The organism is Chitinophaga sp. CB10 (genome assembly GCA_001870995.2).
Lineage (GTDB): Bacteria > Bacteroidota > Bacteroidia > Chitinophagales > Chitinophagaceae > Chitinophaga.
Window position 1 is genome coordinate 1 of the sequence record MLAV02000027.1, and the last position, 49,880, is coordinate 49,880.

General features: G+C 52.5%; 35 protein-coding genes and 1 tRNA gene. 9 read left to right on the forward strand and 27 right to left on the reverse strand.

Annotated elements, in window-relative coordinates; translation table 11 throughout:
- Nucleotides 1-138: 138 nt before the first annotated feature.
- The 8 genes from BOC67_RS24640 to BOC67_RS24675 all read right to left on the reverse strand — a co-directional run bounded on the left by BOC67_RS24640 (nucleotide 139) and on the right by BOC67_RS24675 (nucleotide 8,189).
- Nucleotides 139-528, reverse strand: a complete 390-nt coding sequence (locus tag BOC67_RS24640) for a nuclear transport factor 2 family protein (protein WP_291914797.1) — start codon at nucleotides 526-528, stop codon at nucleotides 139-141.
- Between the two features lie 16 nt (nucleotides 529-544).
- On the reverse strand, nucleotides 545-1,360 hold the full coding sequence (locus tag BOC67_RS24645; RefSeq protein WP_291914799.1) for an alpha/beta fold hydrolase: 816 nt from the start codon (nucleotides 1,358-1,360) through the stop codon (nucleotides 545-547).
- Between the two features lie 64 nt (nucleotides 1,361-1,424).
- Nucleotides 1,425-2,204 (reverse strand): AraC family transcriptional regulator, encoded by a 780-nt coding sequence (locus BOC67_RS24650; protein ID WP_291914801.1) that lies wholly within the window; start codon nucleotides 2,202-2,204, stop codon nucleotides 1,425-1,427.
- Nucleotides 2,205-3,144: 940 nt separating this feature from the next.
- Nucleotides 3,145-3,217: transfer RNA gene (locus tag BOC67_RS24655), tRNA-Lys, on the reverse strand.
- A 202-nt stretch (nucleotides 3,218-3,419) separates the two neighbouring features.
- Entirely contained in the window at nucleotides 3,420-3,911 is a 492-nt protein-coding gene (locus BOC67_RS24660; protein ID WP_291914804.1) for a DinB family protein, read from the reverse strand.
- Nucleotides 3,912-4,044: 133 nt separating this feature from the next.
- On the reverse strand, nucleotides 4,045-5,889 hold the full coding sequence (locus tag BOC67_RS24665) for a M1 family metallopeptidase (RefSeq protein WP_291914806.1): 1,845 nt from the start codon (nucleotides 5,887-5,889) through the stop codon (nucleotides 4,045-4,047).
- A gap of 90 nt (nucleotides 5,890-5,979) precedes the next feature.
- Nucleotides 5,980-7,056 carry a FecR domain-containing protein gene (locus tag BOC67_RS24670; RefSeq protein WP_291914808.1) on the reverse strand — a complete coding sequence of 359 codons (1,077 nt, stop codon included), beginning with the start codon at nucleotides 7,054-7,056 and terminating at the stop codon, nucleotides 5,980-5,982.
- Between the two features lie 185 nt (nucleotides 7,057-7,241).
- Nucleotides 7,242-8,189, reverse strand: coding sequence for an ABC transporter ATP-binding protein (locus BOC67_RS24675; RefSeq protein WP_291914810.1), 948 nt, complete (start codon nucleotides 8,187-8,189; stop codon nucleotides 7,242-7,244).
- 187 nt (nucleotides 8,190-8,376) lie between these two features.
- Here BOC67_RS24675 and BOC67_RS24680 point away from each other — a divergent pair, with 187 nt between their 5' ends.
- Nucleotides 8,377-8,844 (forward strand): glycine zipper domain-containing protein, encoded by a 468-nt coding sequence (locus BOC67_RS24680; protein WP_291914812.1) that lies wholly within the window; start codon nucleotides 8,377-8,379, stop codon nucleotides 8,842-8,844.
- 182 nt (nucleotides 8,845-9,026) lie between these two features.
- On the opposite strand, the gene BOC67_RS24685 is transcribed toward BOC67_RS24680, so the two are convergent.
- Nucleotides 9,027-10,217, reverse strand: coding sequence for a family 16 glycosylhydrolase (locus BOC67_RS24685; protein ID WP_291914814.1), 1,191 nt, complete (start codon nucleotides 10,215-10,217; stop codon nucleotides 9,027-9,029).
- A 54-nt stretch (nucleotides 10,218-10,271) separates the two neighbouring features.
- A complete protein-coding gene (locus BOC67_RS24690) occupies nucleotides 10,272-11,963 on the reverse strand; it encodes a cellulase family glycosylhydrolase (protein ID WP_291914815.1) in 1,692 nt (563 codons plus the stop codon).
- A 242-nt stretch (nucleotides 11,964-12,205) separates the two neighbouring features.
- Here BOC67_RS24690 and BOC67_RS24695 point away from each other — a divergent pair, with 242 nt between their 5' ends.
- Nucleotides 12,206-15,079 (forward strand): triple tyrosine motif-containing protein, encoded by a 2,874-nt coding sequence (locus tag BOC67_RS24695; RefSeq protein WP_291914816.1) that lies wholly within the window; start codon nucleotides 12,206-12,208, stop codon nucleotides 15,077-15,079.
- Between the two features lie 278 nt (nucleotides 15,080-15,357).
- Here BOC67_RS24695 and BOC67_RS24700 read toward each other — a convergent pair whose 3' ends face one another.
- The 9 genes from BOC67_RS24700 to BOC67_RS24740 all read right to left on the reverse strand — a co-directional run bounded on the left by BOC67_RS24700 (nucleotide 15,358) and on the right by BOC67_RS24740 (nucleotide 26,772).
- Nucleotides 15,358-15,738: a hypothetical protein gene (locus BOC67_RS24700; RefSeq protein ID WP_291914817.1), complete on the reverse strand. Its 381-nt coding sequence runs from the start codon at nucleotides 15,736-15,738 to the stop codon at nucleotides 15,358-15,360.
- Nucleotides 15,739-15,912: 174 nt separating this feature from the next.
- Nucleotides 15,913-16,743: an AraC family transcriptional regulator gene (locus BOC67_RS24705; RefSeq protein WP_291914819.1), complete on the reverse strand. Its 831-nt coding sequence runs from the start codon at nucleotides 16,741-16,743 to the stop codon at nucleotides 15,913-15,915.
- A 200-nt stretch (nucleotides 16,744-16,943) separates the two neighbouring features.
- Nucleotides 16,944-17,621, reverse strand: coding sequence for a DUF4998 domain-containing protein (locus tag BOC67_RS24710; RefSeq protein ID WP_291914821.1), 678 nt, complete (start codon nucleotides 17,619-17,621; stop codon nucleotides 16,944-16,946).
- Between the two features lie 30 nt (nucleotides 17,622-17,651).
- The gene (locus BOC67_RS24715; RefSeq protein ID WP_291914823.1) at nucleotides 17,652-18,851 is read right to left on the reverse strand and encodes a DUF5000 domain-containing lipoprotein; all 1,200 of its coding nucleotides are present in this window, start codon (nucleotides 18,849-18,851) and stop codon (nucleotides 17,652-17,654) included.
- A 21-nt stretch (nucleotides 18,852-18,872) separates the two neighbouring features.
- The gene (locus tag BOC67_RS24720) at nucleotides 18,873-20,798 is read right to left on the reverse strand and encodes a RagB/SusD family nutrient uptake outer membrane protein (RefSeq protein ID WP_291914825.1); all 1,926 of its coding nucleotides are present in this window, start codon (nucleotides 20,796-20,798) and stop codon (nucleotides 18,873-18,875) included.
- Nucleotides 20,799-20,817: 19 nt separating this feature from the next.
- Nucleotides 20,818-24,054, reverse strand: a complete 3,237-nt coding sequence (locus tag BOC67_RS24725) for a TonB-dependent receptor (protein WP_291914827.1) — start codon at nucleotides 24,052-24,054, stop codon at nucleotides 20,818-20,820.
- 584 nt (nucleotides 24,055-24,638) lie between these two features.
- Nucleotides 24,639-25,055, reverse strand: coding sequence for a DUF1648 domain-containing protein (locus BOC67_RS24730; RefSeq protein WP_291914829.1), 417 nt, complete (start codon nucleotides 25,053-25,055; stop codon nucleotides 24,639-24,641).
- A 254-nt stretch (nucleotides 25,056-25,309) separates the two neighbouring features.
- Nucleotides 25,310-26,062: a glucose 1-dehydrogenase gene (locus tag BOC67_RS24735; protein ID WP_291914831.1), complete on the reverse strand. Its 753-nt coding sequence runs from the start codon at nucleotides 26,060-26,062 to the stop codon at nucleotides 25,310-25,312.
- A 131-nt stretch (nucleotides 26,063-26,193) separates the two neighbouring features.
- Nucleotides 26,194-26,772 carry an NADPH-dependent FMN reductase gene (locus tag BOC67_RS24740; RefSeq protein ID WP_291914833.1) on the reverse strand — a complete coding sequence of 193 codons (579 nt, stop codon included), beginning with the start codon at nucleotides 26,770-26,772 and terminating at the stop codon, nucleotides 26,194-26,196.
- A gap of 140 nt (nucleotides 26,773-26,912) precedes the next feature.
- On the opposite strand from BOC67_RS24740, the gene BOC67_RS24745 reads away from it, so the two are divergent.
- Genes BOC67_RS24745 through BOC67_RS24765 form a run of 5 tightly spaced genes read left to right on the forward strand, consistent with a single transcriptional unit; the run spans nucleotide 26,913 to nucleotide 33,869 of the window.
- Nucleotides 26,913-27,890: an SWIM zinc finger family protein gene (locus BOC67_RS24745; protein ID WP_291914835.1), complete on the forward strand. Its 978-nt coding sequence runs from the start codon at nucleotides 26,913-26,915 to the stop codon at nucleotides 27,888-27,890.
- A gap of 13 nt (nucleotides 27,891-27,903) precedes the next feature.
- On the forward strand, nucleotides 27,904-29,373 hold the full coding sequence (locus tag BOC67_RS24750; protein WP_291914837.1) for a DUF5691 domain-containing protein: 1,470 nt from the start codon (nucleotides 27,904-27,906) through the stop codon (nucleotides 29,371-29,373).
- Nucleotides 29,374-29,385: 12 nt separating this feature from the next.
- Nucleotides 29,386-30,468: an AAA family ATPase gene (locus BOC67_RS24755; RefSeq protein WP_291914839.1), complete on the forward strand. Its 1,083-nt coding sequence runs from the start codon at nucleotides 29,386-29,388 to the stop codon at nucleotides 30,466-30,468.
- Between the two features lie 21 nt (nucleotides 30,469-30,489).
- On the forward strand, nucleotides 30,490-32,685 hold the full coding sequence (locus BOC67_RS24760; protein WP_291914841.1) for a DUF5682 family protein: 2,196 nt from the start codon (nucleotides 30,490-30,492) through the stop codon (nucleotides 32,683-32,685).
- Nucleotides 32,686-32,744: 59 nt separating this feature from the next.
- Nucleotides 32,745-33,869 (forward strand): VWA domain-containing protein, encoded by a 1,125-nt coding sequence (locus tag BOC67_RS24765; RefSeq protein WP_291914843.1) that lies wholly within the window; start codon nucleotides 32,745-32,747, stop codon nucleotides 33,867-33,869.
- Between the two features lie 96 nt (nucleotides 33,870-33,965).
- Here the strand turns inward: BOC67_RS24765 and BOC67_RS24770 are convergent, their stop codons facing one another.
- Entirely contained in the window at nucleotides 33,966-37,136 is a 3,171-nt protein-coding gene (locus tag BOC67_RS24770; protein WP_291914845.1) for a TonB-dependent receptor, read from the reverse strand.
- 182 nt (nucleotides 37,137-37,318) lie between these two features.
- Entirely contained in the window at nucleotides 37,319-37,930 is a 612-nt protein-coding gene (locus BOC67_RS24775) for a hypothetical protein (RefSeq protein WP_291914846.1), read from the reverse strand.
- A 127-nt stretch (nucleotides 37,931-38,057) separates the two neighbouring features.
- Between BOC67_RS24775 and BOC67_RS24780 the strand changes: the two genes are divergently transcribed.
- On the forward strand, nucleotides 38,058-38,510 hold the full coding sequence (locus BOC67_RS24780; RefSeq protein WP_291914848.1) for a hypothetical protein: 453 nt from the start codon (nucleotides 38,058-38,060) through the stop codon (nucleotides 38,508-38,510).
- A gap of 9 nt (nucleotides 38,511-38,519) precedes the next feature.
- Here BOC67_RS24780 and BOC67_RS24785 read toward each other — a convergent pair whose 3' ends face one another.
- The 6 genes from BOC67_RS24785 to BOC67_RS24810 all read right to left on the reverse strand — a co-directional run bounded on the left by BOC67_RS24785 (nucleotide 38,520) and on the right by BOC67_RS24810 (nucleotide 48,546).
- Nucleotides 38,520-39,593: a membrane dipeptidase gene (locus BOC67_RS24785; protein WP_291914850.1), complete on the reverse strand. Its 1,074-nt coding sequence runs from the start codon at nucleotides 39,591-39,593 to the stop codon at nucleotides 38,520-38,522.
- A gap of 111 nt (nucleotides 39,594-39,704) precedes the next feature.
- Nucleotides 39,705-40,175 carry a RidA family protein gene (locus BOC67_RS24790; protein WP_073086865.1) on the reverse strand — a complete coding sequence of 157 codons (471 nt, stop codon included), beginning with the start codon at nucleotides 40,173-40,175 and terminating at the stop codon, nucleotides 39,705-39,707.
- Between the two features lie 58 nt (nucleotides 40,176-40,233).
- Entirely contained in the window at nucleotides 40,234-41,538 is a 1,305-nt protein-coding gene (locus tag BOC67_RS24795; protein ID WP_291914853.1) for a gluconate:H+ symporter, read from the reverse strand.
- Between the two features lie 3 nt (nucleotides 41,539-41,541).
- Entirely contained in the window at nucleotides 41,542-43,809 is a 2,268-nt protein-coding gene (locus tag BOC67_RS24800; RefSeq protein WP_291914855.1) for a family 20 glycosylhydrolase, read from the reverse strand.
- A 1-nt stretch (nucleotide 43,810) separates the two neighbouring features.
- Nucleotides 43,811-45,370, reverse strand: coding sequence for a SusD/RagB family nutrient-binding outer membrane lipoprotein (locus tag BOC67_RS24805; RefSeq protein ID WP_291914858.1), 1,560 nt, complete (start codon nucleotides 45,368-45,370; stop codon nucleotides 43,811-43,813).
- An 11-nt stretch (nucleotides 45,371-45,381) separates the two neighbouring features.
- Nucleotides 45,382-48,546: a SusC/RagA family TonB-linked outer membrane protein gene (locus BOC67_RS24810; RefSeq protein ID WP_291914859.1), complete on the reverse strand. Its 3,165-nt coding sequence runs from the start codon at nucleotides 48,544-48,546 to the stop codon at nucleotides 45,382-45,384.
- Nucleotides 48,547-48,881: 335 nt separating this feature from the next.
- On the opposite strand from BOC67_RS24810, the gene BOC67_RS24815 reads away from it, so the two are divergent.
- Nucleotides 48,882-49,667 carry a DeoR/GlpR family DNA-binding transcription regulator gene (locus BOC67_RS24815; protein ID WP_291914860.1) on the forward strand — a complete coding sequence of 262 codons (786 nt, stop codon included), beginning with the start codon at nucleotides 48,882-48,884 and terminating at the stop codon, nucleotides 49,665-49,667.
- Nucleotides 49,668-49,880: the final 213 nt, after the last annotated feature.

The window sequence follows — 49,880 nt, forward strand, 5'->3', positions numbered from 1 at the left end:
TTCTTGTTGTTCCATAAAAAAAAACTGTGTTAAAGGTCTTGTTTTTTTAGCCTTTGACACAGTTTATTTTACAGTCTCATACAGTACACATAACATTCTCCACTGTATCCTTTATAAATTTATCTGGAATGGCGAACCCTATTTTGTTATAAGATTTTTTTCATTTAGCCCTGTACTTTCAAAAGCTTTGTGTAAACTGTCATGTCTGTGAATACTCGTAATAAGTCCGTTTTCAAGAACGAATACCGGGGCAACTATAGCAGTATTACTTTCTTTTCCCGTTTCTGCTTCGTGCCATACGGCAGTTTCTTCAACTATTACTGTATTATCCAATAAAAAATAGCGTTTAGGGGTCAAGGTAATATTGGCTCGGTCAACCCAATCCAACATAATATTTTTGCCTTTTACATCCCCTTTTGGACCAACCATTTTTACGTCTTCTTTTACAAGACCAGCCAAATGGTTTTTGTCTTTGGCGTTTAACGCATTATGCCAATTTTCAATGGTTTCCAGGATTTTCTCTTTCATAATGATTCCATTTAACTTACCTTATTTTTTTGCTGAGTATATTGCTTATTTTAATGAGGGTGGTTGCTAGCTTATCCGGTTGTGATAAAAACGGAGAATGCCCGCTTTCAAGTGTATATACTTTATCACAAGGCATTATAGCCTGCATTCTACGTTGACTGATAATGCTAAGCCCCTTATCATGTAACGTTTCAATGTAGAATCTTTTGAGAGGTACGGTAGCTAAGCCATCTACCTGAGGATCTTCACTATAATTTTTGGGAGCAATTGGTTCAGGGGTCAATCTGTCAATTGCCCACTTTGCTACCGAATCATTGCAATCTTCATAAAACAGTTGTTTCGCCTTGCTTTTGTCTACACTTACAATTCCCTTATCCTGGTCTATGATTAGAGATGATTGCATAATTGATATGGTATCATCTTCCATAATGTCCGGTGGAGCCATGCCGTCTGGCAAGAGGAACGCTGATAAATAGACCAACCCTTTTATTTTGTGAGGATACCTTTTCGCTAATTCTGAAATAACCATTCCACCTGAACTATGACCCAGTAAAATCACCGGTCGTTGCTGCTGTTCAAGCAAGAGCCCGACGCTGTCTGTATAGTTGTACAGTTCTTTCCCCATACCCGGATGGTCGGGGCATACGACATTAAATCCTTTTTTCTCTAAAATGGGTTTTAGTCTATCCCAACACCAGGCGCCATGAAAACCTCCGTGAATTAACACATAGGTGTCTTCAGTCTTTTGTATTTCCTTCGATCCAGTAATTCCACAACCCACTGAAAGAAGGAATAATAAAAATAAAGTAACCTGTGTCTGCTTGGCCATCATACTTTTTTCAACAAAAGTATTTACAGCACGCCATCTAAAATAGTAAGATTCCGACAGCGTGGCATTACAGGATGAGGTTTGCAACAGATGAGCTTAGTCCCTTTTTTAAATCTTTCGGGCACAGCCCTGACAATTCTTTAGCCTGTTTGATGAAATGAGATTGGTCAAAATAATTGAGCTCAAAGGCTATGTCTGTTAGGTTATTACATGATGTATCAGATAGTAATTTTATCGCTTGCCTGAACCTGGTTATCTTTAAATAGTGCCTCGGATAAACACCTACAGTATCTTTGAATCTTCTTTCCAACTGCTTTTCTGAAATACCAAATTTTACTTGCAAGTCCTTAACCGTAAGCATTCCATTATGTTTCTCAATATACAACATACAATGCTTGATTAAGTCGTCAGTATATTTAATGGCTGTCAAACTCCTGGAAATATGCGTTGATAGGGTGTTAATCCTGTCAGTTAGATTATTTTTTGAGGCTATTACATCCATCAATTGACTTCCGAAAAAGTCGTTCAGATTTATGCGTCGATTAGTTAGCTCGTGGGCGTTAAGGTGGAACAACTCTTTGATTGCGTATGGTTGGAAAAGCACTCCTAAGACCAGGAACGGCTCTTTATTTTGATTAAAGGTTGGGGATGTAGTCTGTCCATAAATCATGCTTCTCCTAAGTAAACCTTCTTTGGCGGCTGATGAAAATTCCAATAAAATTCCAGTTGAATCATCCACGAAGGTTCTAATAGGAATATTACAACTATCCCGACAGACTTCTAAAGTCCAAAAATATTGAACGTGAGATTGCAATGTTGTGCCAGGATGGATTATTGTTTGTTTCATTTTTAACTACTTTGCATGAGTCGACTTTTAAACAAAAATACCAAAATCGATCATTTTTTGCTTTGTTTATAAATCTGCTGTAAGGCAAGTAGGTTAAGATTTTCCCTATTTTCTTGATGCTTATTGTCTATGTTGATTTGGTTATCCAGGTTGTTAAAACGAGGGCAGCTCAACCTTGGGCTAGAAGACATATCCTGCAGGGGGCCTTTCCTGCAGAATTCTCTAAAATTTGCCCTTAATTTATTCTTACATGAATTCTTGTTTTATCGTACATTCTGGGTCAAAATACCGTGCCTCAATTTATAAGAATATTCAGCTCATCACTTATGCACTAATTTCATACTTATGACTTCGCTTATTACAAATCTCGATTTATTGGTTCCTAGGTGCCCATATCCGCCGTCTTGCTTTGTTTCGTATCTACCTAATGCTTCTATTAATAAGTATGAATTCCAATAACTATTATGAACGCTTGTTAAAGCATGCTCAAATCTGGATGGCATTTTATAGTCATCGCTGAAGTCCAGGTCAACCAGCAAACTGCTTGTGCATTCTTTTGATTTTAGAGAGCCTAGAGACCAATATTCTTCAATTCCACTATAACTGCACTTTAAATAGACTTTCCGCCCCTGATAATTAGGCAAATCACATAGATCAGTTATTGGCAAACCGTTATAAGTTGCTAATATTCCCGTTGTCTTAGGGGAGCAGCTCGATACGGTCAAAAGCGCCATGAGAAATGATATATGCAACTTGCTCATAAGTCAAATATAAAATTAAAGAAGTTAACTGGGTCTTCGTAGATTTTCATTTCTTTAAAGATTTGACAGACCGCAGCCCTTTTTGATGGAGTTTGAATTATTTTGAACTACTTATTTGTGAAAACCTATGCCGGGAGTGAAGCTTAAACGAAAAAGGCTACGCTTTGCGTAGCCTTCAGTGATCCCGCTGGGACTCGAACCCAGGGCCCATACATTAAAAGTGTATTGCTCTACCAACTGAGCTACGGAATCATTCCCGCGTTTCGGGAGTGCAAAGATAGAAAAATATTCATTCGCACAAAATTTTATTGAAACATTTTTATTTACAATACCCCCAAACCCTCTACCACAGCCACCTCTACCCCATAAAAAAATTTACATTTTTGCGTATAGCCATACCCGTAAGCGGGGTAATATTGTGCCCGTACAACATTACCCCGCCCCTTTTTTATGCTTAATGTTCGTCCGCACTCGGACCATAACTGCCCGGAATAGGCACATCCAGCAAACGCAGATCGTAGCCCAGCTGCGCACGGTGGTGGATCATCTGCCCGAAGATCATCCGCATCACTTCGTACTTGCTGCTGGAACTCGATATCTCATCGCCGCTGCGCATCGTCCAGTTCCGTTGCAGGTCGGCCTCCGTTGCTTTCGACAACGCCGCCTCGCCCTTCTGTAATTCTTCTTCAAAAAATTCCAGCAACTCCGCATTGGAGCCTACCACTTTTGGCTTGAAATCATTTTCTGAGAAATTGATCTCATCCGTATCCAATACCATCGGTATCCAGCCGGAAACCTCCGCGAGGTGCGTTGCCAGCCGGCCCATGGTCATACTTTTTTCATGAGGTTTCCAGTCAAATTTGCCGTCAGGTACGCGTTGCAGCATTTTCCTGGTGGTGGAAGACTCGTTTTTCAGTTCCTGGAGGAGCAATTCAATGATATTCATGGTCGCTATTTTTTGTTGATACAAAGTAAAAACCGCGAAGTGACAACCCTATGTCAGGAGGAAATTAACCACCCCAAAAAAAAGCGGGGACAACGCCCATGGCCCTGTCCCCGCTCCCTGTAAAAAGCGCCATCTACTTACTCGCATTATCCCCCGGCGTCGCATCCATAAACAATCCGCCCTCTACCCTTACCTGCTGAATCCGCTCCGGCACCGGGAATGTTACCGCCCGCGGGTTCTTCTCCCACACCGCCGGCGTATAATGCCTGCGCGTTTCCCTGCCGCCGGCATCCACTACCACCAAATCAAACGGTATCGCAAAACCGCCCGCATTCCTGACCGTCACCTTTCCTTTCACCGTCTCTACCGCCAGGTCTATATAATTATTCGAGAAAAACCAGTTCTGCCAGAACCAGTTCAAATTCTTACCGGTAGCCGTATTAAAGCAGTTGAAGAAATCCCACGGAATAGGATGCTTTCCGTTCCAGGTATGCATATAATGATGCAGCGCCTTCTTAAACAGCGCATCGCCCAACAGGTCCTTCACGGCCAGGTACGCCAGCGATGCCTTGCCGTAGGAGTTGCTGCCATAGCCCATACCGCTCACCTGGGTCGACATAGAAATGATCGGCTGATCCTCCTCTGCACTTGGGTCGCCGATGTAACGCTTCACCCTGAACTCCTTGTAGAAATTATCCGCGGCCTCTTTCCCCTTCTCCGCAATGCCGATCAGGTACTCAAACGTCGTGGCCCAACCCTCGTCCATAAACGCATAGCGGGTTTCATTGATGCCCATATAAAACGGGAAATAGGTATGCGCCATCTCATGATCCTGCAACAGCTGCGCAAAGTCCAGGTCGCCCACGTTCCCATCGTTCACCATCATCGGATATTCCATATCCGCATACCCCTGGAACGCCGTCATCACCGGGTAAGGATACGCTATGCCCGGCCAGTGGTTGGAAAACCAGCCCAGCGCAAACCGGCCAAACTCAACGGATTTACGGAAGTCCGTAGCCGTGTCGTTATACGCCGCCTGCATGCTGGCCCTGCGGCCGGTAGCTGTGTCCAGCAGCGCGCTGCCGGCATCCCATACGTAATGGTCACTCACGCCATACGTCACATCCACAATATGATTCACGGCAAATTTCCAGGTATTCCAATCGCGCTGCGCCGTCACTTTTCCGCCCAGCATCTCCTGTAACGTAGCTACGCGGATCGTTTCATCCGCCGTGTAGGAAGCCTTCAAACGCTGCGCTATAGCGGGCTGCAGCACTTCCGCCGCATTCAGCAGATCGCCGGTACCCCATACCACGAAGTTTTTCGGAACGGTTACCGCCACCGTATAATCGTTGAAATCATTATAAAACTCCGCCCTGTCCGTATGCGGAATATCATCCCAGCCATTGTAATCATCGTACACGGCTATTCGCGGATAAGCATACGCCAGGAAGGCCGTCGTGCTGTCAATCATCCCTTCGCGGCCGCTTTCCCTGGACAAATTATATTGCCAGCTGATTGCTATTTTCGCGCTATCGCCGGCCAGCAGCGGTTTTGGGAGGTTGATGTACCCCGCAGTACCCACGTCGTTATTAAACGTCAGCGACTGACCATTGTAAATAAATTTTTGAATCACCATCCCGCTGTCGAGGAAATCCAGGCTGTGATAGCCGGAGCGGGGCGACTGATATTTATGCAGGTTCGTGTTCATGCGGATGCACAAACGTTTCAGCGTATCGGGACTGTTATTTACATATACAATCGTTTCGTTGCCCGTCACCGTCCGGGAAGGAGGCGCCAGCTTAAACTGAATATCGTAGCGCCCCTTGTTCTGCCAGTATTTCGGGCCCGGCGCGCCCGTCATGGAACGGATGCCGGCGGCATACGCCTTACGAATGTTGCGGGGTTGGTACAGCTCCTGCGCAGCAGCCATGGTGGCCGCCAGCAGGACTATCAGCATCAAAAAGGTATTTCTCATAAGTCATCGTATATACTGGCGAACTTCCTAAAATTTGCGATTTTTTGCAAACCGCATATTACCACCGGGCCAGCGGAAGGTTAAACGGAACTAACGTAACTCAATCTCCTTGCCCCGGATGGTATATCTGATATTGCCTGTCAGCTTCAGGTCGGTGAGGAAAGCCTCCAGGTCCGCTCGGTCCATTTGCCCGGAGAAGGTCCGCTGCAGCAGCTTCGGATTAGCCACCACAAACGTATAGCCGTAAAACCGGGATGCGCTGGATGCCAGCTCCTGCAACGGCAGCTGCTGATAATAGGTTTCCCCATTCAGCCAGGCAAGGTCCCGCGCGCTGTCCAGCGGCTGCAATACAAATTTCCCATCCCGGAAAGTAGCGCCCATACCCGCTTCTACAGCCTGGCGCCGGCCGTTCCGTGCAGTAACCTGCACGTTACCCGCCGTCACCATCGTATGTACGACACCGTTAGTATAAGTATTTACGTTCACCCGGCCCTCGCCTTTCACCGTGTTTGCACCAGCGTGTATGATAAAAGGCGGCGCAGCGCCCGCCGCGATGGTAAAATAAACTTCTCCCCTTGCCGTAACCTCCCGCTTTCCGTCTGTAAACCGGAGGGGGAATTGCAGACTGGACGCGGCATTGAGCCAGGCTTCGGTTCCATCTCCCAGTAACACCCTGAAACGCTGGCCTGCCGGCACTTTCAGCATGGCGACAGCCGTATCGCTCCCGGAAATTATTAACCGGCCGCTATCTGTTTTAATAACGGCGCCGCCTATACGAAAAGAAGCGGGTAAGGGTTGCGCACGACCGTTCACCACCAGTTCAGCAGCAGGGCCGGGCTTCGTCAGCAAATCGGCCAGACTGCCCGCTGCCAGCCTGTTTTTGTGTTGCAGGTACCAGCCCCCGCCAACGGCCATCAGCAGCATAATCACCGCTGCCCCCACCATCGTGCGGAACCGTTGCCGCACGAGCTTTTTGCGGCGTTTATACCAGGCCGTTATCGCCGCATCTTCCTCCGGCGCCGGCGCCTCCCCGCGGGTCAGCTCCTTCCAAACGGCGGCAAACGCAGGGTCCTCCCGCAGCGCATGCGCTATAAATTGCTCCTCTTCTGCGGAGTTGTTACCTGTTTTATGCTGTATATACAATCGGAATATATGATCCCTTTCCATGATACGAGGGGAATATTGAGGATTTTCTGGAAAAGGAAATTATGAAAAATTTTTTATTTTTTTGGGGGAGAAGTCAGCGCCGCGGGGGCGCCCTGCCCGTCCCCGCCACAAAACGCCCGCCGCATCATGCCAAAAGCCCCGTTGCATGCCTAATGCAACGGGGCTCCTGTAAATGCAATGCCTTATTATTTACTGATCTTAACCGTGATCTCCTCTCCCGCGCGCACCGTTCCGGGATGGAAGCTGGCCGTTAATTTCACCGCTCCCGCAAGCAGGCACGCCTCTTCATAGCTGCCAAAAAACTTCACGGATTGTACTTTGGCCGCAATGCCCTTTCCCTTCGTCAGCACGATGTTCTCCGGGCGGACGTACAGGTCCTTGCCGCTGGTTTTAAGCCCCAGGTCCACGGCATCCGCCGCAGCGATGTGATTGAATTTTCCGAACAGGGCCGCGCAATAATTATCCGCCGGCTGCAGGTACACCTCCTGCGGCGTGCCGTCCTGCACAATCTCCCCGGCACGCATGATCAGAATGCGGTCCGCCCAGGAAAGTACATCCAGCGGGTCATGCGAAGTGAGGATGCAGGTGATGGACAGCTCGCTGGCAATGTCTGCAATCACGTCCTTGAGCTGTTGCTTGTGGATCATATCCAGGTTGGAATACGGTTCGTCCAAGACCAGCAATTGCGGAGCGGTGGTCAGCAACCGCGCCAGCGCTACGCGCTGCCGCTCGCCGCCGGATATCTGGTCGTTCTTTCTTTTAAACAGGTGCGTAATGCGGCATACTTCGTACACATGCATGGCGTCTGCCTCCACCAGCTTATTGTCCCGTTCCAGGATTTCTTCCACCCGGAAGTTATTGCGCAACTCAAAGTGCTGGGACAAATATGCAATTCCAGGATGGCCCGGTAACAGCACCTCCAGCGGCCCCTTTACGCGGTTGCCGTTGAAATGCACGGTCCCCTCGTCCGTCTGCAGCAGACCGGAAATAATTTTCAGTAAGGTACTCTTCCCGGAGCCGGTGGCGCCGGCAATGGCGAGCTGCTGAAACTGTGGCTGTACAAAGCTGATATGCTTTAAAATGGGCTGATCCTGTAATTGCTTGCTGATTCCGCTGACCTCAATAAAATTCATAATGCCGCCATTATTGTTTAAAAAGAAGCCGTAAAGGTATTCAAAATGCAATAAAATCGCTGTTTTTATTGCGCTGCCGGCACTATTGTATAAATGGAAATCTTTATATATTTGCGGCATTATTCACCAGATTGGCATGATTTTGGCCAACCCCACATTTCAGAGGCAATCATAAAAGTTTTAACCAATGCGACAAACATTCGTAGCCGTAGCAGCAGCTTTAGTACTGTTCTCCTGCAAAAGCCAGCCGGACCAGGCGGCTATTCAGGCAGCCAAACAGGCCACTATCGATTCTATCAACAACGTTAACACCGTTAAACAACAGGTGATTGACTCTATGAACCGGGTGGCTAAAAAACATGGAAAAGGCGCTGCACATGAAAGCGGGTTCTCTCCTGCCACATACGAGGCTCCTGCAGAGGGGTCCACAGCAGCCGCGGCTCCTGCTGAAACGAAGAAAAAGAAAGGCTTTGGTTCCTGGAGCCATACCGCTAAAGGCGCTGTTGTAGGCGCCGGCGCTGGTGCAGTTACCGGGGCCATCGTCAACAAAGACCGCGTTAAGGGCGCTGCCATCGGCACCATCATCGGTGCGGGCGTAGGCGCAGGTACCGGCGCGATCGTAGATCATGCGAAAAAGAAGAAAGAACAACAGTAATTTCTTTTTAAGAGAGGTTTCTCGCAAAGGGACATAAGAGTGCATAAGATGCAAAGGCTGATAGTATGTTGTTATAACCCCCACCCTTTGCGACCTTAAAATCCTTACGCCCCTTTGCGAGAAAAAAAACCGCAAAAAAAGCCACGCTAGAAAGCGTGGCCTGATACATCACCCAAAAATAACTAGATATGAAAGGCCTCCCAGCCTCCAATCGCAGTACGGTTGCAAGTCATTGCCTGTGTCCCGTTTTCGGAAGACACATACCTGCCATTATTGCCCCGTAGCGATATGGTGCCGTCGGCATTAACAATCCAGTCAAACTTTTCCCAGTCGCCAATCGTAGTCCGGTTACAGGTAATCGGATTGACGCCGTTTTCTGACGAAACATATTTTCCCATAGACTGTAACGCTACCTTTCCGCCGCCGGCATCCACCACGGTAAACTGCTCCCAGGCCTGCGCAGTAGCACGGGTACAGGTCATCGCCTGCGTACCGTTTTCACCGCTTACATAAGCATTGTTGAAGCCCCGCAGCGTGATCGTCTGCCCGATCGGTGCGGACGCCTGCGTCATGGAATAGACGCGCACATAGTCTACATACATACTTGCCGGCAACTTGCTCTCATCCACGGTCTGACCGGGGAAATCGCCCGCCACGGCAAGGTTTAATATTATAAAGAACGGATTATGGAACTCCTCCGTGCTGTTGATGTTGTTCAGGATATTCGCCGTAGCGTACTGTACTCCATCCACATACCAGCGGATACTGCTGGCATCCCACTCTACCGCATACACGTGGTAATTATCCGGCGTAGTGGTGGTTGTGCCGCCGTACGACACATGCCCGTTCGCATTCCAGTGAATGGTACCGTAAATGGTACTGCTGGTATTTACGCGTTCCATAATGTCAATCTCTCCACATGCCGGCCATCCTACTGACCCGATGTTGTTGCCCAACATCCAGAAGGCTGGCCATAGCCCCTGGCCGGAAGGCAGCTTGATGCTGGCTTCTATACGGCCGTATTTCACGCTGAAGTGCCCGGAGGTATTCAGGCGGGCAGAGGTATAAGGCATGCCGCCCACGCTCTGCTTCCTCGCAGTGATCACCAGGTTGCCGTTGCTCACGGTGGCATTCGCCGCCTGGTAGTACTGCTTCTCGTTGTTTACATTCGGTCCGGTTTCAAAGTTCCAGTTGTTGGTGTTTACACTGGTACCATTGAACTCATCAGACCAGATCAGGTTATACGATACGGCTTCTGTTGCAGCTTTAGTTTGACTTTCGACAGGCTGCTGTATCTTGTTTTCATGGTCCTTCGTGCAGGACATCAGGGCGAGCATTACGGCAACGCCCACGTGGAATTGATTTGCTTTCATGGGTTTTACACTTATAAAAGTTAACAATAGAGGGGTGATATACTGTCTTCATAATTACTTCCTTTTAAATTCCAGTTGACTAAATAAACAGCCTCCCCTGGCAAATACCACGCGGATCCGGTTCTCGCCCTTGTCCAGCTTTACGTCCGCCACGGTCGCCTGCTGCCATCCGGCGCCTGCCGGCACGGCCAGCCCCTTTGCCCGGTCTTTGCCATTTACCTGCAGGTCCAGCAGCGCATCGGCGCTGTCCTTAGCCACTGTCAGCTTAATAGTGTAACTCCCTGCTTTTGGCACTTTTACAGTGTATTGCAACCATTCGTTATCTTCTGTATGAAAAATGTAATAAGCTCCGTTGTCTGCCTTGATGTCCACTCCGTCATTGCGGTAAGCCATGCCCCGGTTGCCGCGGGTGTTTACGCCGGGCGTGTAGTGATAGCTCGCCGTATCCAGGTCGTTATAGGCGTAACCGTTACGGCCCAGGTCATAATCCACCGCCTGCACAATCGCCGCATCGCCAATCACATGTTCGCGGAAGGGAATTGCCTCCGTACTGCGGACCTGGCGGAACATCGCGTCCACCACATCCCGGTGCACGACCGTATTTTCCGCACGGGTATTGTTTACAAATTCCAGGAGGGCCTGGTAAGCTTCCTCCGCTCCCGGCTTCGGGCCCTTCCCGTTCCAGTAATCGAGTATTGCCTGGAAGCCCGGATTGATGCGGATCTCCATCGGCTGGTTGATCCCGATCTTCTTCTGCTGCCACCAGGCCCAGCCTATATCATTGGCTTCCGCCAGGCTGATCACCTGCTGGTACCAGGTATTGCTGTTCTCTCCGGACTCTCCCAACCACAGCGGCACATTGTATTGCTCCCGCAGTGCCTTGAAGCGTGCAATTGACGCTTCATCCGGGAAATTGCCGTATTTGTGAAAGCTCAACGCCATGTTTTCATCCCACGTGGGGAGAATGCCGTTATAGTTGTTACCGAAGGCGTTACCCTCTATGATAACCAGGTGGCGTTGGTCTACCGCCCTGATAGCCGTAGTGATGTCACGCAGCAGTTTTTTTAACGGGGCATTAATTTTCTCCCTCCCCCCTGATTTATCTGACACATCTTCAAACCCCCAGTTTGGTTCATTAAGAATATCATATCCGCCAATCCAGGGTTCATCAGCATAGCGCGCAGCCAGCTGCCGCCAGAGGGCGATGGTTTTAGCCTGGTTAGCCTCGCTTTCCCAGAGGGACGGCCTTTCCGGATGCCGGTCGGAAATCGGCAGGTCGTGCCCCTGTCCGCCTGGCGCGGCATGCAGGTCCAGGATCAGGTACATGCGGTTGGCCTTGCACCATGCCAGCAACGAATCCGTCAGCGCAAAGCCTTCTTCCTTCCAGGTTTGCTGCCCCGGCGCCGGCTCGTCTTCCACTGCCGGCGTGTACAGCTCATAGTGCATCGGCAGCCGTACGGAATTGAAACCCCAGGCCGCCAGCGAATCAATATCCGCTTTCGTGGTATGGCTCCTGAGCCAGGTATTATATATAACGGCCGTTTTTTCAGGCCCGATCAGTTCCCGGATCTTCGCTTTAATTTTATATTGCTGGCCTACATTTCCCAGGCGGAACATATAGCCTTCCTGTAACATCCATCCGCCGAGGCCCATACCTCTCAGTATCACCCGCTCGCCATTCCCGTTGACAATCATATGACCCTTCGCTTTGAGAAAACCCTGGCCGTTAGCCAGTAATCCGAACATTAATACAAGCGTTGATAGTACCATTACTCTTTTGGCAAAAGAGGCTTCATAACCCTGAAATCGCATACGCAAACGTGAATTTATAGCTGGTGAATCACTACCGCTAAAGTCTGTAAAAGTGCCGACATTGCTGCATTTCACGGTACGTCATTTCTACTACACGGCGCTGATTGTGGGGCTAAGGGCGGGCAAATTGTACACGTCATACCTACTACAATAGAAAAATTTTTACATTTACTGTTATGAAGTTTATCGGGCATCTGCTATTCCTTATACTGTTACTCGTAAGCGCCACGTTATCCGCTCAGCAAACTATCGGACTGCCTGCTATTGCCAATTACGACCGCACTGTTTATAAAGGCAACGGGCAGACGTACGACGTCAGCATGGATAAATATGGTATCCTCTACTTCGCCAACAACGAAGGGCTTATTACTTTCAATGGCAGCAACTGGCGGCTCCTCCCGGTGCCCAACAAAACCCGTGTGCGCTCCGTGAAAGCCACGCCGGATGGCCGCATTTACGTGGGCGCCCAGGATGATTTCGGGTATTTCCAGCCCAACGACAAGGGAAACCTCACCTATACCTCCCTGAAACCACAAATCCCGGAAGGCAAAAGGCAGTTTGCGGACGTTTGGAACATCGAAGCCATGAACGGCAACATTTTTTTCAGAACCAACAACAAGATTTTCCGCCTCGATAATAAGGGTAAAATAGACGTTACTTTTTCCCGCATGGAATGGAAGATCATGGGCTCCAGCGGCAAACACCTCTATGCGGAAGACAATGCCATAGGCCTCTACCGCTTCGAAAACAATGAATGGAAATTGTGGTGCACCAGCATCACGGACCAGCAACTGGTGATCAGCGCCATCCTCAGCGAAAGTAACGACACCCTGCTGGTAGCTACGATTAAAAATGGCCTCTATAAAATATACCGCAACCAGCTGATCCCCGTTCGCACGGATGCGGACGAGGCTTTCCGCAACACGCATATCTATTGTGGCCTGCAATTGAGCCCTACCCAGTACGCCATCGGCACGTTCACCAACGGACTGTATATTATAGACCTGCCCGGCGGCCGCATCCAGCAACAGTTCACCAGCAACGAAGGCCTGCAAAGCAATAACATCCTGCGGATTTTCAGCGACGAGGCACGCAACCTCTGGCTCACACTGGACAACGGCATCGACCACCTGCATTACAACGCGGCCGTCAAACGCATTGCGCCGGACAAGGGCAACCTGCTCGGCGCCTACACCGCCAGCGTTTTTCAACATAAACTCTATGTAGGCACCATCGATGGCCTCTTTGTTTCCAATCTCGACAGCAGTACGGACATCAGCCTGTCCAAAGGCGCGTTCACCCGCATCCCTAAAACGTCCGGGCAGGTGTGGAACCTGCACGCGTATAACGGACACCTGCTGATGGGCCACAACGATGGCACGTTTGAAATCAGTAACACAAACGTTACGCCGCTGCTGACGGATATCGGCAGCTGGACCTACCTGCCCGTTGGCGGGCGGCTCATAGCCGGCTGCTACAACGGTCTGGCCGCGGCCACCCTGGAGCAGGGCAGGTTCAATATCCAGCGGCATATCAACGGACTGTATGAATCGCTGCGCTTCCTCGCGTCGGACGACGAACACAATATATGGTCCTCCCACCCGTACCGGGGCATTTATCACCTGCACTTCGTCCAGGATTCCCTGAAGTTTGACCTCTACACGCAAAAAGAGGGCTTGCCTTCCAACGATAATAATTTTGTATTTACCCTGCAAGGCAGGATGGTAGCGGCCACAGAGGCAGGGATATACGAATTTCAACCCGGCGGCAAACGCTTTGCGCCTTCCAAAAAATGGCAGCAGCTATTCGGGCGCATCCCGCTGCAATACCTCCGCGAAGACGGGAAAGGGAATATCTGGTTCGTGTCCGCCAACAAAGTGGGCCTGGCAGATACCAAAACCAACCGCATCATCTATTTCCCGGAACTGACTGACCATATCATTACCGGGTTCGAATTTATTTACCCCTATGATGAAGAGAACATCTTCCTGGCTGGGGATAAGGGGTTGATCCACCTGAATTATAAAAAGTACAACCAGCAGCATACGGGGCCTAAAGTACTGATGGGCGCCGTGATGACGGGTACCCGGCAAACGGACAGCCTGCTGTACGGCGGCTACCCCGGCGCCAGCGCCGGCAGCGAACCCGCGCTGGCCAACGCTTTCCGCAACTTCCGGTTCGAGTTTTCCTCCCCGGCCATCACGCGGAGCAGTAATATATTATATGCCTACCAGCTGGAAGGGTACGACAAGGAATTTTCCGAATGGTCCCCCAAAACGGAGAAGGAATATACCAACCTGCCCTTTGGCCACTACCGCTTCCTCGTGAAGGCGAAGGACAATATGGGCAATGTTTCGGCCCCGGCTACCTATAGCTTTTACATCCACCCGGCCTGGTATCAAACCTGGTACGCCTGGTGCGTGTATGCGCTCCTGTTAGTACTGGCCGGCTACCTCGTGTACCAGCGCCACCGCAAACGCCTCGCCGCGCAGCAACAGCGCCACCTGAAGGAGCAGGAACAGCTCATCATCAGTCACCAGCTGGAAATGGAACGCCATGAAATGCAGCTGGTGAAGCTCCGCAACGAAAAGCTGCAGGCGGATGTGCAACATAAAAATAAAGAGCTGGCCACCGCCGCCATGAACATCGTGCAAAAAGGAAAAACGCTCTCCGATATCAAGGAAGCATTTTTGGAGGCGGTGAAAAAACTCAGCGATCCTGCGCCCATGCCTAAATTCAGGAAGGTGATGAAACTCTTTGAGGAAGCGGAAAATAACGAGGACGACTGGACGGAGTTTTCCCGCCACTTTGATGAAGTGCATAACAACTTCCTGCTTACGCTGAAGAAGAAATTCCCGGAACTCACTACGACGGACTTAAAGCTTTGCGCTTACCTGCGCATCAACCTCACCACCAAAGAGATTGCGCAAACCATGGGCATTTCCGTGCGGGGCGTGGAAACCAGCCGTTACCGGCTGCGTAAAAAGCTGGAGGTGCCGGGAGAAACCAACCTCTTCGACTTCCTCATGGAGGTGACCAGGGAATCATAGTTCAATGGTAAACACCAACGCTGTATGTTGCGTATGGGCTGCCGGCTGTGACAGCATACAGGTATGGGCCAGCAGCTTGCCCAGCAGCGGTACAGGTATCGTTTTTTACGTCGCCGGGATATTTCTGATTGGGCAAGGGCCTTATCCATTGAATTATTATTTTGGGAGATAATAATCCAATCTCGATGCCAGTGGCGCATTACTGGTTATCAGCACGTTAATGCATATACGTGATTTGAAACCTGTCCGATTCCGGACAAACTGTTTGAAAACGGAATTCAGCCCAGGGTTTTATAGGCCAGTTTCATGAATTTTTTCACTTCAGCATTTACATCTCCCCCGTCATACATCCTGAAATGATGATTGTACTGGTTACTACCGGGCACCTGCCCCATTTTTGTAAAGCAAAGGTTGTCCGGGTAGAGCTCCCGGAATGGAAATACCACATGCACAAAATTTTTGCCCAGCTGGGAAACCCAGGCGATGCGGGGATCGTCGTCGCCGCCGGTGGTCAGGGCGATCATGGTTTTGGTAGGTACGAGGTGGATGTTACCGATCTTGTTATATTCCGCAATAAAGTGATTGAACAGGGCTTTCGTAATATCGGACTTGCCTGCAAAGAAGTGGGCAATCCGCGGATTTTCAGCAATGTAGTCCATCAGGCCATAAATATGATACCCTGCAAAGGTCCTGTTTTTTAGGAAAACAAACAACGGGGATCTTACTTCTTTAAATGAACTTTCCAATGGCGGAAGGAAAGGCTGCGAATGATAGTTTTGCCCAAAATTATCAAGACCTTTCGTTCGGGAATAGTACAAATCCGACATTTTTTGTCAGGTCATGTAACTATGCAGGCGGATGGTGCTTTTCAGTTCCTCGTCGTTAATGATGCTGGGCGTAATGCCGGCAAATTCTTTAAAATCGCGGATAAAGTGCATCTGGTCGTAATACCCGCTCATGTGCGCGATGCGGGTCCAGGTGGCATCAGGGAAGTTCTCTTTCAGGTGGTAGGCTTTGCAGAAACGGACCAGGCGGGCGTATCGCTTGGGGGACATTCCCGTGCGTTCCACGCAGCGGCGTTCAAACTGCCGGGTGCTGATACAGGCTTCGTAGGCCATTTTTTCGATGGTGAGGTTACCGGCGCTTTGGATCAGCTTTTCCATCACGAGGTCCACCGCGATGGAAGGCTTCAGCCGGGCTACTTTTTTCAGGAGCCAGGTTTCCACGATGGCTACCATCTTATCCCAGTTGTCCGTATTTTCTTTGAGCTGGCAGTTGATATCTTCGATCTCCCGGCCGAGGAAGAGTTTTGTATCAAAGTCCTGCTCATGCAGCTCCGTCATATGGATATTCAGCAGGCGGAACAGGCCGCCGGGCTTAAAGGCCACGCCCAGGGCCAGGTGACGGCGCCCCATGTCGAGCCAGACGGCCTTTTCCAGCGGGCCCACCGTGAGGCTTACGGACTTCTCCACGAATTCATCGGAATATACCCGCTGCACCTTCACCGGGTCTTCCAGGTAAAACATGATATAGCGCTGGTAGGACGGCACAAAACGGTATTTGTTGGATAAAGCTGGCTCTTTTGTAAAATCAGCGCCATAAACGCCGATATTATGGATAAACTCCTGCAAGGCCGGATGCGGGATATATAGTTTAGCTTTCATAGCCGGTACGATAACGGTTAACGAAAATTGCGCGATTGGAATATAGGCTCAACAGGTGTTCTGCTCCTTTGCATTCTGTACATAAAAATAGGCATTCCGGGCAGATGGCAAAATTATTCCCGCCTTTGGCGGTAAATATAAAAAAGGAAAGCAGGCGCTACGGGACGCCTGCTTTCCTGCTTCAATCGTCAAACCCCGCCCTACGGCACTTTCACGGAATCTACACGGGAGTAGAAGGTATCTATACTCGTAGCCGTGGGTTTAAACATCGTCTGAAACTTACAAAAACTCCCCTTTTTAGCGTTTTTCAGGACAATAGAGTCCGGATCACCGGGGTTATCGACCGTTTGCAAAGCCCCTGCCAGGTCGGTATAATTCAGCCTTGTATTTACGTTGGTTACATCGTTGCTTTTATACCAGTAGACATAAAAATCGCTGCCCACCATTTTACTGCTTTTCACCACCCTGGGTTGCAACGAACCCTCATACACGGGGCCGTAGGTATTACCGAGGATGCTGACCGGCACGGAGTGATGCCCTGCACCGTCGCGGGTAATTACCGTAAAGGAGTAACTGCTTTCCGGCAGCCTGGGGATCAGTACAAATACCGAATCCGTGGATGGCAGTGCCGGCACATCGAAGCTCATGGAATCCTTACCGGTATTCCAGTACACGATGGCGCTTTTGATTTTGGTATCCGGGCCGCGGCGCCAGGATAGCATCATGCGTTCCCGGCCGGACCAGGTGGTGAGCTGGTCCGTTTTGGCCGTATAGAGTACGCCACTGGGCACGACCATATTCTTAAAATTATCGTCCACCTTGGAGCAGGCATAGAGGCTGCAGATGGCGCTTATTCCGAGCATTAATTTTTTGATCATACAGATAGTTTGCAGGTCAATAATTCACCGTTACTGGCGTGCGCCCCAGAACGACAGTTCGCTGATGTAGAAATAGGTAAATCCGCCCCAGGTGGAGTTGATTTTGAAACGCAGGTAGCGTACTGCCGGGATGCCCGGCGGCATGTCAAAATCCTCCCCGTTTACGCAGGCGAAGGTGCGGTCTTCCGCGGTCACCGTCGTACTTGGGGTTGGCTTGGTGGAGGTGAACTCGCCCAGGAGCGTCCAGCTGCTATCCCAGCTGCCGTCCGGGTTGGGGTTATTACTGCCCCAGATCTCGAACGTCTTGGGATCGCCGCCTACATAGGCGCCGCTGCTGCCGGAGCGATGGTAGAACTTAAAGCGGCTGAGCGCCGTTCTGAAACCCATGTCAAACGTAAACCAGGCTGGCATCAGCGCCACGCTGGTTTTGGTATGGAAGCAGTCGTTATCGGAATTCCAGACGTTGTTCCAGAGGAAGGTCATGTTGCGCAGGGATAGGCCGGACCAGGTATGGCCGGCATTGTTATCCGTAGGCAGGGATACTTCCTTGAAGGGCGCTTTATCGATCGGCGTTTCGAAAATCGGTTTCAGCTCCTTTATCAGCGTATCGGACTTATTGCCCCAGCGGTCTTTCGTATATACGGCAAAGCGCTGGCGCACCGTATCGTAGCCGCGGGCGGTTACCGCGCCGGCGGCGGCTTCGCTGGTATAGATCGTGATGTTCTTCCAGGTATTATTGCCGGTGGTATCCAGCATGAGGTAATAGGTAAGCGGCGCCATGGCTGCATTTTTATAGATGGCCACTACCCCGCCAAAGGTAGCCCTGAAGTCGATCGAGCGCTGTGCGGCACGTACCGGCGGCGTCAGCGGATTCACCGTTACCTCCGTTGCGGCGGAAGCTTTTTCGTTACGGCCGACGGTGTAGAGCTTTACAATTTTAGGCAGGGTATCCCCGAAGCCGGTGACGATCAGCGTATCCCCGAAGTAGGAAGCTTTGGCTTCCCGCTTTACTTCCGAATTGGCGTTGTACACGGCCTTTACGTATAACAGGTTGGGGTCCGGCGGAACGGTATAGGTAATGATCGCGCCCCCGGGGATGTTGGTGACGTTGAATTTGGTGATGGCGGCAGGCGCAGGCGCATTTTCATCCACATAGACCCTGATGCCTTCCTTCTTACAGGCCAGCATGACCATACCAGCCAGCAGTATTAACAGATATATCTTTTTCATAACAGTCATTTTTGCGGGAGCTTACCATCCCGGGTTTTGAACAAGATTTCGGTTCACAGTCATGTTCGATACCTTGATCGGCCAGAAGTAATCTTTCAGGCTGAACGTCTGGTACAGGATCGGGCGCACTTTGTAATACGCTTCGGAAGTGGACTGCTGGATATCCCAACCCGTCATAGGCGCATTCATCAATGCCGGCGCTTCTTTCCAGCGGCGCATGTCATAAAAACGCTGCCCTTCAAAGGCGAGTTCGATATAACGCTCCTGGTGGATGATGCTGCGCAAACCTTCTTTGGTGGTGTATTTGGAAGGATTGATCCCGAAGTTGGTCCAGGCATTTTCCACTGTTGGGATGCCGGCTCTCGCCCTAACGAGGTTGATGTATTGCAGGGCTTCGCCGGTAGGGCCGTTTGCTTCGTTGTACGCCTCGGCAGCGAGCAGGTAGAGGTCCGCCAGGCGGAACTCCGGCCATGGATACTGCTGTATTGTGAGCGTGGAGGAGGTACCGATGACATCCTGGTAATGCACATATTTTTTGATCCAGTAGCCGGTGGTGGAATAGGCAAACTGCACCTGCTGGGATGCGGCCTGGCCTTTCTTCGCTTTTACGCTGAGGATGGTACTCTTTTCATCGTACTTGCCCTGGCCGTACCATTTGCCGCCGTCGAAGCCGAGGTTGGCGTAAAAACGCGGCTCCCGGTCGAAGTTCACCTGCGCTGTTACATAGCCTACTTCAAAATCTGTTTTTTCCTCGTTTACAGCCGTGCGCAGGTTGTAGCGGGTGCTGTAGGGATAGGTCCTGTCTTCATTAATAGGCACGCCGTTTTTGGAATAGAACAGCTCCACGATTTTCAGCGGCGGGGCCAGTTGTCCGCGCGGAGAGGTATTATCCAGGAAAGCGGGATCGAGGCCGCGCGGGATGCTGTTCGTTTGCAGGTCATTGACCATACTGTTGGGGTTGGCCCAGATCTGCTCGGAGTTCCAGCGGTCGCAGATGGCATTTCGTATGCTCATTTCCGTGTATTGCTGAGGACTCAGGTAATACGCTGCCACGCTTTGGGTGAAGGTATAGAGCTTCATCCCCTGGGCATGGCACATATCGATGGCTTCCTGGCAGGCGGCAGCGGCTTTGGCCCATTTGCTGTCGTCCTTCTGTTCAGGGAACAGGGGCCTGTTACGGTTATCGGTAAAGCCTTTATAATCCGGGTTACCGTTGAAGAGCGGGCTGGCGGCATATACCAGTACTTTCGCTTTCATGGCCAGGCAGATGGGTTGCGTAATGCGCCCCTGCTCTGCGGCGAGGTTGGTGATGCTTTCCGGCAGGTCGTCTTTTGCTTCATCCAGTAGCTGCACGATGTAGTTGAAACAGCTGTCGATCGGATCCCGGTACACGCGTATCTGTTCGATGCTGGCATCCATGGGCAGGTTCACTTTTACCAACGGGATAGGTCCGTACAGGCGTAACAGGTAGAAGTGGTAGTACGCTTTCAGGAACTTCACTTCCGCCGCCCAGCGGGCTTTTTCGTAGGTATCCATATCCGGTACCCGGTTGATGTTTTCCAGGAAGATGTTACAGTCGCGCAGGGCCTGGTACATGGATTTAGCGCCCAGTGCCCCATCCCAGAAGTTCACCATCGGATCGCTGGCGCTTTGCAGGCCTACGGCGATGTTGAAGCCGTTGGGCTGAGCGGCGCTGGCCACAAAGGGATAGATGAGGGACCATTCATCCCCGGCGGACATGGCTACGTTGCCGTTGATGGTACCATGGGAAGGCAGGTAGCTGTAGCAGGTAAATAAATATTTTTCCGCCTCCTTGCGCATGGCGAATGCGCTTTCAATGGTGGCCATATTATCCGGTATCACGTCCAGGTATTTTTTACAGGAGCCCAGGGCGCCTGCTATCATCCCGGAGAGCAGCATGTATATGATATACTTTGTCAGTTTCATCAGAAAGATTTTTAGATGCCTAATTAAAAGTGAGGTTCACGCCGAAGTTAAATACCCGTTGTACGGGGTATTTGAGGCCCTGACCTCCCATTTCCACATCCCACAGGTCGAACTTCGACAGGCAGAAAAGGTTGGTAGCGTTGACATACAGCCGGAAGGTGGAGGTATGGAGGCGCTTCTGCCAGGTTTTAGGCAGGTTATAACCGATTTCCACCTGTTTGAGCCGCAGGAAGGCGCCATTGCGCATCCACCAGGTGCTGGCGGCGGAGTTATTGGACATATAGGTGTTGCTGAGGCGGGGCCAGAGTGCGTACACGTTCTGGTTTTCTTCGGACCAGTGATCGTCCGCATAGGCTTTCAGCAGCTGCGTTTCGTTTACGAAAGGCGCGGTGGAATCGGCATTGATGAAAAAGGAAGTACGGCCAACGCCCTGGAAGAATGCAGAGATATCCCAGTTTTTATAGCCGGCGGAGAAACCGAAACCATAAACGATTTCGGGCGTTTCCGGAAACCCGATGTTGGTCATGTCCGCATCGGTGATGAGGCCGTCGCCATTCAGGTCTGTGTACTTGATATCTCCCCCTTTATATTCCCCGTTTTTCAACGTCTGGCGCGGGGAGTTCAGCGCTTCCTTATCGTCCACGAATAAACGCTCGGCGATCAGGCCGTACTTGCCGCTGATCGGGCGGCCTACGCGGGAGCGGTAAGCTTCGTTGGCCATGTACTGCGGCTCTTCGTATTTCGTATAGATGCCGGTGGCATAAGTAAAGTTGGCCATTACCTGGAACCAGCTTTTTTCATAGTGCTGGTTATAATCCAGGGAGAGGTCAACGCCCTTGCTTTCAGCTTCGCCTACGTTGGCTTTCGGGATATTGGTCAGGCCCATGGTGGAGGGGATAAATTCGCGCGCCATAAGGATGTTGGTACGACGGTATTTGTACACCTCGCCCGTGAAATTGAGTTTATCCTTGATGCTCAGTTCAATGGCGGCATTGGCCTGGTAGGATTTTTCCCAGGTGATTTCCGGGTTGGCGTAGCGCGCTACGGTATAACCGCTGAGGCCATAGAGGCGGTCCGTACCAAACACGGCGCCTTTTGCCGCATCGTTCGGGCGGGTATCGGAGAGATAGAAGAAGCGTTCGCCTTCGTTGCCGATAGCGTCGTTACCCACCAAACCGTAGGTGGACCTGAGTTTCAGGTTAGTGATGGTATTGGCGATGGCGCCTTTCTTAAAGAAGTTCTCATTGGAGATCGTCCATGCCACGCCGGCAGAGGGGAAGAATCCGAAGCGTTTCTTTTCATAAAATCTTTCAGAGCCGTTATAGCCGAAGTTGAATTCAGCGAAGTAGCGGGTATCGTAGTTATACGTGGCGCGGCCGGACAAGCCGGTGTTGCGGCCCGGCAGTGTAGCCATGAGCGTTTCCCCGGAAGGGTTGGCGGTGCTGCGCATGATGTTGATCAGCATCCCGTTGATATTGTGCTTGCCGAAGGAATGGGCGTAGCTGAGGGAAGATTCCCAGTAGAAGACCGCATTCACTTTCTTCATATCGTCCTGGCTGTTGTTGAAGTCCAGGTACTCGCGGCCGGTTGTGGGATTGAGCGGCACGAGGGTGTACGGTTTTTCGGAATCGTTCCAGCCGGTGGCCTGGTAGTAGAAAGGCGCATAGGCCCTGTACACGTAGAAGTTGGAGGTTCTGTTCACGTTCACCATGGTGCGGAAGTTTAGGCCGGGGATCAGCTGATCCAGCTTTTGTTTTACTTCCATCTGTGCGGACATGAAGGACCTGGATTCATCCTTATAGCCCATCATCAGGGCGGCATAAGGGTTGAGCAGGAGGTAGCCTTTATCGAGGTTGTTGCCGAACATGATATGGTTCACATAGCTGTGTTCAGCATCCTTGGGATAGAAGGCCGGGAACATCACCGGGTTGGAGTGCATTACCTGGCGGTAAATCCAGGAGCCGCCGGTGGTGGCGCCGCTGCCGATGGGGCCTTTGTAATCATCGAAGTTGCCGCTGGTACGAACGGTGAGCAGCGTGGATTTTGTCAGGTCCACATCCACGTTGGCGCGGATGGTATATCGTTTAATACTCACGTTGCTGTTGAAGTTATTCTGCTTGTCTACTTTGAGTACGCCGTTATCGTTGGTAAAGGAGCCGGACACGAAGTAGCGTGCAACCGATCCGCCGCCGCTTACGTTGAGGTTGGCGCGCTGGTTGGTGGCCCATTTTTTAAAGAGGCGGTCCTGCCAGTCGTTAGCCGGGTAGCGCAGCGGGTCCTTCCCTTCTTTGGTGCCGCGGATCTGGTCTTCCGTGTAGGGTTCGGATTGCTTTGGATTGCGCGTTTTGGTGGCTTCGTTGGCCAGTTGCATGTAAGTTACCGGGTCCGCCAGTTCCAGGTTTTTGGTAGCCTGGGAGAAGGAATTTTCCGCGCGGAAATTAATTTTCGCGGGGCCTTCCTTACCGTGGCGGGTGGTGACGAGGATTACGCCGTTTGCGCCACGGGCGCCGTAGAGCGCTGTGGAGGTAGCGTCTTTCATGATGGAAAAGCTCTCGATATCATCGGGCCGGAGGCGCGCCAGGTCGTCCGTGGAGAGTTCCACCCCATCGATGAGGATGAGGGGGTCTTTTTTGTAGCCGAAGGTGGTGACGCCGCGTACGAAGAAGTCCGCATTATCCGCGCCCGGCTCCCCGCTGCGCTGGTAGGCGATCAACCCGGCGGCGCGGCCTGCGAGCGCGGTGGTGAGGTTACTGCTGGGCACTTTCAGGTCCGCCACGTTGATGGAGGTAACGGAGCCTACTACTTCCCTTTTCTTTTGGGTGCCATAGGCCACTACCACTGTTTCCCCGAGGGTGTTGGTGGCGGGTTTCAGCACCATGTTGATGGTGGATTGGGAGGTCACGGCCACTTCCCTTGCTTCGAAGCCCATCATGGAAAAAATAACCGTGGAGTTTTCAGGCACTACGAGGATGTAGCGGCCGTTGATATCCGTAACGGTACCCATGGAGGTTTTGTTTTTCACCACTACGGTTACTCCGGGTAGAGGCGTTCCCGAGCTGTCGGTCACCAGGCCTTTAATCTCTTTGTTTACAAATACTTTTTCGTTTAGCCGTTCAGGTAAGCCTGTAATTTTTTTTCCGGGAGATGGGAAGCCCGTAACAGCCTCATGGCGTGTAGCTGAGCGGGGGCCCGCTGAAGAAAGCCAGGGCCATAATAGCAGCAACACGTAAGCATTTTTGCATAGAGTTCTGATCATGAAGTAATGTTTTTACTGGATTGTTTGCGATTGATTTTGGCAGGAAAGACTTATGTTGGTAATGAATTTTATGGTTACGGCAATACGATTCCCGCTACAGGGCGTACGCTTGTTTATACGCGCTGTATGCAGCGTGGATCCCGGGGGGAATTGATCCGATTATCAGCAATAGGATTTCCCGTTACAGCGCGTATGGTAATGATACGTGCCGCACCTGTGCTGAGTCCGGGGAATAGATAGTCAGGATGGAATTGTTACGGTTCCATTTCATTAACGTGGCTATGCATTAAGTACAAATCTTACTACAGTCTTACCAGATCACATATGTACCTAAACGTGGTGAAAAAATAGTAATAATCCAAGATTCATTGCTCAGTGATTCTACAGGGACATTTACTTTTGGTTGTTACAGTATTAAATTTTGGCTGATGTATCTGCCTGCAATCGTTTGCAGGATTACTACAAAAGAAAGGAAAAAAACAATTACATGGTAATATTTTTTTAAGATTTTCAGATATTATTTAAACAAAAGGCGGGGGACACTAACTCGATTTAGCGTGATGAAAAAGCGGAAAACAGGGGCTTTATGAAATCGTTTGCTGCCCCTGCCAGTAAGTGATAGCAGCGATGATGCAGAATACCAGGACTACGGCTGCACGGAGGATATACAGCATCAGTTTACTTTCTTCCGCGAAGACTTTATCCCTAGAGGAATGCCGGAAGGACATGCGGATCAGGTTACTCTGCAGGATGGCGGACAAGCCGAGAAAGATGATCACCGGCGCAAGGAGTAGTACCCAAAGGCTGCTTTTATCGCCGTAGTTATCCACTTCCCCTTTGAGGTTGAAATGGATGGGAATACTACTGGGCAGGTTGATCCACGCGATGATAAACTCGACGAGTAAGACGGCCAGCAGGATCAGGGCGAGGTAAGTAAAAAAGACGTAGTTCTTTTTCTGTGGGTCGGGGAAAAAAAACAATTTGATGCGATTAACGCTCATGGGAAACAATTTTTGCATTCAGGCTTTTTGGGTTACTACTAAAGATAGTGCAAAATTTTAAATCCTGGCGTAACGGTATAAAATAAATTCCTATGGGGCAGCGCACCATAGCGGGGCGGGGTTGCCAATGGCAGCAGGCAGCAGCGCGATTTTTTGCGAGTACGCGCCGCTACTGCAGCCGCTGCATTATATCTTTCCCCCCAACAAAAAAAATCCGGCCCGTTACAGGCCGGATTGCATATAAAAGACGGGTGTTATACTGCGGTATAAGCGCCATCCACGAGGTAATGGCCGCCGGTTACGAAGGAGGCTTTGTCGGAGCTGAGCCAGATAACCAGTTCCGCCACTTCGGAAGCGTTGCCCAGCCGGCCCATCGGATGGAGGCCGATCAGCGCCGCTTTTGTTTTCGCGTCCATCATATCCAGCAGGGGTGTATTGATATAGCCCGGGCAAACGGCATTGATGCGGACGCCCTGTGCGGAATACTCTGCCGCGGCGGTTTCCGTTAAACCGATTACGCCGTGTTTGGCTGCCACGTAGGCCGCGGCATTGGCGGTACCTACTACACCCAGGATGGAAGAGATGTTGACAATAGCGCCACCGCCGCTTTTCAGCATGGCAGGCAGCTGGTACTTCATACCATAGAACACGCTGTTCAGGTTAATGCCGATTACCTTATTGTACATTTCCACACTGTATTCGGCAATGGGCTTAGATTCTCCGCCGATGCCCGCGTTGTTGCAGGCGATGTCCAGCCGGCCGTATAATTCCAGGGTTTTATCCACCAGTTGTTTGCATTCATCGGCGATGCTGACATCGCATTTCACGAATGCGGCTTCACCGCCTTTATCCTTGATCGCCGCTACTACTTTAGCGCCATGCGCTTCGTTTACATCACTGACTATTACTTTTGCGCCACCGCCGGCATACAGCATTGCGATCGCTTCTCCGATACCGGAGCCTGCGCCTGTTACCAGCGCTACCTTCCCTTTAAATAACTGTTCCATACTGCTCATTTTTTTAGTGTGTAAAAAAATCGTTTCGGTATATCAAAAGTACTGAAACAGGCAGCGGCGAAGGATGATAAAAGTCAGTTTCACCCAGCTTTTAGAAATGCTTTAACATATATGCATTTTGCTTATTGCTGTGGCTCTTTGTGCCGTAGCGATTGCAGGGCGGCCGACCATTGTTTTACTTCGTGTAACATCACCTGCGCTGATTTTTCCGCTGACTCCGTTGCTACGAATTCTTCCTGCTCGTTAATGTGTTTGTCGAAGAAAGAGAGGATGACTCCTTCCGGTAAAGGCATTACTTTCAGCGTGGTGAGTACCTGCTTCAGCATTTGCGCGGCCCGGGTACCTCCGGAGGCGCCACCATAACTAACAATTCCTGCCGGCTTATTGTTCCATTCCCAGTACAAATAATCCAGCGCATTTTTCAGCGGGGCGGGCATGCTATAATTGTACTCCGCCGTAACGAAGATGAAGGCATCTGCTTCGTCGATCGTGGCGCTCCATTTTTTCGTATGTGCGTGCTCGTATTTTTTCATGCGGGGATGAAACGCTTCATCCATCATCGGCAGATTGATTGCTCCAAGGTCGATCACCTCTACTTCAAAATTCCCGGTTTGTTCCGCCACTGCGGCTATCCAGCGGGCAATAACCGGACCTTTCCTGCCCGGGCGGGTGGTAGACGTAATCACTTTTAATTTCAGCATAGTTGCGTATGGTTTAAGTTTCAATGGCTAAAAATAACTCCTGCCAGGGAATGTTCACATTTTCTTTGAATTAATTTTTACCACTCAAATACAATGCGTAGCGACCGCCTACTTTTACTGCCGGAATAATACAGATCGTTATGTCTCTTCATTTAACATCGCAACAGGTAAAGGATACCGCTGACGCGCCGCAGCGGCAAAGCGCTATGGCAAGGGAGGCCCGCGTGAACGACGGCATCGGGGAATTGCTGCGGTGGATGAAAGATATGCTGCGTAACGGCATCATACATCTACCTGAAAAAAACCAGGCGTATTGGGAAAATACCATCCGCAGGCTGATAGATGCGCAGGCCCCGGGCCTGGCGGGCATGGTACGCAACATTCAGGATATTGCGTATTTCCGCGAAGGATGGCAGGAGGTTTTCCTGCAACAACTACTGAAACTTTATATCGTGATACAGGGTTACCAGCACCTGGAAGCTTTACCGGCGCCGCTGCAGCAGGACGTCCGGCAGCTCTGCGGATTTACCGTTAACCAGGAGCAGCTGAAATCCTTCCAGGGCATTACGGATACCTGGATGGTACTGGGTAAACAGGCTTCCGAGCAGGATAAACTGGTGACCGAACGGTATTGGCTATACGGTGTGAACAGTGGCCGCAGCGCGTTGATCCTGCAGTTTTATGCGCGGCATTTTTCCGGCGCCGGTTTTAGCCTGCAGCCGGGAACGGCCGTGCATGGGGAGCTGGTGTACTTCCCTTCCGCACAACCGCTGCGCGCCCTGCTGAAAACCTGTCAGCTCACGCATACGCCCCTGCGCTTCCGCGGCATGGAAAGCTGGGAGGAAGTGCTGGAACACCAGTCTATGCTATGCAGCCAGCTGCCCGTATATCCGGAACAGTTATATACCATCGCCTCGTTGCAACTGGTGCAATACCGGCAGCAATGGTATTTAATGGACCGGCAACGCCGCCTTATGGCAGTAAAGCCGGGCGCACCGAAACTTTGGAAACTGCTGGCCATCACGGGCGGGCAGGCCATGCCCATGGCGGTGGTGGGCGCAGGCAGGGATTACGAACCAATTGGCGTATGGCCGGATGCGCATTACCAGGCCCTTTAATAAAACTATTGCGATGGAACACTGGCAACTATTGATGAAAACTGCATTACTGGGCACGGGCAAACAGGCCTTGCCTGCAATGACCGCCCGGGATGAACTGGAAACGGCGCTGGCGGCCATCCGCCAGGATGCAGCCAACGACCGGGAAGATGTGCTGCTGAAAACCGGGGCCGTGCTGCTCAATTACCGGCAGGCAGGCATTACCACGCTGCCGGCGGATAACCTTTCCGCAGCCACCGCCGCGCCGGAAACTCGGCCCTACTGCAGCCCGGAAGCGGTGGCGAGTTTGCAGGAGGCGATGGACCTGGGCTCCAACGCGCTTACCAAACACTGGCTGGAACTCTGTGCGGACGCGGGCTACCTCCTCCCTCCCGCCCTGCTGCCTTTGTTGATGGATAAGGCAACGGGCAGCAAGCAACTGCGCGCGCCGCTGATGAAATGCTGCGGCAACAGGGGCTTCTGGCTGGCGCAATTAAACCCTGACTGGGCGATACTGCTGCCGGGCCACGGCGTAGAGATCAGCGCTGACGCCTGGGAAACGGGCACGCTGCCGCAGCGCTGCGAAGCGCTCACACGCAAGCGCAGTGAAGATCCCGAGGCGGCGCTCACCATGCTCATGGAAACGTGGAAGCAGGAGAATGCCGCTACCAGGGCGGCGCTGCTGGAATGCCTGCAAACGGAACTAAGCCCTAACGATATACCCTGGCTGCAACAGCTGACAGCCGATAAAAGTCTGAAAGTAAAAGAAAAAGCATGGGAACTGCTGCGCCAACTGCCCCAGAGTGAAATCGTGCAATCGTACCAGCAGCTGGTAGCTGCTGCCATTAACAACATCGACGGCGCCATTATCATCACGGAGCTGCAACTGCCGCTGCCGGCAAACATCTACCAGTCCGGCATTGACAAGCTTCCTCCTTCCGCCCTTCACATGAGTGATGAAACCTACCAGTTGCAGCAACTGGTGGCGCAGGTTCCCTGCTCTTTTCTAAGCAAGCACCTTGACCTTCCGCCCGCGGCCTGCGTACAGCAACTCGCTGCCGCCGGCATGGAAGCGGCCATGCTAAAGGCGGCCATCCATTTTAAAGAAACAGATTGGATAGAGCATATCCTGGAACAGAGCCATACGTTTTACCCGGAAGTATTCCACCTCGCCTCGCCGGCCAAGCTGGAAGCCTATGCCATGCGCTTTGCGGAGAAGGAAGGCAGCGCGGTCATCCTGCGCATGGGCGCAGGCACTACGCCGTGGGGGCTGGCGATCACCCAGCAGATCTTCCGGTTTATTGCCATGCATCCGTACAGTTACAACCGGAACTATTTCCTGGAACTGGCGCACCTGCTGCCGGTGGAGATACTGCACATCGATGAGAAGCGTTATTTCGGCGATATCCTCTACAACCAGCAGGCCTGGAAAAGCCTGAAGGAAAAACTCTTTGAACTCATTGCCTGCAAAGCAGCCATGCAACAACAATTTACCCAACGATAAAAAACTATTCGTATGTCTGACATCCTTCGCCAACACGCCGAAGTACTGTATGCCACGGAGCTGGAAGAGCTCTGCAAACAGGATACCGATAAACGGCCATATAACTGGCATATGTCGCCCCAATCCGTAGTAACATACCTCTGCGGCGGAACCCTCAAAAACGGCCTTGAAATCGCCCCTAAATACATCGGCAACCGCCGCCTCATGGAAATTGCCGTAGCCACGCTGGCAACGGACCGCGCGCTGCTGCTGTACGGCCTGCCCGGCACGGCCAAAAGCTGGGTGAGCGAACACCTGGCGGCAGCCATCAGCGGGGATTCTACCCTGATTGTACAAGGCACTGCCGGCGTCAGCGAGGAGAGCATCCGCTACGGGTGGAATTACGCCCGCCTGCTCTCGGAAGGGCCTTCCGGCAAAGCGATCGTGGAAACGCCCGTGATGCGCGCCATGCGGGATGGCAAGATCGCCCGCATAGAAGAGCTGACGCGTATAGGCGCTGACGTGCAGGATTCGCTGATTACCATCCTGTCGGAAAAATCGCTCCCCATACCGGAACTCAATACCCAATTACAGGCGACCCGGGGGTTTAACCTGATCGCTACCGCCAATAACCGGGACAAAGGTGTGAACGAACTATCCTCCGCGCTGAAGCGCCGGTTCAACACGGTGATACTCCCGGTACCGGAATCGATGGAAGAGGAAATCGATATCGTAACGCGGCGGGTGGAGAGCTTTGAGAAAGTGATGGAGCTGCCGGCGGAAAAGCCTGCCCTGCAGGAGATACGCCGCATCGTCACCATCTTCCGGGAGCTGCGCAGCGGTATTACCACGGATGGCAAGACCAAACTGAAATCCCCTTCCGGCACGCTGAGTACAGCGGAAGCCATCTCCGTGGTAAACAACGGGCTGGCGCTGGCGGCGTACTTCGGGGACGGCCGCCTCAACGCATCGGACCTGGCAGCCGGCATCATTGGCGCGGTGGTGAAAGACCCCGTGCAGGACAAGCTGGTATGGCAGGAATACCTGGAAACCGTGGTGAAGCCGCGCTCAGAATGGAAAGATATTTACCGTGCCTGCAGGGATTTAGGCGCGTGAACCTGTTAAAGTAACTGCATTATGTCTGTTCACATACTCGGCATCAGGCACCATGGCCCCGGCTCCGCGCGTAATGTACGCGCCTACCTGGAAGCGTTGCAGCCGGATATTGTTTTGGTGGAAGGGCCGCCGGAAGCCGACCCCCTATTGCAATGGGCGGGGTCGGCGCAACTGCAGCCGCCTGTGGCCATACTCGCCTATGAGCCGGAAGCGCCCGGGCACAGCGCCTTTTATCCTTTCGCGGAGTTTTCCCCCGAATGGCAGGCCATTACGTATGCCCGTACCCGTAACATCCCGGTAAGATTCATGGACCTGCCGCTTGCCCACGCCTTTGCGCTGGAAAATGAAAAGAAGGAGGACGACCATGGCGCCGGCGGCGGTTCCCGCTTTGATCCGATGGCGCTGCTGGCAACAGCCGATGGTTACGAGGATGCGGAAGCCTGGTGGGACCAGATGTTTGAATACCGCCGGGATGGGACAGGCATCTTCGAGGCCGTCATGGAATCCATGGAACTGTTACGGGAAGAACTCAGCAGCAACGATGTCATGAACCAGCTCCGCGAAGCGTGGATGCGTAAGATCATCCGCCAGGCGGAAAGGGAGATGTACGCGGAGATAGCGGTGGTATGCGGGGCATGGCATGCGCCGGCGCTGAAGCGGATGCCTGCGGCCAAAGCGGATAACGAATTACTGAAAGGACTGCCGAAGGTAAAAGTTGCCTGCAGCTGGACGCCGTGGACATTTGAGCGGCTCGGCAGTCAAAGCGGGTACCGGGCCGGCATTGCCTCCCCGGGATGGTACCAGCATAAATGGGAATATCCGTATGATAACGGCGTCCGCTGGCTGACCAACGTGGCCCGGCTATTCCGGGAAAAGCAGATGGACATTTCCACCGCGCATGTAATGGAGGCGGCACGGCTCAGCCATGCGTTAGCCGCCATGCGGGAATTGCCGATGCCGGCTTTGGAAGAACTGAACGAGGCGGCCATTTCCGTACTATGCAACGGCGATCCGGCCCCGATGCAGTTAATCACGCAACAACTGATTACAGGCAACCGCATAGGCGCGGTACCGGAAGATGTGCCCAAAGCGCCGCTGCAGGCGGATATAGAGCGGCAACAGAAAAAGCTGCGGCTGCCGCTGACAGCGGATCACAAGGATTACCAGCTGGACCTGCGGGAACCGACGGACCTGCAGCGGAGCATCCTGTTACACCGCCTGCAACTGCTGGACATCAACTGGGGCGAGCAGCTGCGCACCACCGGCAAAGGCACCTTTAAGGAGCAATGGCGGTTGCAATGGGAGCCCGCGCTGGCCGTAGATATTATCGATAAAAGCTGCTGGGGGAATACCCTCGCCGCCGCGGCCAATGCCTATGTAACGGACATGGCTACACGCCGGCAACAATTGCAGGATATTTGCCGGCTGCTGGAAGGCTGCATTCCGGCGGACCTCCCCGAGGCTACTGCCGCGCTGATTCAACGGCTTAACAACATGGCCGCCGCCAGCCACGACGTGGTGCAGCTGATTGACGTATTACCGCCGCTGGTAAGCATTACCCGCTATGGCAACGTACGGAAGACGGATGCGGGACTGGTATTGGGCATACTGGAAAGTATGATCACCCGCATCTGCATCCACCTGCCGGCAGCGAGTACGCATATGGCGGAAGATGCCGCCACGCTGATGCTGGAGCAGTATTACGCCATGAACGATGCGGTGCAAACGCTGGCTAACCCGGCGTTGGCGGACCAGTGGCAACAGGCATTGCGCAGCATCATGCAGGACCCGCAATCCGCCCGCTGCCTGGCGGGGTACGCTGCGCGGCTGCTGAGCGACAGCCGGCAGTTGACAGGGGAAGCGTTGCTGCAGGTGTTTAGTGTATCCATGTCCGTTAGTAACGACCCTACCGCCGCAGCGATGTGGCTGGAAGGCTTTTTAAAAGGCAGCGGCGCGTTGCTGCTGGTGGACGACCACCTGTTTGCGCTGCTGCGGAACTGGATGCAGCAGTTGACCGAAGCGCATTTTATACAGGCGCTGCCACTGTTGCGCCGCGCGTTTGCTACGTTCTCCAGTGCGGAAAGGCGGCAGATCGGAGAAAAAGTTAAACATGGAAATAGTGTGAGGAAGTGCGGGGAGGATGTGGAGCTGGATGTAGAGCGGGCGGCCAGGGGGATTGCGGTGGTGATGGAGGTAATGGGGTATGGGGGTAATTAAAAATGTGAAAAACAAACTGCGTAAGCATCAATTGCTTCCAATCACTAAAAAAACTGAACATGCATAACGAAAACGAACTGCGTAAATGGCGAATGATACTGGGCAGCGATAAAAACGATGGCACCGGCTGCCAGCTTAGCCCCACCGACCTGCGTATAGATCAAACGCTGGAAGCCCTGTACGACCACCAGCGGCAGGGAGGGCTGGGTCCATCCTCCCCCAACGTCAGCCGCTGGCTGGGGGATATCCGCAGCTTCTTCCCCGCATCAGTGGTGAAGGTCATGCAGCAGGATGCGCTGAAACGACTGCACCTGACGCAGCTGTTGCTGGAAAAGGAAATCCTGGAACACGCGGATGCGGACGTACACCTGGTGGCAACGCTGCTTTCCCTCAGCCGGGTGATACCGGAAAAAACGAAATCCACTGCAAGGATGGTCGTGCAAAAGGTGGTGGATGAGCTGCTGCGCAAATGGCAGCAGCCGATGCAGCAGGCGATCAGCGGGGCGCTGAGCCGCAGTATCCGCAACTTACGCCCACGCCACAACGAAATTAACTGGCACCTGACTATCCGTAAAAACCTGCGTCATTATCAGCCGGCATATAAAACCATTATTCCTGAAATAAAGGTGGGATATGGCCGCAGGCGCAACGCGCTGAAGGAGGTGATCCTTTGCCTGGATCAAAGCGGGTCCATGGGCGCCTCCGTGGTTTACAGCAGCATCTTCGGCGCGGTCATGGCTTCTATGCCGGCGCTGCAAACAAAGATGGTGGCATTTGATACCGCCGTGGCGGACCTTACCGAACAGCTCACCGACCCGGTGGACCTGCTCTTTGGCGTACAGCTGGGCGGCGGCACGGATATACAACAGGCCCTTACCTATTGCCAGCAGCAGATCACCCGGCCGGCGGATACAGTGCTGATCCTTATCACGGATCTATACGAAGGCGGCAACCCGGCCAATATGCGCAAGCGTGCAGCCGAACTCGTTAGCGCCGGCGTGCAGTTAATTGTGCTGCTGGCGTTGAATGACGAAGGCGCGCCTTCGTATGATCATGAAAATGCGCAATTCTTCGCGGACCTTGGCGTACCGGTGTTTGCCTGCACGCCGGATAAATTTCCGGATATGATGGCGGCAGCGCTGGGGAAGCAGGATATGCAGCAGTGGGCGAGCGGGAATATGTGAAATTGGAGAAGCGCAGCGGACTGCTGAAAGCTAAAATGGAAAGAGCCGGCGACCCTTTCCATTTTAGATATGCAAAGCTTGTGACGCGCGCACGCCTTAAAACTCATACCGCGCCCCCAGCTGTATCTGCCACGGGTTCCCTCCCGGCGTAATAGTTCCGCTATTCGTATTCACGTTGTATTTATACGCGAGGTTATTATAGTCAAACCCGCCGAGGGAATAAATATTCTGCTTGCCAAGGTTCTTACTCGTTCCCCAGGACTTGTTAAATATATTCGCCAGGTTGAAGATGTCGCAGGAAATTTCCATCCGCTGCTTCTTCGTGAAGTTGAATTTCTTGGAAATGCGTACATCCCAAACGCCATAGAAAGGATTCACGCCACCGTTCCTTTCGGCAATCCTGCCCATGCTGGAACGGATGTAATCCTTATAGCCGGAGCTGATGGCCGGATTGTCCAGTATCGCCTGGATGCCTTTACGCAGGTTTTCCGGCACGGATGGATTATTGACATCGAAAATATAGGCGAGGTCGTTAGAGTTCACGAAATCGCCATTTACGTTACCGGATACTGCCAGCGAGTAACGGGTGCCGCCAATGCCGGAATACCGCAGGCCTACGTTGAAGCCGGCGAAGGTGGGCGAAGTACCGTAGAATACCACCTTATGACGGAACTGGTTATCGCTGTAGGTCATATGGCTCAGGTCCCGCGGATCGTCCTTTACCATTACGGACAGCGTGGCGGTATTGGCTACGTCCCCGTTGTAGGAAGTATTATCCCTCGCATCATTCCAGGTGTAGCTGAAGGTCACTTCCCCATCCTTCCAATACCGGTAGGTGGCGTCCACTACGAATGCGAACTGGTTCACCTTACCGTCGCTGTTGAGTTCCAGCACGCGGCCTACGTTGGCGCTTTTGCGGCCTTTGGTCCAGTCGGTAGCGCCGTTGGAAGTGATGATGCTCGCAGCCGGCACATACACGCCCCTGTTGGCTTCCTGCGCCAGTCGGAAGTAAGGCTCGTCCACCATGTTACGGTCCACATACATATAGTTATGGCGTGCAATGGTGGTGAAGAAAGTTAACCCGGCTTTGAAGTTTTCCGTAAAGAAGTGGTTGTAGGAAATATTGGCTTTATACACCACGGGTATCCTGGCGTCTTTTCCGTTCATATTGATAGTGCCCTGTTTGGCCAGTCCGAGCTGATCAAACAGTTCCTTGCCGGGCGCGGTGGAAGGGTCTTTCCGGTAACCGACGAAATTAGGCGTTGGTACGCCTGCGCCGGTGATATCCACTGTCCATACCTTCGTACCATCGAAGAGCATGTTGTTGATCATTGCGTAATTGTTGATATCGGAGCCGAATATAGCGGCGCCGAAGCGGAGGTAGTCCGTATGCTTTTCGTTGATATCCCAGTTGAATTGCAGGCGGGGTTGCACCTGGAAGGTAGTCAGCCCACGGTCTGTACGGAGGCCCAGCTCCTTATCCACCGTGGCATTGTAGTTGGGTTTATTGAGATAGGTAGTATAGTCCGCACGGATACCGGCCGTCATTTCAAAGCCCGGCGCCAGCTTGGTTTGCATTTGCGCGTACAGCGCAGCCGCCACGATGTTCTGCTTCACGCTGGGATCATCGGAGAGCGCTACCTCGCGGGCGTAGCGGTAGGGCGTCATGTTATTGAAGTTATCCATTCCGGTAAAATAAAAGCGTCCGTTCATTTCGGAGCCATAGAGGGAGTTCATGTGGCTGTACATGATATCGGTACCGAAGGTGAAGTTTGCTTTATCCGTGCTGTAATACACATTGTCCACCAGCTGGAACACGTTGTTATAAAAGTGTTCCGGTGAAAAGCGCTGGCCGCCGAGCTGGATGTTGGTAAACAGGGAGGTGGTACCTGGGCGCGGCGTTTCCACTCTTTCCACAATTGCCCGGGGGATGTTGGCTGCCGGCAGCTGACTGCCTGGCGAGCTTTTTTCAAATGTATAGAGGTGCTGGAATTTCAGCTCATTGGTGAGTTTCGGACTGACAACCGTACGCAACGTAGCGAGGAGACTGTTGTTGATGGCATGCGCGTCCGCATAGACTTCGTAGAGATTGATGGAAGTATTATCGTCCCGGCCGAGCGGCGCGCGGTCGTTGATATAGTTATCGCGGATGGTGAGCAGGTTCTTTTCATTGATTTGCCAGTCGAGGCGGGCAAAGCCGGCATCCGTGCCTCTCTTTTTGTTGAAAGAGCCCGTTTGCTGGGAGTTGGCCACTCCGTATTTAGACCGGGCAATGTCCAGGAACTGGTTGAGGGTAGCCTGGTTAATGCCGAGGCGGGCTTCATCCGCGGGCGATTTGATATCCGCTATCAGCAGGGGGCGGGCATCTGCCTGGTGATCCCACCCGATGAAGAAGTGAAGCTTGTCCTTGATCAGCGGCCCGGAGAGCGTTGCGCCGTACTGGTAGGTGGAGAAGTCGTTCGTACGCCTTGCGCCGCGGGCATCGTAGCGGCTGGACAGCCAGTCGTTCCGCATATACATAAACGCGCTGCCGTGCATTTCGTTGGTACCGGCTTTTGTTACTGCGCTGATGGTACCGCCGCCGCTGCGGCCATAGGTAACATCGTATTGGTTGGTCACTACCTTGAACTCCCGGATGGTTTCCATGGAGAGCGCGTAAGGGCCGCCTATCCTGGCATTGGTGCCGCTGCTGGAAGTAGGGTTTTTCGCGGAGGTACCATCGATGGTGATGTTGGTGGAAGACCCCAGTTGCCCTGCGAGGTTACTGCCGCTGCTGAGTGGCGAGAGGTCGATCAGGGAGGAGAAGTTACGCCCGTTTACCGGCAGGCGTGCGATATCCCGGCCGGTAACGGTGGTGGCGGCGCCAAAGTTCTCCGTTTTGTTTTTCAGTCCGGAGGCGGTTACCTGCACTTCGTTGATGTTTACCGAGGAGGATTGCAGGACGGCTTTGATGCGTACCAGGTCCCCCTGGTTGAGGGTGTACCCCGTGAGCTTCTGGGAGCCGTAACCTACAGAGCTGATGCTGATGGTGTACGGGCCGCCGAGAGGCAGCTCCTTGAAGTTGAATTCGCCTTTGGCGTTGGTGACTGTTCTGCTGGTGAAGCCGGTAGACTCGTTGCGTATCAGCACGGAGGCGCCCGGGATCAGTTGTTTTGCATCGTCCGAAACCGTTCCGGCTACTGAGGCCTGGGTCGTTTGGGCATACATTTGCGATGAAAAAAGGCAGCTCAATAAAAATGACAGTATAACACTACATACAGCTTTCATATAGCTAGATTTGATTGAATAAGCAGACGTGGAAATAAGAAAATAGCACTAACGGTTCCCGGTGTTCACTGGTATTGAATAACGTAGAAATTCACATGGCGTGCATGCTTACTGAAAGTAAAAATTAATTCTCACTGTTCATAATTTTTTAACGGAAATTTTTGGGGGAATTGTTCTGGCCGTCAGGAGGAGATCGCCTTGCCCGTAAGCAGGGAGCCCGCGCCTGCCCGCCGGTTGGACTCCACTACCACCGCCAGCAGCAGACGCAGTTTGCCCGCCAGGTAGCTGCTGAAAACCCTGGGGCGGAGGTCAAAAAAAGCGATGACTTCCTCTTCCTGATTTACAAAGCTGATGCGGTACAGCTTTACGAGGCGGTGTACGGATATATGCGTCAGCGTTACCTGCTTTACCGCCGCAAAAGGGATCTCCGCAGCGGCCGGCGTATGGTAAAACTGGTGCAGCCGTTGCAGGCGGAAGACTTTCGCTTTCAGGTCTATATCCACGTATTGCTGCCCTATGGTAACGAGGTAGATATCCCGGCCCGTGAGGATGCAAAACAACAGTACCAGGGGCGGCGCCAGCCAGGAGTCCAGCCCGTATAACAGCACATACCCGCCGTATGCCAGCGGCACCAGGTACAGCGCCATCCATACCGCTTTCACCAGTAAAGGCTCATCGCCGGAGGGGCGGATGCTTACGCTTTCCGGCAATACTTCCAGGAAGTTGCCTGCACGGGAACGGGCCGCCAGCAGGCGCAGGCCCTCGATGGTTCGCTGCAAACGTGATAGTGGCATAGATGCGGGGTTTAATGACTCTTGTAATCGTGGCATTACGTTATATAAGTTACAACAAGTCACTGCACTGTAAGCGGGAGTAGGGAAATATGAAAAAAATATATCTTTGAGGCCTATCGATAAAAATATGAAACCTTTAATTGTTCTGATCGCTACCTTTCTCATAGCCGTATTAACCCTTCACTTTATCCACGGCGGGTATGAATGGGCGTTTGCTGCCCGTATAGCCATGGCCGTTATGCTGTTCTTTACTGCGAGCGCGCATTTTGCTTTTACAAAAGGCATGGAAATGATGATGCCGGCCGGCATACCGTTCAAAAAAGGGCTGGTGTATATCACGGGCATCCTGGAGATTTTAGGCGGCATAGGCCTGCTGGTACCCGGCTGGATAGCCGTTACCGGCATTTGCCTCATCCTCTTTTTCATAGCGGTGCTGCCTGCAAACATCCATGCGGCGCTGAAGCAGGTGGATTACCAAAAAGGCACCAACAGCGGCAATGGCATCAAATACCTGTGGTTCAGGATTCCTTTACAGCTGCTGTTCATTGCCTGGGTGTACTTCAGCGCCGTGGCTGTATAAATTACACTATTAGTCTTTCCAGGCATTGCGCAGCAACCTTAACCAGTTGCCGTGCATAATATTTTCTATATCGGCCGGACTATAGCCCCTGGCGGCAAACTTCGCAGGCAGCGTTTGCAGGTCCGCGATGGTTTCAAGATCGTAAGGGCATTGCTCTTTCCCGAAGGCGCCGTCCAGGTCGGTACCGATGCCCACGTGCAGGCTGTTGCCTGCCAGCTGGCAGATGTGATCGATATGATCAATCATTTTATCGAGGTTGCATTGCATTCCTTCCGGCGTGGAAACGCCTCTCACCCAGCCGGGCACCATCATCCAGGCGTCCAGCGCTGCGCCGATCACTGCGCCCTTGCTGATCAATGCCCGGATCATTTCATCGCTGAACTGGCGGTTGTGGTTGACCAGGGCGCGGCAATTATTATGACTGGCCCATATGGTACCGTTGAATATTTCCATCGCATCCCAGAAGGCGTCATCGCAGAGGTGCGTGGCATCGAGGATGATGTTGAGCGCTTCCATTTCGCGGATCAGCTGCCGGCCTTGTTCATTGAGGTGGCCGGTGGCATCGGTACCGTTGGCGTACCTGCCGGGGCCGTAGTGCGCGGGGCCGATGGCGCGCAGGCCTTTATTGTAGGCCCGTTCGAGGTGGCGGAGGTCCACCAGGGAATCAGCGCCTTCCAGGCTGAGGATGTAGCCGATGGGCTTATTATCGTTGGGCGTACCGTCGTTCCAGCGGGCCACGTGCGCGTCGAGAGATTTGCGGTCTTTAATCATCACCAGCTCTCCTGCTTCTTCCATGGCTTTATACCAGGCCAGCTGCCCCTGGGTTTGCGCCCAGGCCTGCTCCGGCGAATGCCAGCCGGGCAGCGGGTTATCCGGCGCAACATAGCGGGCTATCTGCGTGGCCACTACGAGGCCGATATTTCCTTTCCGCAACTCCGGGAAAGCTACTACGCCTTTTGCGCGGTCTGGCTTATCGGTAAGCCCCTGCTCCCTGGCGCGTATAGCCGTTACCGTTTGCCGCAGGTCGCGGTTCCATTCCAGCGCGTTCATGCTGAGGTCGAGATGCGCATCAATTGTAAACATAGCGTATTAAGATGTAGGGCATCCGTGTACCCTTGTACGTTACCCCCGTTAGGAAAATACTGCATTAATCATTTCCGGCAACATACGAAGGGTAAACGGATGACCGTTTGATTAGTATAATTCAAACAATGCTTCTATTTCCACGGGAATATTATCCGGCAGGGAACCGAAGCCCACGGCGCTTCTTACGCCGATGCCGTTTTCCTCTCCCCATACGGCGGCAAACAGCTCTGAGCAACCGTTGATGATATAGGGATGGCGTTCAAAGTCGGGCGTGCAGTTGACCATGCCCAGCACTTTGATAACACGTTTCACTTTATTGAGGCTGCCCACATTCGCCACGATGGTGGAGAGCATGGTGAGGCCTACCTGGCGTGCAGCCAGCTTGCCTTGTTCCATATCCAGCGCCGCGCCGATGCGGCCGATGATCAGGGACTTATCGTCCTGCACGGGGCCGTGGCCGGAGAGGTACAGGTATTTGCCATCTATCAGGCAGGGTTTATAAACGCCCAATGGCGCCGGCGCCGGCGGCAGGTTCAATCCCAGTGCTGCAAATCGCTCATCTGCATGATTGTTTTCCATAGATTATCAGTTTTTATGTTGTTTTAGTTAAAGCGTTCAGCGCATTTTATCGCTACGCTCAGATAAAAGCATTTAGCAATAAAACGCCTGCCAGTCCTGCGATGCCTACCATGGTTTCCATAACGGACCAGGACAGCAGGGTATTTTTTATACTCAGGTTAAAATATTCCTTAAACATCCAGAAGCCGGCATCGTTCACGTGGGAGAACATCAGGCTGCCGGCGCCGATGGACAATACCATCAGGTTGGGATTGGTCCCGGCTTGTACCATCAGCGGGGCGATCATACCCGCGGCGGTGAGCCCGGCGATGGTGGCAGAACCTACGCAGGCCCTTATCAGCGCGGCCATCAGCCATCCCAGCACCAGCACCGGTATGCGCCAGCTTTGCATGGCGGCCGCAATCTCGTTGCTTACACCGCTGTCCGCCAGCACCTGCTTCAGCGCGCCGGCCCCGGCGATGATGAGTACGATCATGGCTACGTCTTTCACCGCGTCCGCGTAGATGCGCGTGAGTTGCCGCATATCCCGGCCTTGTGCCAGGCCCAATGTAAAGGTAGCCACTATTATACAAAGCAGCATTACCATTGGGGCGTTTCCGGCAAGGGCTATCCATGGCGCGGGACTGGCAATATTGGCATAAAGCGTCGTAAGCATTAGTAATAAAACGGGCAATAACGCTGTGACGAAGCTATTTATTCTCCCCGGCAAAATAAAACTACCAGCACTATCCCCTTGTGCAAACATGGCGTCAGGGGCAGCGGGTATTCGTTTTAAGAACCTCGCAAACACGGGCCCAGCAAGGATTAGCGCGGGAATAGCTACGAGCAGGCCGTATAATAAGGTGCGCCCCATATCCGCATGAAATTGCGTGACCAGCGCTGCCGGCGAAGGGTGCGGCGGCAAAAAGCCGTGGGTGATGGACAGGGCCGCGAGCGTGGGCAGGCCGATGTACACTGCCGGCAGCTTGTATTGGTACACGACGGAAAAAATCAGCGGCACCATGAGTACGAAGCCCACGCCGTAAAACAGCGGGATGCCGATGATGAAGGCGGCGATGAGCAGCGCCCATTGCAGGTATTTTTCCCCGAAAAGTTGCATGAGCGTGTTGGCGATTTGGCGGGCAGCGCCGCTTTCCGCCACCAGTTTGCCCAGCATGGCGCCCAGCACAATGATGGCCAGCAGCCCGCCGACGGTATCTCCTATTCCCTTCTGCAAACTCTCCGGCAGCTTATCCGGCGCTATGCCGAGTAATAAGCCTGCCAGCACGGAAACGAGCATGAAAGCGATAAACGCGTTCATTTTCCCCCACGTGAGCAGGAGGATCAACAGCAGCAGGCAGGCAAATACGATTAAAATTGACATAAATTAATTGATAGAAATTTCATCCATGAGCAACATACTATTGCCGCCGGCGCCGTACTCCCCTGCCGGGATGACGCCCCTGTTTTTGGCGCAAACCCTGATGTATCGGGCTTTTACAGGCCGCACCCGGATGCGTACGTTGTTAATGCCGTTGATGATAAAAGTTTTTGTTTTGGCCATCGGCAGGTAATGGATGCCATCGTTGGAGTATTGGAATTCCAATATCGCCGGCGCCCACATCTTTTGCCAGCGATAGTGCAGTACGTTTGCCGCCACTACCTTTATGAGCTGGGGCGTGCCGAGGTCGATCACCGCATCCAGGTCCCGGGCGCTGAAACCGAGCCACTGGCCGTCGTTGAAGCGATGCGTGCCAGTAATGCCATTTACGAGCGTAGAGGCGTCCCCGTTATATTTCGTATTCGGCGGCGCTTTTAACGTGATACGCGCGCCGGTGGATTTACTTACATTAAACACCTGTTGAAACTCCCTGTAAACTTGCTGTTGCCCTTCAAAGAGCGCGGCACGTAGTGTAGCCGTTTCCGTTATATGCAACGGCCTTTCATATAAAGGACTGTTAGCATCGGGAGCCGTACCGTTCAAAGTATAACGAATGCGCGCGGCAGGTGAGGTAGTATGTAGGGAGATATAAATGCCGCCCCGCTCCAGGCTATCGGATTCGTACGTAATTTCATGGCGGACTGCCGGGGCTACGATTCCCCTGGTTTTCAACAGTGTATCATGAACGGCTAAACGCTGTAAGAAATCAGGATAGCTGCGGGTTTCCCGGGGCGACCATGCCCTTTCCGCGAGGGCCAGCAGCCGCGGGTAAATCATGTAGTTCGCCTGTTGTACAGTGGGCAGGTATTCGCTCCACATTTGCCCCTGTATGCCGGCGATATAAGGCAGCAAAGCCGTATCGCCGGCGGCATGCAGCGGATCGTATTCATACACTTCCCGGAGCGGCGTATATCCGCCGGCGGCAGTAGGCTCCGTGCGGTAAAGCGATTGATAGTGATCGAAATAGAGTTCATCCTCCGGCGTCATGATCACCTGGTGTTCCTGTTTAGCCGCTTCCACTGCGCCTTCCACGCCACGCCAGCTCATCACGGCAGCGCCGTGTGCGAGGCCGCCTTCGAGGATTTCGTCCCAGCCGACTACTTTGCGGCCTTTGGATTGAATGTATTTAGCGATGCGTTTTACAAAATAGCTTTGCAGTTCGTCTTCATTTTTCAGCTGTTCCGTTTTCATGCGGCGCTGGCAGGCAGGGCATTTGGCCCAGCGCACCTTGGGGCATTCATCCCCGCCGAGGTGGATATATGGGGAGGGGAAGAGGGCAAATACTTCGTCCAGCACATCTTCCAGGAAAGTGAACGTACTGTCCGTACCGGCGCAAAACACATCATCAAACACGCCCCAGAACTCCGCCGTTTTGTACGGCCCTTTGGTGCAGCCCAGCTCCGGGTAGGCCGCCAGCGCGGCCAGCGCATGGCCTGGCATTTCTATTTCAGGAATCACATTGATGTGCCGGGCGGCGGCGTAAGCGACCACTTCCCGGATTTCATCCTGCGTATAGTAACCACCGTACTTACGGCCGTCGAACTGATGCGGAAGTTCTTTCTTGTGGCCGATAAGGGTTTGGTTGCGCCAGGCTGCGATGGACTGCAATTTGGGATATTTCCTGATTTCTATTCTCCACCCCTGGTCGTCCGTGAGGTGCCAGTGGAAGTTATTGATCTTATAAAAAGCCAGCTGATCTATCAGTTGTTTGATGTAGTCTACTGAAAAGAAATTCCGGCTCACATCCAGGTGCATGCCGCGGTAGGCGAAGCGGGGATAATCGGTGATCGTTACGCCCGGGACCCGCAGCGACTTCCCCTGTGGCTGCCAGAGCTGCCTTAGGGTGGCAATGCCGTGTACAATACCGTCAGTACTGTATGCAGCGATGCGCACTTCATTGTTGGCAGCCCTGAGCTGGTAGCCTTCCGGCGGGAGTTGCAGGGTAGTGTCTACGGTCAGGACTATACGATTTTTGCCCTGTGCCGGCAGCGGGAAGCCCAGTTGTTCCTGCACGTAGGTGTTGAGCAATACCGCGAGGCCGGCGGTAGCGGCATCCGTTACAATAGCGGTATTGGCCGAGATGGCGACTGTTTCGTTGGTCCATTGCGTTTGTACAGGCAAAGGAACCAGGGCTGCCGCAGCAGCCTGGTTCCTTTGAGCAGCGGCCTTTTGCCCGGCGGCCGCCAATAAAATTACGATCAGCAGTTTTTTCATATTATTTATCCCACCACATTCTTGTTGTTAAGAGATCAGGACCCTGGCGGTCAACGGCTGTCTTGTAATTGACGGCGTTGATACTTTGTTCCTGGCCGGGATACTGGAACCGGCGGGGAATCGTACCACCGGTAGCGTTGCCGGCGTTGTTAACAGGTACCAGTGCCGGATAGCCGGTGCGGCGCCAGTTGGCATAAGCTTCCATTTCATCCAGCAGATGCGCTACCCAGTATTGGGTATGAATCTGATCCATTTTTTGTTCGGGCGTACCGGCTGTATTGAATGGGTGCGCAGCCAGGTAGGCGTCTATTTTTTGCTGGCTGATCACGCCGCCTTCGCCAAAGAGGGCCAGGTTGCGCATAGCGCCGGCAACCCCATCGCGGTAGTATTGCGCGGCATCTCCCGCTACCCAGCCGCGGGTAGCGGCTTCGCTCAGCAGCAGGTTAGTTTCAGCATTGGTTAATATTAATAAAGGCGCTGCGTATTTCAAAATCGTATTCGGGTTAGGTTCCGAATAGGTTACGAAATCGTCCGGCTTGGAGCTGAGGCCGTTAGGCATACCTTTCTGGCGCGCGGTGCTGGTATCCGCCTGGTTGTTAACCCACACGACGGAATATACCGGCAGTCGCGGGTCCGCATTGTTTTTAAGGTAATCGATAAACGTTTTGCTGAATTTGCTCCATTCAATATTATCCGCTCCTTTTGAATTGATGGTGTAATCCTGGCTGATCAGTTCAACGGCAACGGGGTTTTGGTTATACGGCTGAGGGCCGCTGGCATAGGTTACAACCGCATTGTCCGCCGCGTCCAGGATCACACCACCGGTAGCTGCTTTCTGCACCCAATCTTTCACGGGGATCTTACCGTCGGTTACTTTCGTGAGGCGCATGGCCACACGCAGCATGATGGAGTAACCGAATTTCTTCCATTTATTGATATCGCCTTTGTAGAGGTAATCAGCGCCGCCGTAGGTAGGCTGGGCCGGATCAAATGCCTTGATGGCTTCGTCCAGTTCCTTGAGCATATCCGCGTAAATATCCGCCTGCTTGTCATACGCGGGCGCGAAAATACCGCTGCGCGCCTGCGCTGCCTGGGAGTACGGCACATCCCCATAGAGGTCCGTAATACGCTGCATGAGCAATACTTTCCAGATGCGCGCGGCGGAGAGTTTGTTCACCGAAGTGCCGGCTATTTTCCCGGCTTTGTTGGCATCGATGATCTCCTGCACGTTGAGGATGGAGTTCGTATAGGCGAAACGGTAATAAAAGCTCTGGTAGAAATCGCTGACGCCGTATTTATCGCCTGCGCCGGAGCCGGCAATTTCCTTGGCTACGGCAAAGTGCTGCACGTAGGTACCGCAGAAGAGGTATGAAGTGTAGTAGTAAGCTTTATCATACACATAACTGCCTTTGAGCAGGGCCTGTGAAAACATGTAATCCACATTCTGCGTCGTAGAGGCGTTAGGGTTAGTATTCAGTTCCTCAAAGCCCTTGTCGCAGGAAGCCAATCCCAGCGCGGCGCCGAGGAGCAGGAGGTATTTATATTTAGACAAACGTTGCATGCGGTTAAATTTTAAAATTTCACATTCAGGTTAAGGCCATAGCTCCTGGTAGGCGGCACGCCAAACATTTCAAAGCCTTGCGCGCTGGCATTGCTGAAGGTAGATTCCGGATCGATGTTCGGCGCATTCTTATAGAGGATGAGCAGGTTTCTTGCCACGAATGAAACGGAGGCCTGCTGCACTTTGGCGAAGGAAAGCAGCTGGGTGGGAATATTGTAGGAGAACACCACCTGGCGCAGTTTAATGAAGCTGCCGTCGTAGATGAATTTCTCGGAGATATTCTTCCAGTTGTCGTAATACTGCTGGATGCCGTGGGCGTAGTCAAACGTTTTGGTGAAAGGTTTGCCATCTGCGTCCACACCGGTAACGGTGAGCCCGTCCGTACGGCCTGGCAGGGTGATCTTCGTCAATCCGAAGCGGGTGCCGTACAAGTTGGTGCCGGAGTAGATCTTATTGCCGAAGCGGCCGTCGATAAGGAAGCTCAGGTCGAACCGCTTGTAATGGAACGTGTTGGTAATACCGCCGGTGGTGGGCGCGATGCCGGTGCCATAGTCCTGCAAACCGGTCGTCAGCTCATAGCCGTTGGTTTTATTGTACATGGTATTACCGTTGGCATCCTTCTTTACGCCATAGCCCATGATGGAGCTGTAAGGCTTGCCTACCTGCGCGTAGAGGAAGGCGTAGGAGTTCACGGCTTTATCCAGTTCGAGGCTGTTGAGGCCATTGAGCGACTCCACACGGTTACGGTTATACGCCACATTGAGGCTTACGTCCCAGCTGAAGTGTTTGTTTTTGTACGGCGTACCGTTGATGAGCAGCTCCACGCCCTTGTTGCTCATTTCGCCTACGTTGAGGTAGGCGTAGTTGTAGCCGGCGGAGGAGGAGATGGTTACGCGCATGATATCGTTCACAGTTCTGCGTTGGTAGAGGGTAAGGTCGAACCCGATGCGGTTGTTCGCAAAGCGGCCTTCCAGGCCAATTTCCGCCGTGGTGGAGGTATAAGGCTTCAGGTAAGGATTAGGCGCGATCAGCTCTCCGGAGGTAGTGCCGGTGGTTTGGGTAGGCGTTTGGAGCGGCTGGTTGTTATGCCCGCCTCCCGGCACCATGCTGTATGTTTGGTTGAGGGCGTAAGGCATGGGAGCGCCGCCGCCTACCTGTGCCCAGGAGGTACGGACCTTGGCGTAGTCGATCCACTTAGGCAGGGATACTGCTTCCGACAGCAGGAAGCTAGCGCCGACGGAAGGATAGAAAATATTATTGCTGGTGGCGGCGAGTGTAGAGAACCAGTCATTTCTTCCGGTGACGGAGAGATAGAGGTAGTCCCTGAAGTTGAGGTCCACGGAACCGAAGAGGGAATTGGTGGCCAGTCGCTGGTTCAGCACCGTGGTGGTCAGTCCCAGTACGTTGGACGGATCGTAGAAACCAGGCTGGAAGAAGGTACGGCCCTGCATGGTGGTGGCGTCGTTTACGCTTTTGCGGCGGTTGCCGCCGGCGAGGGCGGTGAGCTGCAGGTCGCGACTGATACGTGCGTTATAGTTCAGCGTCAGTTCGGCATTGGTTTCGGTGATGGCGTTGTCCGTTTGCAGGTAGTAGCCGTCCGTATAGTAGGCGGTGCCGGATGGCACGATGCCCACGAAGGTGCTGCTGGTATGGTCCGTCGTCACGCGGCCGCGTACAAAGAAGTTGTCCAGCAGGTTGTATTTGATACCGAGGTTGCCGATGAAGCGGTTACGATCGTCGTGGTTACGGAATTTATTCACTGCGAAATACGGGTTGGTAGCGAACTCGGAAGGGTTCCATTTCACTTCGTTCCCGTTTTTGTCGTAGCCCGGTTCGAGGTTGCGGATATCCACGGTGTTGGCGATCATGTAGGTACCCCAGTTAGGGTTGCCGGTGGCATCGCCCACGCCGGTTCTGTTTTGCGACCTTTCGATATTGTATTGCGCGAATCCTTCTACGGTGAGGCGTTTGCTCAGGTTGGCGTTTACGCCGAGGCTGAATATTTTTTTGTTGAGGTGCTGGTTAGGTACCAGGCCCCGGTTATTCATATCGGAGAGGGAAGCGCGGAAAGAGGCGGATTCATTCCCCCCGGAGAAGCCTACGGTGTTGGTGAGGGTGTTGCCGAGGTTATAGAAGTTTTTGATATTGTTTTTCTGCGCTACATAAGGGCGGATGACGCCATCGAACTGGATGACGGGGCTGCCGTCAATTTTCGGCCCCCAGGAGAGCCGGCCTGCGCTGATGGCTTCATTTTGTGTAGCGGGTTTGAGTCCGTTCACACCGGAGCCGTATTCATATTGCCAGTCCGGCGTTACGGAGGGCGATTCCAGGGTGAAGGTGCCGTTATAATCCACGCCGATACCTTTTTGTTTCACGCCTTTTTTGGTGGTGATGAGGATTACCCCGTTGGCGGCGCGGGAGCCGTAGAGGGCGGCGGCGGGGCCTCCTTTGAGCACGGTGATGGATTCGATATCATCGGGGTTGATGCCGCCGATACCGTCGCCGCGGTCCTGGTTGAGACCAATAGACCCGTTGCCGTTGGAGGGCCGTGCTGCGGTGGTATTATCGATAGGCATCCCGTTGATCACGTAGAGCGGCTGATCGTCCCCGTTGAGGGAGCCGGTACCGCGGATGACTACACGGCTGGAAGCGCCGGGGCCGCCTGCGAGGGAGGAGGCGTTTACGCCGGCAACTTTACCGCTGAGGGCATCGCCGAGGTTCATGGCGCGGGCTTTGGTGAAGTCGGATCCTTTTACTTCCGTGATGGCGTAGGCGGTGGCTTTCTTCTCTTTTTTGATACCGAGCGCTGTTACAACGAGTTCGTTGAGGGCTTTGGAGGATACTTCCAGCTGGATGAGCAGGTTGGTTTGTCCGGCTGTGGCGTTCACTTCTTTTTTATCATACCCGATAAAGGATACCAGTAAGGTAATATTGGCGCCCTGGAGGTTATCGGGCAGTTTGATGCTGAACTGGCCGTCGAGGTTGGTGGTAGCGCCGATTCCTTTTGCGTTGAGCACGGATACGTTGGCGCCGATAATTTTTTGTCCGTCGGTACCCGTTACGGTACCTGCGATTTGGGCGGCTTTGTTTTGACCGAAGCTGACCACAGTGCTACAGAGGCAGTACAGGCATAGTAGCAATTTCGTGAAAGTTGCCAGGTTTAAGACATTTTTCATGTGAGTGGTTTGGTTGATAATCTTCAAATAATGCGGAAATACTTTGCTAAAAGTAGGAAAAGATTTGATTTCTGCAAATTATTTGCAAATAAATCTGCAATATTCACGCAAGCAAGTTGTACTCTTTATTGATATGTCTTATTAAATTATTGATAATTAAACGTTAAGGAATTCTCAATTATCGCAAAAATCGAATTTGCAATAATAAAAATGCAAAAAATCATTCTATAAGGTTTATTTTTGTTGTATGTATTATATTAGACGTAAATCTTATACTCAACAGAGATAGCCGAGCATATAATACTTTCATCTAAATTCAGAATTGTCGACACGCTATGGATAGTGCAAATACCCAAGACCAGCTGCCTCCGGTAACCCTCACCAAAAAAGCGAGGAAGCAGCTCATCATTCAACAGGTGAATATCCACACCCGCATTACTTATACAGAACTGGTGAACCTGATCAATGTATCAGAGGATACCATCCGCCGCGACGTCAATGAACTGGCGGACGACGGGGAGGTGGTGAAGATCAAGGGCGGCGCCATGTCCATAGCTTATCATTACGGCCACGAATCACAAACCTATGCGCAAACCAACAAGCTGGTCATTGCGGACAAGACCCTGCAATTATTGCGGGACGATATGATTGTGCTGATTGGCGGTGGCACTACCATCCGGGAGTTCATTAAAAAGATTCCCAACAACCTGCGGGCGACGTTTATTACGGTGAATGTGCTCAGCGCTGTGGAGCTGCTGGATAAGCCGATGATCAAGACAATCGTAATAGGCGGCCAGATTTCAGCTTATTCGCAGATGACGGTGAGCGGGGAAGTGTTTGAATACCTGTCCAACATCAAGGCGGACTTGTGCATCATTGGCACCAATGCCATTGACCCGGTAAACGGGCTGACGGATTCCGACTGGGAGACGATACAGGTAAAGAAGGCGATGATAAAAGCCGCAGATAAAGTTGCAATTCTTGCAATTTCTGAGAAATTGAATTCATCGATGAAGATGAAGATTGCGGATTTATCGGACATACATTATCTGATCACGGAACTGCCGGCGGAGAGCAAGGAACTGCAGGCGTATAAGGCGAAGGAGCTGACGATATTGTAGCGGATTTTTTCTCGCAGAGAGCGCAGAGGGGCAGAGCGCGCAGAGAGCGGATTTTTTTCTCGCAGAGGGAGCAAGGGGGCAGAGCGCTCAGAGAGGTGGAGAATAAGCGAGAATTCAAGGGAGTGTAAAATAAACTGTGTCAAGATTTAATTTACAATCGTAATTTCAGCCGCTCACCAAAAATAATTGATAATTGTGACACAGTCAAGCTCC

Excerpts from the sequence above, each read along its gene's own strand:
- BOC67_RS24765 (WP_291914843.1), top strand. The coding sequence starts at position 32,745 with ATGCATAACGAAAACGAACTGCGTAAATGGCGAATGATACTGGGCAGC.
- BOC67_RS24670 (WP_291914808.1), bottom strand. The coding sequence starts at position 7,056 with ATGGAAAGGGATCATATATTCCGATTGTATATACAGCATAAAACAGGT.
- BOC67_RS24795 (WP_291914853.1), bottom strand. The coding sequence starts at position 41,538 with ATGTCAATTTTAATCGTATTTGCCTGCCTGCTGCTGTTGATCCTCCTG.
- BOC67_RS24745 (WP_291914835.1), top strand. The coding sequence starts at position 26,913 with ATGTCTCTTCATTTAACATCGCAACAGGTAAAGGATACCGCTGACGCG.
- BOC67_RS24690 (WP_291914815.1), bottom strand. The coding sequence starts at position 11,963 with ATGTTCGGATTACTGGCTAACGGCCAGGGTTTTCTCAAAGCGAAGGGT.
- BOC67_RS24695 (WP_291914816.1), top strand. The coding sequence starts at position 12,206 with ATGAAGTTTATCGGGCATCTGCTATTCCTTATACTGTTACTCGTAAGC.
- BOC67_RS24775 (WP_291914846.1), bottom strand. The coding sequence starts at position 37,930 with ATGCCACTATCACGTTTGCAGCGAACCATCGAGGGCCTGCGCCTGCTG.
- BOC67_RS24750 (WP_291914837.1), top strand. The coding sequence starts at position 27,904 with ATGGAACACTGGCAACTATTGATGAAAACTGCATTACTGGGCACGGGC.
- BOC67_RS24785 (WP_291914850.1), bottom strand. The coding sequence starts at position 39,593 with ATGTTTACAATTGATGCGCATCTCGACCTCAGCATGAACGCGCTGGAA.
- BOC67_RS24705 (WP_291914819.1), bottom strand. The coding sequence starts at position 16,743 with ATGAAAGCTAAACTATATATCCCGCATCCGGCCTTGCAGGAGTTTATC.
- BOC67_RS24665 (WP_291914806.1), bottom strand. The coding sequence starts at position 5,889 with ATGAGAAATACCTTTTTGATGCTGATAGTCCTGCTGGCGGCCACCATG.
- BOC67_RS24740 (WP_291914833.1), bottom strand. The coding sequence starts at position 26,772 with ATGCTGAAATTAAAAGTGATTACGTCTACCACCCGCCCGGGCAGGAAA.
- BOC67_RS24660 (WP_291914804.1), bottom strand. The coding sequence starts at position 3,911 with ATGAATATCATTGAATTGCTCCTCCAGGAACTGAAAAACGAGTCTTCC.
- BOC67_RS24650 (WP_291914801.1), bottom strand. The coding sequence starts at position 2,204 with ATGAAACAAACAATAATCCATCCTGGCACAACATTGCAATCTCACGTT.
- BOC67_RS24755 (WP_291914839.1), top strand. The coding sequence starts at position 29,386 with ATGTCTGACATCCTTCGCCAACACGCCGAAGTACTGTATGCCACGGAG.
- BOC67_RS24685 (WP_291914814.1), bottom strand. The coding sequence starts at position 10,217 with ATGAAAGCAAATCAATTCCACGTGGGCGTTGCCGTAATGCTCGCCCTG.
- BOC67_RS24645 (WP_291914799.1), bottom strand. The coding sequence starts at position 1,360 with ATGATGGCCAAGCAGACACAGGTTACTTTATTTTTATTATTCCTTCTT.
- BOC67_RS24735 (WP_291914831.1), bottom strand. The coding sequence starts at position 26,062 with ATGGAACAGTTATTTAAAGGGAAGGTAGCGCTGGTAACAGGCGCAGGC.
- BOC67_RS24720 (WP_291914825.1), bottom strand. The coding sequence starts at position 20,798 with ATGAAACTGACAAAGTATATCATATACATGCTGCTCTCCGGGATGATA.
- BOC67_RS24675 (WP_291914810.1), bottom strand. The coding sequence starts at position 8,189 with ATGAATTTTATTGAGGTCAGCGGAATCAGCAAGCAATTACAGGATCAG.
- BOC67_RS24815 (WP_291914860.1), top strand. The coding sequence starts at position 48,882 with ATGGATAGTGCAAATACCCAAGACCAGCTGCCTCCGGTAACCCTCACC.
- BOC67_RS24725 (WP_291914827.1), bottom strand. The coding sequence starts at position 24,054 with ATGATCAGAACTCTATGCAAAAATGCTTACGTGTTGCTGCTATTATGG.
- BOC67_RS24770 (WP_291914845.1), bottom strand. The coding sequence starts at position 37,136 with ATGAAAGCTGTATGTAGTGTTATACTGTCATTTTTATTGAGCTGCCTT.
- BOC67_RS24710 (WP_291914821.1), bottom strand. The coding sequence starts at position 17,621 with ATGATCAAAAAATTAATGCTCGGAATAAGCGCCATCTGCAGCCTCTAT.
- BOC67_RS24760 (WP_291914841.1), top strand. The coding sequence starts at position 30,490 with ATGTCTGTTCACATACTCGGCATCAGGCACCATGGCCCCGGCTCCGCG.
- BOC67_RS24790 (WP_073086865.1), bottom strand. The coding sequence starts at position 40,175 with ATGGAAAACAATCATGCAGATGAGCGATTTGCAGCACTGGGATTGAAC.
- BOC67_RS24810 (WP_291914859.1), bottom strand. The coding sequence starts at position 48,546 with ATGAAAAATGTCTTAAACCTGGCAACTTTCACGAAATTGCTACTATGC.
- BOC67_RS24680 (WP_291914812.1), top strand. The coding sequence starts at position 8,377 with ATGCGACAAACATTCGTAGCCGTAGCAGCAGCTTTAGTACTGTTCTCC.
- BOC67_RS24700 (WP_291914817.1), bottom strand. The coding sequence starts at position 15,738 with ATGGACTACATTGCTGAAAATCCGCGGATTGCCCACTTCTTTGCAGGC.
- BOC67_RS24715 (WP_291914823.1), bottom strand. The coding sequence starts at position 18,851 with ATGAAAAAGATATATCTGTTAATACTGCTGGCTGGTATGGTCATGCTG.
- BOC67_RS24730 (WP_291914829.1), bottom strand. The coding sequence starts at position 25,055 with ATGAGCGTTAATCGCATCAAATTGTTTTTTTTCCCCGACCCACAGAAA.
- BOC67_RS24800 (WP_291914855.1), bottom strand. The coding sequence starts at position 43,809 with ATGAAAAAACTGCTGATCGTAATTTTATTGGCGGCCGCCGGGCAAAAG.
- BOC67_RS24805 (WP_291914858.1), bottom strand. The coding sequence starts at position 45,370 with ATGCAACGTTTGTCTAAATATAAATACCTCCTGCTCCTCGGCGCCGCG.
- BOC67_RS24640 (WP_291914797.1), bottom strand. The coding sequence starts at position 528 with ATGAAAGAGAAAATCCTGGAAACCATTGAAAATTGGCATAATGCGTTA.
- BOC67_RS24780 (WP_291914848.1), top strand. The coding sequence starts at position 38,058 with ATGAAACCTTTAATTGTTCTGATCGCTACCTTTCTCATAGCCGTATTA.